Here is a 56,278-nt window from a genome sequence, read left to right on the forward strand (position 1 = left end):
TGCGGCCAGTCGAAGGTGGCACGCACCCAGTCAAGCACGGCGCGGGCCGCTTCCAGCGCGATGCCCCGGCCTTCGGCGGCAGGCACCACGAACCAGCCCAGTTCCGGGGCGGGATAGTCATCGGCGTGATAGATGCCCACTTCGCCCAGATAGGCGCCGGTCTGGCGGTCTTCCACGGCGAAGGGGCCATAGCCCCGCAGCGGCCACAGCGCCACATCGGCCGCCCAGTGCCGCCAGGCAGCCGCGCGCGGCAGGGGGCCGCCTTCATGAACCGACCGGGGCGAGGCGAAGAAATCGGCCCAGGGTTCGAAATCCGACAGTTTCGGCAGGCGCAGCCGCAGGCGGCCGGTCTCAAGGACCGGGCCATGTGCCGCGAACTGTGCCGAACCGAGGGTCATTTCTTGCGCATCAGCCCCGAAAGACCAGCCGGCAGGGTGATGCCGCGCGCCATGCCGGGCAGGCCGGGCATACCGGCGCCGGACATGCCTTGCTGCATACCCTTGGCGGCCTCGGCCAGTTGTTCAGGCGTCATCTTCGAGGGGTCGGGCATCCCGCCCTTGCCCATCATCGACTTGATGGCCTGTTTCATCATGCCACCCTTGCCCATCTTCTTCATCATCTCGGCCATCTGCTTGTGCTGTTTCAGCAGGCGGTTCAGGTCCGAGACATCAAGGCCGGCACCGGCGGCGATGCGCTTCTTGCGGCTGGCGGCCAGAAGGTCGGGGTTGGCCCGTTCCTTCTTGGTCATCGAGTTGATCAGCGCGATCTGGCGTTTCAGCATCTTGTCGTCGATGCCGGCTTCCGCCGCGGCGGCCTGATGCTTGGCCATGCCGGGCAACATGCCCATCAGGCCCTTCATGCCGCCCATCTTGATCATCTGTTCCATCTGGGCCTTGAGGTCGTTCATGTTGAACAGACCCTTGGCAAAGCGCTTGGCCATGCGTTCGGCCTGTTCGGCCTCGAAGGTTTCCTGCGCCTTCTCGACCAGGGCCACGATGTCGCCCATGCCCAGGATGCGGCCGGCCACACGCTCGGCCTCGAACACCTCGATGGCGTCCATCTTTTCGCCAAGGCCGACAAAGCGGATCGGCTTGCCGGTGACGGCACGCATCGACAGCGCCGCACCGCCGCGACCGTCGCCGTCCATCCGGGTCAGGACAACGCCCGAGATGCCGACCTTGCCGTCGAATTCGGTGGCGACATTCACCGCGTCCTGGCCCGTCAGGCCGTCCACCACCAGCAGGGTTTCGCGCGGGGCGGCGATGTCGCGGACCGACTGCACCTCATCCATCAGCACTTCGTCGATGTGCAGGCGGCCGGCGGTATCGAGGAAGATCACGTCATAGCCGCCAAGCGACCCTTGGGTCTTGGCGCGCCTGGCGATCTGGACTGCGCTTTCACCCTTGACGATGGGCAGGGTATCGACGCCGATCTGGGTGCCCAGGATCTGCAACTGCTCCATCGCCGCGGGGCGGTTGGTGTCCAGCGAGGCCATCAGGACGCGCTTGCCGTTCTTGTCCTTCAGGCGCTTGGCCAGCTTGGCGGTGGTGGTGGTCTTGCCCGAGCCCTGAAGGCCGACCATCAGGATGGTGGCGGGCGGGTTGTCGATCTTGAGCGCGTCGGCCGGGCCGTCGCCGGCCAGCACGCGGATCAGTTCGTCATGGACGATCTTGACGACCATCTGGCCGGGGGTGATCGACTTGGTGACGGCGGCGCCGGTGGCCTTGTCCTGCACGCGCTTGATGAAGTCGCGGGCGACGGGCAGCGAAACGTCGGCCTCAAGCAGGGCAACGCGCACTTCCCGCAGGGCGGTGATGACATCGGCCTCGGTAAGGGCGCCCTGCTTCGTCAGGCGGTCGAACACGCCGCCAAGGCGTTCTGACAGGCTTTCGAACATGGCGCTCTCCTTTGCGCGGGTCACGGGTCTGCCCCGATATGGGGCGGCGGGGCCATGCTGCAAAGCCGGACGGCACCCGTGGGCGCAACCGCGCTGACGGATGTCGATCCCGGGCCTGTGCCCATGGGACCGGAAGCGATCAGCCTCCGGGGAATTGGGTCGGGCGATACGCCTGCGGGGGCACGGAGTCAAGCGCCGCGGGTTACAGCCCCTGTCCGGCCAGCATGGCGCGCAACGCCTCCAGCCGTTCGGCGGGCCAGTCCAGCGCCAGAACCTCGGTCCAGGCGTTCAGGTAATCGGCGCCGGCATAGACATGGCCGCGGCCGGGGGGCGTGGTGGTGGCGGTCAGCATGTCGAAGCCGACCTGAAGGAAGGTGACCACCGGAAACCAGCGCAACCCCGGCGAGACATCGGGGCCGCGCGGATCGGCCAGCCAGGCGGGGCGGCGCCACAGAAGATCGGCCGAGAAATGGGCGATCGCGTCGGACGGGTAGGCAAGATAGACGATGCGCACCGCCCCCCAGGGGGCGGTGGCATCGCGCAGCAGGTTTTCCTGCGTGGTGATGCGGATGACCGAACCGTCGCCCACCTGCGGCGCCCAGGCGGGGCTATCGGCGTTGCGGTCGGTGATCACCTGCCGCCAGTTGCCATCGGCAAAGGGCGGGCCGGCCCAAAGCGCGCCCTGCATCGGGTCGCCCAGAACCTTGGGCAGCCAGACCGCCAGTTCGCCGTTGCGCGCGCCCAGCGACAGGCCGAACAGGTAAAGCTGCGGGCGGCTGTCGCGCGGCAGGCTGTGCCAGTGGTCATAGAAGGTGCGGAACACCTCGGCCGCGGTTTCGGCCCCGTATTCGGGTTGCAGGATCAGGGTCATCCAGCTTGGCAGGTAGGAATACTGCACCGCCACCGTCGCCACATCGCCCTGGGTGAGGTAGTCCAGCGGCTGCATCGCGGCCGGGTCCATCCAGCCGGTGCCGGTGGGGGTGGCGATCACCAGAACCTTGCGGTCAAAGGCGCCCTGACGCTCCGCCTCGGCCAGGGCCAGACGGGCACGGTCGGCGGCGGTGTCGGCGTTGTTCAGGCCGACATAGATGCGCAGGGGGTCGCGCGCCGGCAGTCCGGTCAGCGCGGTGATGGTGGCGGCATCGGGGCCATCCAGCACCCAGCTTCGGCCGGCCGCCCCCAGACCTTCCCAGCCAACCAGCGAGGCGGGGCCGCCGGTCTTGCCTGCGGGCGGTGGCGCCTGATCGTCGGGCATCAGCCGGTCCAGCGCAGCATAGGTATCGTCCAGCGCCCCAAGGACGCGGGCCAGAACCAGATCGTTGCCGACGGCCCAGAACAGAAGGCCGGCCAGGAACAGCCCCAGCGCCAGGGCCAGACGGCGCGGGATCAGCCGCTGAAGCTGGGCCGAGATCACCCGCCAGAGCCGGCGGAACAGCCGCCCCAGCAGCACCAGCAGCAGCGCCAGCACAGCGGCGACGGCCAGGATGGTGAAGGGGCGCGCGGTTTCGACCGGCGGGATGTCCATCGCCAGATGGATGCCGTTCTGCCAGCCGGTGACGTTCCACAGCCCCCAGCCCGCCAGCGCAAGCGCGGCCGCAACCGACAGGCGCAGCGCGCGGCGCTGGTTGCGCGGCGCGGGCGTGCCCCGTTCGAACAGCCAGAACCACAGCGCGACCAGGGCCCAGCCGATCAGATAACCGGCGGCAAAGCACACGCCGGCCAGCGCCCCCTGCACCAGCCCGGCGCGCGGGATCAGCGATGGCGTCAGCGAGGCGGTGAAACAGGCCGCACCCAGCACCAGACCGGCCGCCGAAGGGCGCCCCAGAAGCGGCAGATCCTGCGAGGGGGTCAGGCGGAACATGCGGCACCTTTCCGTTGTGCCCGCCCTGTTTCCCAAGGCCGGGGCCGGGTCGTCAACCGGCAATCGCAGCTTGAGGGTGCGGCCATCTTCGCAACATCGCGCACCACCCGACGCCTCCGCCGCCAGCACTGGCCCCCGAATTTCGACGACGGAATACCCGCAGGTATCGTCAGAATGACCAGTAACCGCACAGAATGGCTGCCCACGCGGGCAAAAACTGTTCCTTTGGTGGTGACAGAAAAATACATGGGGGATATGTTTCTAAAGGGACCATCCTGAACAGGGCGGGCACCACAGTGGGCAGCGTCCTGCCCGGCCATATGACTCAAGGAGAACGACTGCTGCGCGGCGACCCCCAAGGTCGAACGTTGGAAAGGATGCAGAATGCCGACGACAACAAATACATGGGGTTGGGTTCAGACAAGCCCGGGGCTTAACAATGGCGGGTCGACCGACATCAGCGCGGCCATGAACGGGCGGGTGTTCACCATGGGAGGCGGCGGGAACACCACCACAGTCCCCTATGGCGACATGGACATGTATGATGCGAATGACGACGGTCTCATCACGACCAATGTCAATACGCCGAGCACGGGCGACCGGCTGATCATCAACGGAACCAATTACGTCCTGAACGAACTCGGGATCTTCAACGCGTCAACCTACACTTATGTTGGCGAAGGCGGCGTGGTGAAGACCTATGTCGCCCGCGTGGTGGTCTATCAGCTTGCCAACGGCAACCTTGTCGTCCGTATGCGCGACGATGACCGCGATGCCGCCCCGGCCGATTTCCGGTTTCAGAATGTGACAAGTGTTCAGCTTGGCTCCTGGGACGGCACGCGCTATTCCTCGACCGTGGTTTCGAACTTCGACGCCTTCCCGCCGAACCTTTGTTTCTGTCGTGGAACACTGATCGAGACCGAGCATGGACCCGTCGCGATTGAATCGCTTCGCCCCGGCGATCTGGTCCGCACGCGCGATAACGGTTTGCAGCCGGTTCGCTGGATCGGGTCGACACTGGTCAGCGCGGCATCCCTTGCGGCCAATCCGAAACTTCGGCCGATCCGCATAGACAGGGGCGCATTGGGGGCTGACATGCCCTCAACACCGCTTATGGTATCGCCTCAGCATCGCGTGGTGATTTCTTCACAGATCGCGCAGCGGATGTTCGGCACCGATGAGGTTCTGGTGGCGGCGAAATCCCTGCTGGGCGCGGCCGGCATCGAGGTTGCCGAGGATGTTCCCGAGGCCGAGTATTTCCACATGCTGTTCGACCGTCACGAGATTGTCTGCTCGAACGGGGCGGTGACCGAATCGCTTTACACCGGCCCCGAGGCGCTGCGCTGCATCGACCCGGACGCGCTGGAAGAGATCATGGCGCTGTTCCCCGAACTGCGGCTTGCCGTCGAAACACCCGCTGCGGCCCGCCCGATGCCGGCAGGACGGCAGGCGCGCCGGCTGGTGGCGCGGCATGTCGAGAACCGCAAACCCCTGTTCGGCGACGCCCCGCGCGTCTGGGCCTGAGCGCCCGCCCCGCTGACAGTTGCGGGCCCTGCCTTCATGGCGGGGCCCGTTGCATTTGGCCCGACTCTGCCCCGCGCCTGGTTTGACCGCCGCAGTTTCCGCTTGCGGCGGGATCGGCTTTCTTCTTCCCTGTGCGGCAGCGCACAAGGCAAGCAGGTGACGATGGAAAACTGGGACGAGATCCGCACCGCCTTTCAGGTGGCCCGCATGGGCACGGTTTCGGGGGCGGCCGATGTGCTGGGGGTGCATCATGCGACGGTGATCCGCCATATCGACGCGCTGGAAAAGCGGCTGGGGACGCGGCTTTTCCAGCGCCATGCCCGTGGCTATACCGCGACCGAGGCGGGGCGTGACCTGCTGTCGGTGGCGCAGGCCACCGAAGAGCAGTTCGCCCAGTTGCAGAACCGGATCAAGGGTCAGGGCGAGACGGTGCAGGGCGAGCTGGTGGTGACATCCATCGCCGGAATCCCCGATCTGCTGGTGCCGGTGCTGACCGGATTCCAGACCCGCTGGCCTGCGGTGATTGTCCGCTTCCTGACCGACATGCGGTTGTTCCGGCTGGACTACGGCGAGGCGCATGTCGCCATTCGTGCAGGGTCGGTGCCGGAAGAGCCGGACAATGTGGTGCAGCCGCTGGTGCGGCTGAAGACCGGGCTTTACGCGGCGAAATCCTATGCGGCCGCGCATGGCCTGCCGGCATCCGAGGCGGATTTCGCCGGGCACCGCTTCATCTCGCCCGACAACGAGGCCAGCCGGGCACCGTTCTACCGCTGGCTGCGCGACCATGTGGCGGCCGACCAGATGGGGTTCCGCACCACCGAGCCCGCCGCCTCGGAAGCGGCGCTGCGCGGCGGGGCGGGGATCGGCTTCCTGTCGGCCTATCGGGCGGCGGGCGACCCCGATCTGGTCGAGGTGCTGGCGCCCCGGGTCGAGTGGGACTCTCCGCTATGGATCGTCACCCATGTGGACCTGCACCGCACCCGCAAGGTGCAGGCCTTTGTCACCCATCTGAAAGAGGCGGCGAAGGACTGGCGGCTGTGCAGTTGACCGAAAGCCGCCGCGGCCATGCCGCGATGCTGGGGTTTTCGGCGCTGGTGGCGGGGTCATTCTCGCTGGGCAAGCTGGCGGCGCCGCTGATCGACCCGGCGGCGATCACCGCGGCGCGCTTCGCGGTGGCGGCGGTGCTGGTGGGGGCCGTGGCCGGGCTGACGCGGGGCTTTCCCCGCGCGGCGCTGGCGGCGCCGTGGCGCTATCTGGCGCTTGGGGCGCTGATGGCGGCCTATTTCGTGCTGATGTTCGAAGGGCTGAAAACGGCGACGGCGGTTTCCACGGCGGCGGTCTTTACCCTGACGCCGGTCATGGCGGCGGGGTTCGGCTGGCTGCTGTTGCGGCAGCGGACCGGCGCGCGGATGGCGCTGGCCCTTGCGCTGGGCGCGGCGGGGGCGCTGTGGGTGATCTTTCGCGGCGATCTGGCGGCGCTGATCCGGCTGGAGGTGGGGCGCGGGGAGGCGATCTATTTCTGGGGCTGCGCGGCCCATGCCCTGTATGCCGCGCTGGTGCGCAAGCTGAACCGGGGCGAACCGGCGATTGTCTTCACCTTCTGGACCATGGTCGCGGGCACGGTGGCAATGCTGGTCTGGGGCGGGCCGGCGCTGCTGGCAACCGACTGGGCGGCACTGCCGGGCGTGGTCTGGGTGACGCTGGGCTATGTCTCGGTCGCGGCAACGGCGGCGACGTTCTTTCTGGTGCAATACGCGGCGCTGCGGCTGCCGGCGGCCAAGGTGATGGCCTATACCTATCTGGTGCCAAGCTGGGTGATCCTGTGGGAGCTGGCGCTGCATGGCACGGTGCCGGCGGCGCTGGTGGCGCCGGGGGTGGGGCTGACCTGCGTGGCACTGGCGCTGCTGCTGAAGGAATAGGCCGATGCGCGTGGTGGTGATGGGCGTCTCGGGCTGCGGCAAGTCCACGCTGGCGGCGGGGCTGGCGCAGGCGCTGGACGCGCGCTTCGTGGATGCCGACGACCTGCACCCGGCGGCCAATGTGGCGCGGATGGCGCGGGGCGAGGCGCTGAGCGATGCCGACCGCGCGCCCTGGCTGGACCGGGTGGCGCAGGTGCTGGCCGAAGGGGCGCCGGTGGTGGTGGCCTGTTCGGCGCTGAAACGCGCCTATCGCGACCGGCTGCGCGCGGCGGGCGGGGTGCGGTTCCTGTATCTGGCGGTGCCAAGGGCCGAGCTGGCGGCGCGGATGCAGGCGCGCACGGGGCATTTCATGCCGCCCGCGCTGCTGGACAGCCAGCTTGCCACGCTGGAGGTGCCGGAGACGGATGAGGCGGTCACGCTGGACGGCACGCGGCCGCCCGCGCAGGTGCTGGCGGCCGCGATGGCGGCGGTGTCGGGCCGGTTCAGTTGAAGGCGCAGCCGGCGCGGATGCCCATCTTCCGGAACACGATGGCCGCCGGGCAGAAGCCGGTGAACGAGGACTGGATCAGGTTCAGCCCGATGAACACGGTGAACCAGACGAACAGCGGCGAGACATAGGCCGTCAGCAGCACGCTGAGCAGCACCATGCAGCCGGCGAACAGCATCACGGAACGATCAAGGGTCATGGGGTTTCCTTTCGGGGATCAACTGCGGAAGACACGGTAGATGGCCGGGATGACCAGAACCGTCAGCAGGGTCGAGGTCAGCAGGCCGAACAGAAGCGAGATGGCGAGGCCCTGGAAGATGGGGTCGGCCAGGATGACCGCCGCGCCGATCATCGCGGCGATGGCGGTCAGCAGGATGGGCTTGAAGCGGATCGCGCCGGCCTCGATCAGCGTGGCCACGGTCGGGCGGCTGCCGGGCGGTGTGGCATGGCGGATGAAATCGACCAGCAGGATCGAATTGCGCACGATGATGCCCGCCAGCGCGATGAAGCCGATCATCGAGGTGGCCGAGAATGGCGCGCCGAACAGCCAGTGGCCCAGCATGATGCCAAGGAAGGTAAGCGGAATGGGCGTCAGGATCACCAGCGGCAGCTTGAAGCTGCCGAACTGCGCGACGACAAGGATGTAGATACCCAGAAGCGCCACGCCGAAAGCGGCGCCCATGTCGCGGAAGGTGACCCAGGTCACTTCCCATTCGCCATCCCACAGGAGGGTAATCTTCGATTCATCCTGCGGCTGGCCGTGCAGGCTGATGTCGGGCGCCTGCCCCGCCGGCCAGTCCATCGCGCGGACGGCATCGGCCACGGCAAGCATCCCGTAGAGCGGCGCTTCGAAATCGCCGGCCAGATCTGCGGTGACCATCTCGATCGAACGGCCGTTGTGGCGGAAGATCGGATAGCTGGCCTGTTCCCCGGCCACGGTGACGACATCGCCCAGTTCCACCACGCCACGCGCACCGGGCAGGGTGTTGGCGGGAATGGGCGTGGTCAGGAAGGTTTCGTCCAGAACGCGGCGGTTCTTCGGCAGTTCCAGCCGCAGCGGCAGCGGTATCCGCCCTTCGCCCCGGTGGGAATAGCCGACGGTCTGGCCCCCGTTCAGGATGGCCAGCGTATCGAACACATCCTGTTCCTGCACGCCGAAGAATTCAAGCTGGTCGGTCGAGATGGTGGCGCGCAAGCGGCGGGCGCGAGTGCCGAAGCTGTCATCCACATCCACCACGAAGGGCACGCTTTCAAAGGCCTGCCGGATGCGGGTGGCCGCTTCGCGCCGCGCCTCGGGCGTGGGGCCGTAAACCTCGGCCAGCAGGGTGGCCATGACGGGCGGGCCAGGCGGCGGTTCGACGGTTTTCAGCACGGTGCCGGGTGGCAGGGTCAGGCCCTTCATCCGTTCGCGGATGTCCAGCGCGATGGCGTGGCTGGGGCGGTCACGGTCGGCCTTGTTGGTGAGCAGGATTTCCACCTCGCCCAGTTCGGGCGAGGCGCGCAGGAAGTAATGCCGCACCAGACCGTTGAAGTTGAAGGGCGCGGCGGTGCCGGAATGGGTGCGGACCGACAGCACCTCGGGCAGGCCCATCACCACGGCGGCCACATCCTGCGCCACGCGGTCGGTCGCCTCGACCGAGGCGCCTTCGGGCAGGTCGATCATCACCGACAGCTCCGACTTGTTGTCGAAGGGCAGAAGTTTGACCGTGACATCCTTGGTGTAAAGCGCGGCCAGCGAGCCGAAGGACAGGACCACGGTGCCCAGAAGGAAGACCAGCGCGCTTTTCCGGCTGGCCAGAACGGGGCGGGCGACGGCGGCGTAAAGCCGGCCCAGCTTGCCGCCGGGGGCGCTGTGGGCACCCTCATGACCGTGCGCGGACATGTCGGCGCGGCCGGCGATCCTGACCATCAGCCAGGGGGTGATGATGACGGCGACGAAGAAGGAAAAGATCATCGCCGCCGAAGCATTGGCCGGGATGGGCGACATGTAGGGGCCCATCAGCCCCGAGACGAACAGCATGGGCAGCAGCGCCGCGACCACGGTCAGCGTGGCGACGATGGTGGGATTTCCCACCTCGGCCACGGCGTCGATGGCGGCCTGCACGCGGGGGCGGCTGTCCTTCATGCCCCAGTGGCGGGCGATGTTCTCGATCACCACGATGGCATCATCGACCAGGATACCGATGCTGAAGATCAGCGCGAACAGGCTGACGCGGTTCAGGGTGTAGCCCATGATCCAGCTTGCAAACAGCGTCAGCAGAATGGTGACCGGAATGACGATGGCCACCACCATCGCCTCGCGCCAGCCGATGGCGACCCAGACGAGAATGATGATCGAGATCGTCGCAAGGCCCAGGTGGAACAGCAGTTCATTGGCCTTTTCATTGGCCGTTTCGCCATAGTCGCGGGTGACGGTGACCTGAACGCTGTCGGGGATCAGGGTGCCTTCGGCGGCGTGCAGGCGGTGCAGCGCGGCCTCGGCCACCACGACGGCATTGGCGCCGGCGCGTTTGGCGATGGCAAGCGTCACAGCGGGGGTGCGGATCAGGCTGCCGTCTTCGGCCCGGGTGACCATGGCGACGATGTGATCCGAGGTGTCAGGGACGTAGGACACGGTTGCCACATCTGCGACATACACGGGGCGACCGTCGCGGGTGGTCAGCAGCAGGTTCGCCACCTCGGACGGGGCGCGCAGGGTTTCGCCGGCCACAAGATCAATCTGGTCGCCGCCGTCGCGGATGCGGCCGGTGTTCAGGGTGCGGTTGGCCTGCTGCACCTTGCCGGCCAGTTGCTGCAAGGTCACGCCGTAAAGCGCCAGCCGGTCGGGATCGGGGGCGATGCGGATCGCTTCGGTCGCGTCGCCAACAAGGTAGGTCAGGCCCACGTCATCAGTCTTGGCAAGGTCTGCCTGCAAGGCGCGGGCGATGCGGGTCAGGTCGGCCGAGGAAACCTGCTGGCCCGGGCGGGGCGACAGGGTGAGCGAGAGGATCGCCACATCGTCGATGCCGCGCCCGACGACCAGAGGTTCGGGAATGCCGACCGGCAGCCGGTCGATGTTGGCGCGCAGCTTTTCGTGGACGCGCAGGATGGCATCTTCGGCCTTGGTGCCGACGTTGAAGCGGGCGGCGACCATGGTGCTGTCGTCATGCGTCTGGGAATAGACGTGTTCCACGTCGTTGATGCCCTTGACGATGATCTCAAGCGGTTCGGTCACCAGCTTGACCGCATCTTCCGCGCGCAGGCCGGGGGCCTGAACGAAGATGTCCACCATGGGAACCGAGATCTGCGGTTCCTCTTCGCGCGGCAGCGAGGTGAGGGCGACAAGGCCTGCGGCCAGCGCGGCCAGAATGAACAGCGGTGTCAGCGCCGAGGCGATGAAGCTGCGGGTCAGGCCGCCGGCGATGCCCAGCGGATGCGAGGGGCGGTCAGTCATGGCCGGCCCCTTCGGCGGCGGTGATCTCGGCGGCGGCGGTGGCGCCATCGGTGCGGATGCGGTCGCCGGGCTGCAGGCCGCTGAGCACCTCGACGCTTTCGACGCCGCCGATCACCTGCGGTTCCCCGGGCAGGACGGTGCGCAGGGCAAGGCCGGCGGCGGTTTCGACGGCGACGAAATCAACCCCGGCGCGGGTGATCAGCGCCGCGCGCGGCACCGCCAGCGCGGGGCGGGCGGCCATGGGCAGGCGCACCAGCACGCGGGCATCGACAAAGCGGCCCGACAGACCCTGCACGGCGACATCGGCCAGAACGCGGCCGTTCTCGATCAGCGGGTAGATGCGTTCCAGGGTGCCCTGCACCTCGCCCTCGGGGGTTTCGATGGGCAGGGTGGCGCCTTCGTGCAGCGCGGCGGCGTGGCGTTCGGGGATGGCCAGCCGCAGGAAGATGCCGCCGCCGCCCAGAAGCACGACCTCTTCGCCCGCCATGACAACGGCACCCTTGGCCACCGGCACATCCAGCACGCGGCCATCGGCCGGCGCCAGAACGTCGCCTTCGGCGGCCTGCTGTTCAACGACCTGCCGCTGCGCGGCGACCGCCTCGATCTGGCCTTTCAGCACGTCGACCTGCGTTCGCAGCGCATCCAGACGCTGGGCGGTGGTCACGCCGCGCGCCAGCAGGTCTTCGCCGCGCTTCAGCTCGGCCTCGGCATTGGCAAGCTGCGCGTCCAGCGAGGCGCGCTGCGCATCGTAGGCGGAAATCTGGAAGGCCAGCTTTTCATCCACGATGCGGCCCAGCAGGGCACCGGCCTTGACCTCATCGCCTTCCTTGACGGTCAGGTCGACCAGCGTGCCGCCCAGCCGGGCGCGGGCGGGCAGACGGTCGCGCGCTTCGACCTGACCGAAGACGGACTTCCAGTCGGTCAGGTCAACGGGGGCAAGGGTGACGGTTTCGGCCATGGCCGACAGCGGAAGCCAAAGGGCCAGCATCACGGAAATCACGCGGTTCATGGGCAGGCCCTCGGGGTCAGGGGGACGATTCACACTCCTATATATTCATAATTTTGCATTTGTAAATGCCAGAGCGTCCAAGCCCGTTGCGGAAAGCGGGATCAGGGCTGGATGAGGATCGCGCGGAAGTCGTTGACGTTGGTCAGCGTGGGGCCGGTGACGACCTGCCGGTCGATGGCGGCAAAGAAGCTGTGCGCATCATTGGCAGCCAGCGCGGCGGCCGGGTCCAGCCCGGCGGCGCGGGCGCGCGACAGGGTGTCGGGGCCGATCAGGGCGCCGGCGACCTCGGCCGCGCCATCGACGCCATCGGTATCGCAGGCCAGCGCATGGATGCCCCCTGCCCCATTCAGCGCCAGTGCCAGCGCAAGGCAGAATTCGGCGTTGGGGCCGCCGATGCCGGTGCCGCGCCGGGTCACGGTCAGCTCTCCCCCGGACAGCAGCAGGACCGGCCTGTCGCCGGGGCGCAGACTGGCCTGCACCTGAAGCGCCTGAGCCGCCTGTGCGGCGGCCACTTCGCGCGCCTCGCCTTCCAGCGCATCGCCCAGGAACCGGACCTCGCACCCCGCGCTTCGGGCCATATCGGCGGCGGCGGCCAGGCTTTGCGAAGGGGCGGCGCAGATGATGTTTTCCACCCGCGACAGGCGCGGATCATCGGGGCGGACGACGCCGGTCGGGCGTGACAGCACGCCGGAAACGGCGGCGGGCACCGGCACCTGCCAGCGGGCCAGCAGGGCGCTGGCCTGAACCGCGGTGGTGGCATCGCCCACGGTCGGGCCAGAACCGATGAAGGCCGGATCGTCGCCGGGCACGTCGGAGATCATCAGCGCCAGCATCCGGGCGGGGAAGGCGGCGGCGGCAAGCTGGCCGCCCTTGACCCGGCTGAGGTGCTTGCGGACGGTGTTCATCGCCGAAATGGGCGCCCCCGAGGCAAGAAGGGCCGCGTTGACCGCCTGCTTGTCGGCAAGGGTCAGGCCCGTCGCCGGGGCGCAGAGCAGCGCCGAGGCCCCGCCCGAGATCAGCGCCAGCACGAAATCATCGGGCGTCAGGCCGTGCAGCAGGGCCAGCATCCGGTCTGTCGCGGCCAGACCGGCGGCATCGGGCACCGGATGGGCGGCTTCGACGATCATGATCCCGCGACAGGGGCGGCCATAGCCATAACGGGTGAGAACCAGCCCCTCGCAGGGGCCCCAGACGGATTCAACCGCCTCGGCCATGCGGGCGCTGGCCTTGCCCGCGCCGATGACCAGCACGCGGCCCGGTGGCCGGGCCGGCAGGTGGCGGGCCAGCGAGCGCATGGGGTCGGCCACCTCGACGGCGCGGTCGAACAGGGCACGCAGCAGGGGGGCGGGGTCGTCCATGGCGGGGATCACCGGGAAAGCGTGGAGCCGCGGGCGATCAGTTCGACCGGGGTCAGGGTTTCGGGCGGGGGCGCGCAGCCGTCGCGCAGCCAGCGCAGCATGGTTTCGGCCATGCGCTGGCCGAAACAGGCAATGTCGCAGCGCACCGAGGTGAGGCCCGGAAAGACCTGCGCGCAATCCTCGATGTCGTCGAAGCCGACGATCTTGAGGTCGGGGCCGACGCGGCGGCCGATCTCGGCGCAGCCGGACAAAAGGCCAAGCGCCACCAGATCGTTGAAGCAGATCACCGCATCGACATCGGGGTGGCTGCGGGCCAGAAGGCGGGCCGCCTCGCGCCCGAAGGCGCGGCCGGGGCGGCCGGGCAGCACCAGCGGCGGCAGGCCGGCGGCGGCCAGAACGGCCAGATAGCCCGACATGCGCTGATAGGTGACCTCGCGCCCTTCCAGCCCGCCCAGAAAGGCGATGCGGCGGGCGCCAAGGTCCAGCAGGTGGCGGGCGGCAAGGCGACCGCCGGCAAGGTAATCGGGGGCGGCAAAGGGGAAGCGGTCCACCTCGGGCACCACCTTGCGCAGCACCTGCAAGGCCGGGATGCCGGCGCGGGAAATGGCGCCGAAGGTGGCGTCTTCCTGTCCGTAGGTGGGGGCGATGATCAGCGCCGAAACCCCGTGTTCCAGCATGGCCGAGACGACCTGACCCTGAAGATCGGGGTCTTCGTCGGTATTGGCCAGCACGGTGGCATAGCCCGCCGCCGACAGGGCCATTTGCAGCGAGGTGGCGAATTCGGTGAAAAAGGGGTTGCGCAGGTCATTGATGACAAGGCCGATCAGCCCGGCATTGGCGCTGCGCAGGGTGGCGGCGGCGCGGTTGTAGACATAGCCGATGTCGGCCATGGCCTGCCGGACCTGCTGGCGGGTTTCCTCTTTCACCAGCGCGGAATTCTGCAGGACAAGGCTGACCGTCGATTTCGACACGCCCGCCTGTCGGGCGACATCCACGATGGTCGGTCGGCGGTCCATTCCCTGCCCCATTGCCCTGCCCCGCCGTCAACCGAAGCCGTGCAATTGCAGCAGCAGGCGCATCCGCGCGGTGGCAAGATCCGGATCGGACAGCAAACCGGCCTGATCCGCAAGGCGGAACACCTGCGCGTAATGGGTGATGTCGCGGCTGGACTGGAATCCGGCGGGCATGATGAAATGGCGCTGGCTGCCGTTCAGCCAGGCAAGGAAGGCGATGCCGGCCTTGTAAAACCGCGTCGGCGCGCGGAAGATTTCGCGCGACAGGGGCACCGTGGGGGCCAGAAGCCGGTCATAGGTGGCGCGGTCACCCTGCGCCAGCGCCTCAAGCGCCTGCGAGGCGGCGGGGGCGATGGCGGCGAAGATGCCCAGAAGCGCGTGCGAATGGCGGGTGCCATCCCCGGCGATCAGCGGCGCATAGTTGAAATCGTCGCCGGTATAAAGGCGGACGCCTTCGGGAAGACGCGCGCGGAACGCCTCTTCATGCGACTGATCGAGAAGGGAAATCTTGATGCCGTCCACCTTGGCTGGGTTTTCCGCGATCAGCGACAGCACGAAATCGGAGGCCTGATCCACGGTGGCGCAGCCCCAGTAGCCGGCAAGGGCGGGATCGAACATGTCGCCCAGCCAGTGCAGGATGACCGGATCTTTCGCCCCGTCGATCAGGCGGCGATAGACGGCGTGATAGGCGTCGGGGCCGGCAGAGAGGGCCGGCAGGGCGCGGGTGGCCATCAGGATAAGCTGGCCGCCGGCGGCTTCGATCGCCTCGGCCTGATGTTCATAGGCGGCGGCAATGGCATCGGGCGTGGTCAGGCTGCCGGGCGCGGCGTGATCGGTGCCGCAGCCGCAGGCGACACGGGGACGCAGGGGGTGCGCGCGGGCAGCGGCCATGGTGCGGTTGATCAGTTCCTGCGCGGTCAGCCAGTCAACGCCCATGCCGCGCTGCGCGGTATCCATCGCTTCGGCCAGACCAAGGCCCTGATCCCAGAGCCCCTGCCGGAAGGCCAGGGTCGCGCCCCAGTCAACGGCGGGGCGGGTGTCCCAGGGGCTGCGTTCGCGCAGCGGATCAGACACGACATGCGCGGCGGCAAAGGCGGTGCGGGTCAGCGCCACGCGGGGCGCGCGCGGCACCAGCGGCGTGCCGGTCAGTGCATGGGGGACCAGGCGGCCGTCTTCGGTGGGCAGGGTCAGCATGGGGCACCTGTGAAGGGAAGGTCGAAGACAAGGATGCCGTCGATGCCGCCGGCGGCATGGGCCACAAGGCCGGCGCCGAAAGCCCGGTGTTCGGCATCGGCCTGATAGGTGGCCAGCGCGTCCCAATCGGCGAAGTCGATGGTGAAGCCGTGCAGATAGCCGCGTTCGATCTGTTCGGGGCTTTCGGACCGGCCGGCGGCGAATCCCGCCACCCCCGGCAGCCGGGCGGCAAGGCGGGGGATGGGGGCGAACAGGTCGGCGGCCTGCGCATCGGTCACGTCGGGGCGGAAGCGGACAAGGACGATGTGGCGGATCATGGCGTTACATCCGGTGGGCGGCACGGATCAGATCGGCGGCCTTTTCGCCGATCATGATCGCGGTGGCGTTGGTGTTCGAGGACACGACGGTCGGCATGATCGAGGCATCGGCGACGCGCAGCCCGGCGATGCCGTTGAAGCGAAGCTGCGGGTCCAGCACGGCCTGCGGGTCCACGCCCATTCGGCAGGTGCCGGCGGGGTGGTGGTCGGTCTTGGCATGGGCGCAGGCATAGGCGAAATAGTCGGCCTCGGTCTGCACCTCGGGGCCGGGCAGGCGTTCGGCCAGGATGAAGGGCTTGAGCGCGTCTTGCCGCAGGATTTCCCGCGCAAGTTTCAGGCCGCGGATCGACATCTCGCGATCATAGGGATCCTGCCAGTAGTTCGGGTCGATCAGCGGCGCGGCCAGCGGATCGGCCGAGGCCAGCCGCACCGTGCCGCGCGAGCGGGGGCGCAGGAAGGCGGAATTCAGGGTGACACCGCCCTGCGGCATGGCGGCCACGCCCGCCTCGATGCCGGAGCCAAGGCCAAGGTGGAACTGGATGTCGGGCGAGCGGGCCGAAGGATCGGCATACCAGAAGCCGCCGGTTTCAAACAGCGACGAGGCCACGGGACCGCTGCGGGACAGCAGGTATTGCAGGCCCGCCAGCACCGACAGATGCGGCTTGGCGAAGCGGTCATAGGTGTGCGGGCCGTTACATTCGGCAATGGCGAACAGGTCAAGGTGATCTTGCAGGTTGGCGCCGACCTGCGGCTGGTCCAGCACCACGGGCAGGCCCAGGCTGCGCAGATGATCCGCCGGGCCGATGCCCGAAAGTTGCAGCAGGCGGGGCGAACCGATGGCGCCCGAGGACAGGATCACCTCGCCCTCGGCGCGGACGATGCCCTGCCCGGCCAGTTCGACCCCGGTGGCGCGGCCGTTTTCCACCACGATCCGCAAGACCTGCGCGCCGGTGCGGACGGTCAGGTTCGGACGGCGGCGGGCCGGGCCAAGATAGGCGACCGAGGCCGAGGACCGGCGGACGTTGCGTTGGGTCAGTTGATAATAGCCGACGCCATCCTGTTTCTCGCCGGCCATATCGTTGTTCCGGGGAATTCCGATCTGGGCCGCGGCGGCGAAATAGGCTTCGCAGATGGGCAGCGGCGCGGCGGGTTTCGACACGCCCAGCGGGCCGCCCTGGCCGTGATAGCGGTTCGACCAGGTGTCGTTGTCTTCCGCCTTGCGGAAATAGGGCAGCACGTCTTCGTAGCCCCAGCCGGTGCAGCCCATCTGGCGCCAGTCGTCATAATCCTGCGCGGCGCCGCGGGTGTAGATCTGGGCGTTGATCGACGATCCGCCGCCAATGACCCGGGCCTGCGTGTAGCGGATCTGCATCCCGTTCATGTGGCGCTGCGGCACGGTGGACCAGCCCCAGGAGCCGATGCCCTTGGTCATCTTGGCAAAGCCGGCGGGCAGGTGGAAGAACGGGTGGCGGTCGGTGCCGCCCGCTTCCAGCAAGAGCACGCGGGCGGCGGCGTTTTCCGACAGCCGGGCGGCCAGAACGCAGCCGGCCGAGCCGCCGCCGATGATGATGAAATCGTAAGACGCGGTCATGTCAGAGCCTTGGAATGGAAAGCCCGCCGTCGACGGGAAGGATGGCGCCGGTGGCAAAGGCGAACTGGCCGGTGGCCAGCGGCACGCTGACAGCGGCAATGTCTTGCGGGTGGCCCCAGCGGGCGGCGGGGACGAGGCCGCCTTCGATGCGGGCGGTGTATCTGTCCTGCACGGCGGCGGTCATCGGGGTGGCGATGATGCCGGGGCGCAGGTCGAAGACGCCGATGCCATGCGGCGCAAGGCGCAGCGCCAGCGCCTGCGCGGCCATGGCGATGCCGGCCTTGGAAATGCAGTAATCGGCCCGTTCGACCGAGGCGAGCGCGGCCGAGACCGAGGTGACGAACAGGATGGACCGATAGTGGTCGGCCGGGGCGGCCAGCATCTGCCGCGCCACCGCCTGCGCCATGAAAAACGCGCCGCGGGTGTTGATGCCGGTGACGAAATCGAAGGCTTCGGGCGTGATGTCCAGCATGTCGCCCCGAACGCGGGCGGGAACGCCGGCGTTTTGCACCAGCGTGGCGATCGGCCCCAGTTCGGCGGTGATCCGGGCGATCAGGGCCGGTGTGGCGGCGACATCGGCCAGATCGTGACGGAAGTAGCGGGCCTGCGGGCCAAGGCTGTGCAGGGCCTGCCCCACTTCGGGCGCGTCGGGGGCGGGCAGCGAGACAAGGGCGATGCGGAAGCCCGCGCCGGCAAGGGCCGTGGCAATGCCAAGGCCGATGCCCTGCTGGCCGCCGGTGATCAGGGCAAGGGGCGCGGTCATGCGGCAAGCCTCTGGCGGATATGATCCCCGGCCCGCAGCGCCAGCGCGGCGACGGTCAGCGAGGGGTTCACCGCGGCCGAGGTGGGCAGGACCGAGGCATCGACGATATAGAGATTGTCCAGATCATGCGCGCGCAGGTCGGGGGTAACCACGGACCGGGTGGGATCATCGCCCATGCAGGCGGTGCCGCATTGGTGGCTGGGCTTCGACTTGGGAAAACCGCGCGACAGCACGATGGGCCAGCCGGCGCGGCGCATCGCCTGCTTCAGCCGTTTGACCAGCAGGTCATGCGCGGCGACATTGGTGCGCCGCCAGTCCAGCACCACGCCGCCGCTCTTGCGCCAGAGCACCCGGCTTTCGGGATCGGGCAGGTCTTCCGACATGGCCATGATATGGATGGAATGATCGGCAATGTGGCGGGCCAGCCAGGGGGGAAGGTTGCCTTCGGCGGCCAGGATGGGGCCGGTGACACGGCCCAGCATCTGCACATTGCCCAGCGGTTCGCCGTTCGGGCCGCCGGTCAGATACCAGTCGTTGAACTGGATGGTCTTTTCATAGACCGTCCGGTTGCGGCGGAACGGATGCCAGGCGACCAGCCCGGTCAGGTTGTGGTTCATGAAGTTGCGGCCAACCTGATCAGAGCTGTTGGCCAGCCCGCGCGGATGGTCGTCGCTGGCCGAGGCCAGCAGCAGCGCGGCCGACATGACGGCCCCTGCGGCCAGGCAGACCACGGGGGCGGTCAGTACCTCGCGCCGGCCGTCGCATTCCACCTCGACCCCGGTCACGCGGCGGCCTTCGGCCATGAGGCGCGTGGCGCGGGTGCCGGTCAGCAGGGTGACGTTGGGGTGTTTCAGCGCCGCAGTCAGCCCGCAGGATTCGGCATCGGACTTGGCGCCGGTGGTATCGGGGAAGGCATCCCAGGTGGTGGGGGCGCGGGCCAGCCAGCGGTCGAGATCAACCCCCAGCGGCAAGGACGAGACATGCAGACCCTGCGCGGCGAAGGCGCTGCGCAGGGCGGCAATGTCAGGTTCGTCCGGCACGGGGGGAAAGGGATAGGGCGCGGAATGGGGCGGTTCGGTCGGGTCATCGCCCAGGGCGCCGCGCACGCGATACAGGGTTTCGGCCTGCGAATAATAGGGTTCGAGATCGGCGTAGGAGATCGGCCAGCCGGGGGTGGTGCCCTGCATGTGGCGCAGCGGGCGGAAATCCTTTTCGCGATAGCGCAGCAGGACCGCGCCATAGAACTTGGTATTGCCGCCGACGCAGGCGTAATTGCCGGGGTTGAAGGCAGCGCCCCGGGCATCGCGCCAGGTTTCGCGCGGCTTGAAGTGACCGCGCCCGAAGATCGCCACCGGATCGCGCGCCTCGGGGCTGTCAACCAGCCGCTCGCCCCGTTCGACAATCAGGATGCGGCGGCCGGTGGGGGCAAGGGCGGCGGCCAGCGTGGCCCCGCCCATGCCGGAGCCGAGGATGATCACATCGGGCGACATCAGGGGGCGATCCGTTCTTCCGTCTTCGGATCGAAGGCCACGGCCTTTTCCATGTTCACGGCAAAATCGAACATCTGACCGGGCTGCACGTTCACATCGGCCCGCATCCGGGAAATGATGTCGCGGCCCGACAGCGACATGGTGACGAAGGTGTCTGACCCCGCCGGTTCGGTGACGCCGACGCGGTTCGGCAGCGCCTGGATATTGCCCGACTTGCGGTCCGCGCCTTCGGGATCGGTGATCGCCTCGGGGCGGATGCCCAGCAGGATGTCCCGCCCGTCCCAGGCGGCAAGGCCGGGCTGCGAGAAGCGAAGGTGGCGGGTCTGGCCTTCGGAATCGGTCAGCTCGGCATGGGGCACGCCTTCGCGCAGACGCACGGTGGCCGGCACGATGTTCATGGCGGGACTGCCCATGAAGGTGGCCACAAAGACATTGGCCGGGGTGTCGTAGATTTCCTTGGGCGTGCCCAGTTGCTGGACATAGCCCTTGTTCATCACCGCGATGCGGGTGGACAGCGTCATCGCCTCGATCTGGTCATGGGTGACATAGACGATGGTCGTGCGCAGCTTCTGGTGCAGCTTCTTGATCTCGGTCCGCATGTCGACGCGCAGTTTCGCATCAAGGTTCGACAGCGGTTCGTCGAACAGGAACACGTCGGGATCGCGCACGAGCGCCCGGCCCATGGCGACGCGCTGGCGCTGCCCGCCCGACAACTGCCCGGGCTTGCGGTCAAGCAGGTGGTCGATCTGGAGAAGTTTCGACACCTCGGCCAGCGCCTTGTCCCGTTCAGGCTTGGGAACGCCGTGCATTTCAAGGCCGAAGGTCATGTTCTGGCCAACGGTCATGTTGGGGTAAAGCGCGTAGCTCTGGAACACCATGGCGATGTTGCGCTTGGACGGGTGCACCCCGTTGATGACGCGGCCCTTGATGGCGATTTCGCCGCCCGAGATGTTTTCCAGCCCGGCGATCATGTTCAGGAGCGTGGACTTGCCACAGCCCGAGGGGCCGACAAGCACGAGGAACTCGCCCTCTTCGACCGCGATGTCGACGCGATGAAGGACTTCGACGGCGCCGTAGGATTTGGTGACGTTGCGGATGTCGAGAAAGCCCATGGGTCAGCTCCGGACGGTCAGGGTGGGGCCAGGAATTTTCGAAAATTCCTGGCAAAATTCTTCGAAGAATTTTGCGGCGGCGCGGGTCATCCCTTCACGCTCCCCGCCATCAGGCCGCGCACGAAGTAGCGGCCGGCAACGATGTAGACGAGCAGCGTGGGCAGGGCGGCAAGGATCGCACCAGCGAAGTGGACGTTGTATTCCTTTACCCCGGTCGAGGACTGGACAAGGTTGTTCAGCGCCACCGTCATGGGCTGCGAGGTGCCCCCGAAGCTGGCGCCGAACAGGAAGTCGTTCCAGATGTTGGTGAACTGCCAGATCACCGACACCACGGCGATGGGGCCGCTGACCGGCAGGAGGATGCGCCAGAAGATGCGGAAGAACCCGGCCCCGTCGATCTGGGCCGCACGCACCAGTTCGGTCGGGAAGGCGGCATAGTAGTTGCGGAAATACAGCGTGGTGAAGCCGATGCCATAGACCACATGGACCAGGATCAGCCCCGGGACGCTGCCCGCCAGCCCCAGCTTGCCCAGCACCATGGCCATCGGGATCAGCACGATCTGGAACGGGATGAAGCAGGAAAACAGCATCAGCCCGAACACCCAGGTATCACCGCGAAAGCGCCATTTGGTCAGGACATAGCCGTTCAGCGCGCCGACGATGGTCGAGATGGTCACGGCGGGCACGACCATCAGGATCGAGTTCAGGAAATAGGGTTTCAGGCCGGTCGGCTCGATCCCGATCTGGGCGGTGGACCAGGCCGAACGCCAGGCGTCGAAGGTCCAGATCTGCGGCAGGGCCATCATGTTGCCGCCGGTGATCTCGGCCAGCGGCTTCAGCGAGTTCACCCCCATGACATACAGCGGCAGCAGGTAGAACAGCGTGAACAGCAACAGCACCAGATAGATCAGCGCGCGGGTGATCCTGCCGGTGGAGACGGCGGTGTCTTGCGATTGGGCAGACATCACTTCTTCTCCTTCAGTTCGGCGTAAAGGTAGGGAACCATGATCGCCGCGATGGTCATCAGCATGATCACGGCAGAAGAGGCGCCGATGCCCATCTGGTTGCGGGTGAAGGTGTAGGAATACATGAAGGTGGCCGGCATCTCGGTTGATCGGCCGGGGCCGCCGCCGGTCAGCGCGACGACAAGATCATAGCTCTTGATCGCCAGGTGCGACAGGATCACGAAGGCCGACAGGAAGGCCGGGCGCAGCATCGGAATGACGATGCGGCGGTAAAGCTGCCAGTTCGAGGCCCCGTCGATCTGCGCGGCCTTCAGGATTTCGTTGTCGATGCCGCGCAGGCCGGCCAGGAACATGGCCATGACGAAGCCGCTGGTCTGCCAGACGGCGGCGATCACGATGCAGTAGATCGCCAGGTCATTGTCCTTGATCCAGGTGAAGGTGAAACTTTCCCAGCCCCAGAGGCGCATCACCTTTTCCAGGCCGATGCCGGGATCAAGAAACCATTTCCAGGCGGTGCCGGTGACGATGAAGGACAGCGCCATGGGATAAAGGAAGATCGGCCGAAGGAAGCCTTCGCCACGGATCTTCTGGTCAAGGAAGATGGCCAGCATCAGGCCGATGGCCGAGCAGATCACGATGTAGAGCGAGGCGAAGACGGCGATGTTGCCGATGGCGATGTGCCAGTGTTCCAGCGCGAAGAGCCGGCGGTAGTTGTCGAGACCGACGAAATCATACTTCGGCAGCATCTTCGATCCGGTGAAGGACAGAAGCACCGTGAAGGCGATGAAGCCGTAGACGAAGAGCAGGGTCACCGCGAAGGACGGTGCAAGCACCATCTTCGGCAGCCAGTCCTGCAATCTGGTGCGGAAATCCGCTGTGGCGGGCGCTGTCATCGCATACCTCCCCGGTCACGCCGCTGGCGCGAGGCAAAAGTTTTCGAAAACTTTTGCAAATTCCTTCGAAGGAATTTGCGGCGGGAAGGGGCGGATGCCGCCCCTTCCCTGTCGCGGGTTACTGCGCGGCGGCGACGGCTTCGGCCAGCGCCTTGGCGGCGGCGGCGCCATCGGCATACTGGCCATTCACCGCGGCGGTGATCACGTCATAGGTGGCGTTCTTGACCGAGGCGGGCGCGCCGTGGCCATGGGCCATCGAGCCGAACAGCGTGCCGGCGGCGCTGGCTTCGGCCAGATCCTTCATGCCCTTCTTGCCGCAATCGTCGAACGCGGTGTCCGGCACGTCGGTGCGGGCCGGGACCGAGCCCTTGACCACGTTGAAGGCCGACTGGAACGTCGGGCTTTCGATGGCGGTCGCCATGGCCTTCTGCGCAGCGATCTTGGCATCGCCCTGCACGGCGAACATCGCGAACTGGTCCGAGTTGAAGGTGACGGCCCCCTGGGTGCCCGGGAAGCGGATGCAGACGAAATCGGTGCCCGGCACCTTGCCGGCCTTGAGGAATTCGCCCTTGGCCCAGTCGCCCATGAACTGCATCCCGGCTTCGCCGTTGATGACCATGCTGGAGGCAAGGTTCCAGTCGCGGCCCGAGAAGTTGTCATCCATGTAGCTGCGCAGCTTGATCAGGTGATCGAAGGCCGCGGCCATCTTTTCACCGCCAAGCGCCGCCGGGTCGAGGTCGATGAAGGCGGCCTTGTAGAAATCGGCGCCTTCCGCCAGCACCAGCGCGTCGAAGATGGTGGCGTCCTGCCAGGGCTGGCCGCCATGGGCGACCGGGGTGATGCCCGCTTCCTTCATCTTGTCCAGCACGGCGACCAGTTCGTCCCAGGACTTCGGCTCGCCCAGACCGGTGGCGTCAAGCGCGGCCTTGTTGATCCAGACCCAGTTGGTCGAGTGGACGTTGACCGGCGCGGCGATCCAGTGGCCGTCATATTTCGAGAAGCGCTGAAGCGCCTCGGGGATCACGGCATCCCAGCCTTCGGCGGTGGCCACGTCATCCAGATTGCCAAGCGCGCCTTCGGCGGCCCAATCCTGGATGTCGAAGCCCAGCATCTGCACGGCGGTGGGCGGGTTGCCGGCGGTGACGCGGGCGCGCAGCGCGGTCATCGCGGCCTCGCCGCCGCCGCCGGCAACGGGCATGTCCACCCAGCCGATGCCCTTGGCGGCCAGATCTTCCTTGAGGACGTTCAGCGCCGCGGCTTCGCCGCCGCTGGTCCACCAGTGCAGCACTTCCACGTCTTCGGCCTTCGCGATGCTGGTCGTCATCGCCAGCACGGCGGCGGCCTTCATGGTCATTCCAAGGTAAGCACGCATCGTTTCCTCCCGTTTGCGTTCTGTCATCCGCCGGCGCTCAGGCCGGGCGGGTCTTCACCCAAGGGGCCCGCGTGCGACCGATGCGCAGGACGAGCGACTTGATTTCCAGGAACTCCTCCAGCCCCTGACGGCCGATCTCGCGACCCTGGCCTGACTGTTTCATGCCACCGAACGGCACTTCGGGGAAGCCATCCATCCAGGTGTTGGTCCAGATCGTGCCGGCCTGCGCGCCGCGTGCGAAGGCCAGGCAGGTGTGGACGTTCTCGCTCCAGACGCCCGCCGACAGGCCGTAGCTGGCATCGTTCACCAGCGACAGCGCCTGATCCAGCGTGCGGAAGGTCAGGACCGACAGCACGGGGCCGAACACTTCGTCGCGGGCGATGGCCATGTCGGGGGTGACATCGCAGATCACCGTGGGCTGGTAGAACTGCGCGCCAAGGCCGGGCACGGGAAGGGCCGCGCCGCCAAGGGCGACCCGGGCGCCGGCGGCGACGGCGGCCTGCACATAGCCGTGAATCCTGGCGTTGTGTTCGGGGGTGACGATGGCGCCGACCTGCGTGTCGGGGCTGAGCGGATCACCGAAGGCGACCTGACGCGACAGGTCCACCACACGGGCGATGAATGCCTCGGCGATGTCTTCGTGAACGATGATCCGGCTGCCCGAATTGCAGCACTGGCCGACGTTGAAATAGACGCCGAACACCACGGCATCGGCGGCAGCTTCCAGATCGGCGTCGGGGAAGATGACCTGCGGGTTCTTGCCGCCCAGTTCCAGCGCCACCTTCTTGAGCGTGTCCGATGCCGTGCGCGAGATCAGCTTGCCCACGGCGGTGGAGCCGGTGAAGGTGACCATGTCCACGGCGGGGTGGCTGCTCATCAGGCTGCCGACCGGGGTGCCGGTGCCCAGCACGATGTTGACCACGCCGGCGGGAAGGCCGGCCTCGATCAGCAATTCGCCCAGCATCGCGGTGGTCGACGGCGTGAATTCCGAAGGTTTGACAACGCAGGTGCAGCCGGCGGCCAGCGCGAAGGGCAGCTTCTGCGACAGAATCCAGAACGGGAAGTTCCACGGCGTGATGATCGAGACCACGCCGATGGGTTCCTTGAGCACGGTGGCCAGCATGTCGGGGCCAAGCGTGTTGTGGCTGTCGCCGGTGATGTCGCGGCCAAGGCCGGCGGCATAGCGCCAAAGGTCGGCGGCACCGGCAATCTCGCCCCGCGACTGGGTGATCGGCTTGCCGCTTTCCAGCGTCTCGATCAGGGCAAAGCGTTCGACATTCGCCTCGATCAGGTCGGCCACGCGGTGCAGCACGGCGGCGCGGGCCTTGGCGGAAAGCCCGCTCCAGCGGCCATCGTCAAAGGCGGCGCGGGCGGCGGCGATGGCGGCTTCTGTATCGGCGGCAGTGCCGACGGCTGACCGGCTGACCACCACCCCGTGCGAGGGGGACACGCGGTCAAGCAGGTTGGCGCTGCCGGTCCAGGTGCCGCCGATCAGGTGGCGGTTCTGGCGCGGTTCGGGAAGGGAGGCGCCGGTGGCGGCGATCAGGGTGATCTGGGTCATGTCAGGTTCCGGGGAAGACGGGGGGCCGCTTTTCGCGGAAGGAGGCAACCCCTTCGGCGCGGTCGGCGCTGGCGGAAATGGCGGCAGAGCCAAGCGCCTCGATGAAGGCGGCGCTGTCTTCGCCGCAACCGGCCAGCAGCATGGCCTTGGCGGTTTCAACGGCGCGGGGCGACAGGCGCAGGACGCCTTCGGCGATGGCTTCGGCCGCGGCGCGGGGGTCTTCGGCAACTTCGGCGGCAAAGCCCAGGGCAAGGGCGCGGTCGGCGGTGATGCGGCGCCCGAACAGCGCCATTTCGCGCACCACGGGCGGGGGCAGCAGCCGGGCAAGGCGTTGGGTGCCCGACCAGCCGGGAACGATGCCGATGCCCGCTTCGGGAAGCGCCAGCGTGGTCTTCGGCGCCATCACGCGGATGTCGCAGGCGGCGGCCAGTTCCAGCCCGCCGCCAAAGGCATGGGCGTGCAGCACGGCGATCGTGGGGCGGGCCAGACGGGCCAGGCGGTCGAACAGGCGGTGGCCCGAGCGGACCCAGTGGCGGGCGAATTCGGCGGGGGACAGGTCGCCCCAGCCATTGATGTCGGCGCCCGAGCAGAAGGCGCGGGCGGGTTCGGCGGTGACCAGAACGCAGGCGATGTCGTCCGAGCGTTCGATGGTGTCGAGATGGGCCGCCAGATGGCCCAGCATTTCCACCGAAAAGGCGTTCAGCCGGGCGGGATTGTCGAGCCGCAGTTCGGCAATGCGGCCACGGATGTCGAGGTGAACCGCGCTCATGGCTGCCAGCCCATCGGGCCTTCGGCCAGCAGCGACAGCGGCATCGTCACCGCATCGGGCGCCAGCGCCACGCGGCCATGGCTGGCATCGACGATGTCGCGCTGCGGATTGATGCCGGGCATGATCTCGGTTGCGACAAGGCCGCCGGGGGCAAGCCGCATCACGCAGCGTTCGGTGATATACAGCACCTCTTGCCCCTGCGCGCGGGCCCGGTTGCCCGAGAAGGTGACATGTTCGACGCGATCCACCATCTTGGTGAACTTGCCGGGCCTTTCCACCCGCAGCCCGGCGGACGACACGGCGATTTCGGCCCCCGCCTCGAACCAACCGGAGAAGACGATCTTTTTCGCATGGGCGGTGATGTCGACAAAGCCGCCGCAGCCGGCGGTCAGGTAGGGCTTCTTGCCCAGTTTCGAGACGTTGACGTTGCCTTCCACGTCAACCTCAAGGAACGACAGGAAGGACATGTCGAAGCCCGCGCCCTGAAAGTAGATGAACTGCTGCGGCGACGGGATATAGGCATCGGCGTTCGAGGCGCAGCCGAAGGCGAAGCCGGTCAGCGGCATCCCCCCCACGGCGCCCTGTTCGATGGCCCAGGTCACCGCCTCGGGGTGGCCTTCCTCCAGCAGGATGCGGGGCACCATGGCGCTGATGCCGAAGCCAAGGTTCGCGGTCATGCCGCCGCGCAGTTCCATCGCGGCGCGGCGGGCGATGGCTTTTTCCACGCCCGGTTCGGCCAGATCGAAGCTGGACCACGGGCGCATGATCTGGCCGGAAATGGCCGGATCATAGGGGGTTTCGGTGGTCTGGCGCTGATCGGGGTCGATCACCACCAGATCGACCAGATGGCCCGGCACCCGCACGTCATGCGGGCGAAGCGAGCCGTTGGTGGTGACGCGCTTGACCTGCGCGATGACCAACCCGCCGTTGTTGCGGGTGCAGATCGCCTGCTCCAGCCCGCCCAGATAGGCGCCTTCGTGTTCATAGGTCAGGTTGCCGTGTTCATCGGCGGTGGTGGCGCGCAGGATGCAGACATCGGGCTGGATGTTGGGGAAATGCAGCCAGGTCTGCCCCGCGAATTCGACGCGCGCCACGATGGGCCGGGCCGCGCCGCTGGCGTTCATCGCGCAGCCTTCGCGGACGGGATCGACAAAGGTTTCAAGCCCGACCCTGGTCAGCACGCCGGGGCGGCGGGCGGCGGCTTCGCGGTGCATGTCGAACAGGATGCCCGAGGGCACGTTGTAGGCGGCGACGCGATCCTCGACGATCATCTTCCAGATCTCGGGCATCGGCAGGTTCGACGGGCCGGAGGGGTAAGACCCGGCCAGGACGCGGGTCAGCAGACCGTCCTGCGCGATATGGTCGATGCCCTTGACGCCATACATGTCGCCGGCGGCGATGGGGTGCAGCGTGGTCAACCCGCGCGGGTGGCCTTCGGCGCGGAACCTGTCGCCCAGGGCGCGCAGCACCAGATCGGGGCAGCCCAGGCCCGAGGAGGAGGAGACGGTGACGGTGGCGCCGTCGGCGATGCGGGAAACGGCCTCGGCCGGGGTGACGATCTTGGTCATGCGGTGGCCCCGTATTGGACGGTCTGGCGGGTGCCGGTGCGGGCGGCCTGACGCACGGCCAGCGCCACCGCCAGCGAGGCGATGCCGTCATGGCCGGTGGCGGCGGGCTGGCCCTGGCCGGCAACGGCGCGGGCGAACTGGCGGACGGCGACGGTGTACAGGTCATCACTCGCGAAGGGCACGGAGGTGCGCCCGCCGGCGGTGACAAGTTCAACCTCGCCCAGCGGGCGTTGGGTCATCACGCCGCGCGCGAAGATCGACCCTTCGGTGCCATGCACCTCAAGCCCCGATCCGGCGAAGGGGTGGGTGAAACTTTCATGGGCAAAGACCATGGCGCCCGAGGGCATGGACCAGACCGACATGGCGCTGTCTTCCACCCCCTGCCCCATGCCCGAGGTGGCGCTTTGCGCGACCACGGTCTGCGGGTCTTCGCCCAGCAGGAAGCGGGCCACATCGGCGTTGTGAACGGTGATGTCGGGAATGACGCCGCCGCCGGCGCCGGCATCGTTGATGCGCCAGCCCTGCAGCGTCACCGGCAGGTGGACGGCGTGGAAGATGCGCAGCGACAGCACCCGCCCGATGCGGCCCGAGGCGACCAGATCGCGCACGGCGCGGTGGCTGCCCGAACAGCGCAGGTGGTGGTTGGTGGCAAAGACCACGCCGGCGGCATCGGCGGCGGCAACCATTTGCTGCGCTTCGGCCAGCGTCAGGCCCAGCGGCTTTTCGCACAGCACATGCTTGCCCGCGGCGATGGCGGCCAGCGCCTGCGCGTGGTGCTTTTCGTTGGTCGAGGAGATGTAGACCGCAGCGACGCCCGGATCGGCCAGGGCGGCGGCCAGATCGGTGGTGCAGGCCGGGATGGCGTTGGCTTCGGCAAAGCGGGCGGCAAGGTCGGCAGAGCCGCTGACGACGGTGACGATCTGATGCCCTGCCGCGCGGAAAGCAGCACACATGAATTGCGAAGCAATGGTGCTTGCCCCGATCAAGGCCCAGCGCATCCTCTTCCCCCCCCCGGATTTGGATCGTTCCAAAATTTGTATATGGAACGATCCAAATCCGGTCAAGACGATTCGAAGGCTGGCACAAAGGGCCGGGGCCGCGGGTTTCGCGGCCCCGGCAGGCGCGGGTCAGAACTTGGCCGAAAGCGCCAGATGGAAAGTGCGGCCCGGTTCGTAAACCTGCACCAGCGCAGGATCGACCGCGTTGGACCGGGCCAGATGCGTGGCGTAGGCCCGGTCGAACAGATTGTCGACGCCGGCAGTCAGCGTGACCGTTTCGCTGATGTCATAGCTGCCGAACAGGTTGAACACCGCATAGCCGGGCGTTGCGGCCGGGTCGCGGGCGGGGTCGATGCGGTCCTGCCCGTCGGCCCAGACCATCTGGGTGCCCAGCCGCCAGGCGCCTTCGCCATAGGACACCGCCAGCTTGCCCATCAGCGGCGGGATCTGCGCCAGTGGCGCGTCGTCATCGCGGTTCTGGCCACGGGTATAGGCCAGATCCCCGGTCAGTTGCAGGCCGCCGCTTTGCCATGACCCCGACAGTTCTACCCCGGCGAGTTGGGCCGAGACGTTGCGATAGGTGGTCACCCCGGCGAAGGTGCTGGCGTCGCGCAGGATGAAATCATCCACCCGGTCGACATAGGCGGTGGCGGTCAGGGCCCAGTCATCGCGCTTGACCTCGACCCCCAGGTCGAATTGCAGGTGCTTTTCCGGCGCGATGTCGGGGTTGCCGACCCAGTTGCTGCGGCCCATGGCGCGTTCGGTGGCATCCGCCGTGCGGACCGAGCGGGACAGGCCGACAAAGCCGGTCATGCCACCGCCGAAATCATGTTCGAACCGGACCAGTCCGCCCCAGTTGTCTTCGCGGCGGGCGTCGTTGAAGGTGGTGCCGTAATAGGTGGTGTAGAAGCCGTTGGGCGCCGCCGCCGCATAGCCGGGCAGACCCGCCGCCGCACCCGCGCTGGCCTTCACATGGTCATGGCGCAGACCCAGTTTCAGCGTGTTTGCGGCATCCAGTTCGGTTTCGGTTTCGGCATAAAGCCCGGTCTGTTCGATGGTGACATCGGGCCACATCAGGAAGCGCGCATTGGCAGGGTTCGCGGCCTCGATCGCGGGGCGGGCGGCGGCCATGCCGCCGTAAAGGATGGCCAGGCGATTGTTCGACTGGTGGTCGATGCCCAGCCGGGCGGTGGTGCTGCCGAAGGTGAACTGCGCCTCGACCTTGCCGCCGTGCGTGTCGGAAGTGGTGGGAACGCGCATGAACATGCCCGTGGCGGGGCGCAGCGAATAGTTGTCCATGACGTGATCGACTTCGGACAGGAAGACCTCGGCCTCGATCCGGCGCAGGGCGCCGGCGTCCAGATCCACCCCGCCGCGCAGGCGCCAGACGGTGGTATCGGTGGACGGGCTGTCCATCCCGGCGCCGGCGAACAGCACGTCGCGGGCGGCATCGCGGTCATAGTCCAGCGCGATGTCGAAGCCCTGCCCCACATAGCCGAAAGTCAGGCCGCCGCTGGTCTGTTCATAGGCGCTGCGCACCGTGCGGCCCGCGCCATCGGCGTAATCGTCGGCATCCTTCGCCTCGACCGCGCCCTTGACGTAGAAGCCGTTGCCCAGCGTCCAGGTGAACCTGCCGCCCGCGCCCAGCGCATTGGCGTTTGATCCGGCGCTGGCGTGAGCCTCGCCGGTAAAGCCGTTGGCCGCGCCGGCGGGGGGCGCCTCGCGCTCCAGCCGGACGGTGCCGCCGGTGCCGCCGGGGCCGTTGGTCACGCTGGCATAGCCACGGGTCACCGTCACCTTGTCGGCGCGGGCAAAGGCCGCGGTCGAGGCGGGCGGGTCCATGTGGTTGGGGCAACCGCCATAGGTGACGGCCCCGGCGTCGATGACGTTGATCTGGTTCGAGTTCAGCCCGCGGATCACGATGTCAAGCCCTTGGCCGCCCATGCGGCTGCTGGCGATGCCGGGCAGCGTGGTCAGCACAGCGCCGCCGTCCAGATAGGACGGGGTGCCAAGGGTGGCTGGGTCGAAGACGGTGCCCGAGGCGGTGCTTTGTGGGCCCTTGATCCCGCTGCCCGTAATGTAGATCGGCGGCAGCGGGGTGGCGGGGTCTTCGGTCGCACCCTGCGCAAGCGCGAGGCCCGAGATCGAGCCGAGCAGGAGGGCGGTCGCGCCAAGGCGCGTCATGTTGGCGATGGTCATGGTTTTTTGTCCCTTGTTTCCGGGCACGCGGTCACCTTGCGCCGCGCGGCTTCCGTTGGTCTGTCTGAGGTGTGGTCAGGCAGCGATCCGGGCCGGGGGGCCGCGGATCAGACGGGACAGGTCAAGCGGCTGCGGCACCACGCGGGGCGCGGGCACGGGCAACGACAGGCTGGCGACAAGACGCCCTGCCAGCACCGGCAGCGGCGACGGATCGTCCAGCAGCGCGATTCCGGTCAGGCAGAAGGGGCAGTTCTGGGCGGGGTTGGCATCGGGCTTTTCGGTATCGCTGATCTCACCGGTTTCAAGGTTCAGCAGAACCGTGCGCATGCTGCCCTGCGAGCAGAGCACGATCTCGAGCATCCCGTCGGCCAGCCGACCCGGCTGCAACGGGCGCAGCCCCAACGACAGTTGCAGCGCAAGCAGCAGAACAAGGGCCGCAGACAGCGGCCCGCGCAGGCGGGAGAAAAAACCCATCACAACATTCATCAATGCGAATGTTCGCACGGTTGACGCGGCCCGACAATTTACAAGTTGTCGCAGGCCGCGATATTCAGAGGCCGGCAATGCGTGCCTGCGGCAGGACGGCGGTTTCGTCAGCGGTGATGCGACCGTGCTGAAGGCGGATCACCCGGTCAACGGCATCGGGAACCGGGGCGGTTTCGGGCAGCGCGCAGACGGCCGCCAGGCCAAGACGGCGCAGATGATGCAGCAGCGCGGGCAGATGGCGGGCCTCGTCCGGGTCGGCGGGGCGATCCAGCACCACAAGCGCGGGGTCTTGCGCCAAGGCGCAGGCCAGACGGGCAAGCTGCCGGTCGCCGGGGCGCAGCGTGCCGAAGCGGCGGCGGGCAAGCGGGCCAAGGTTCAGCCGCTCCAGCACCTCGGCCACGGCTTCGGCGTCGCGCCAGCCGGGGCGGCCGGTGGCCCGGCAGGCCTGCCGGCCAAGGGCGACAAGCTGGCGCAGGGTCAGGCCCGGATCAAGCGGCGCTTGCAGCACGGCGGCCACGGTTCGCGCCGCCTCATGCGGCGGGATCAACCACAGGTCGCGCCCCTGCAGCAGGACGGCGCCGCGGGTTGGCGCCAGGGCGCGGCACAGCAGCCGCAACAGCACCGAGGTGCCCGCGCCGGGCGGCCCGGCAAGCCCCAGCACCTGCCCCGCCTGAACGGTGAAGCTGATGTCGGCAAGGGTCGGGCCGCCGCTGCGGGCGGTCCAGCCCACGCCGCGAAGCTGCAACAGGGCAGGCCGCGAAACGGGGCAGACAGGGGCCGCCGGGGGGCGGTGTCTTGGGTCTTCCATCGCAAGCTCCTTTCCGGGGCACCCCGCCCGGTGTGGTTGATCTGACGATGGCAGGTCTCCTGACTCGCGGGTCGTGGCTTCCCCCGCCTTCCCGGACCCGCAATCGGAGGCCCAGTGGCGATGGGGGTCGCTCGCCGCTTACAGTTGCGGGGGCAGTCACGGAATTGGCGCCGCCGGCGCCGCACCGTGTTCCCTTTTCATCCGGTCAGCCCTTGCAGACCGCCGGAACCATCGCGGACAGGTTGCCTTGGGGGGTCGCCGCGGGGCAAGCCCGGCTGCGACGCCTGTCGCTCCGCGCCCGACATGGGTTGCGATCCCGTAAAAGGGTGCGGCGGTGCCGTGCCCCGGCGGTCAGGACAGCATCCGCGCCAGTTCGGCAATGTTGCGGGCGCCCATCTTGGCCAGCACGCGCGACCGATGCGCCTCGACCGTGCGCATCGAGATGCCAAGGTCATCGGCGATCTGCTTGTTCAGCCGGCCTTGCAGCATGAGGACCATCACCTCGACCTCGCGCGCCGACAGGCTGGCGCGGCGCTGTTCAAGGTTCAGCCGGTCGCGGGCGGCGGCCACGCGGTCACGGCGCAGGGCGATGGCGCTGAGGGCAAGATCGACGATCTGATTGTCGTTGAACGGCTTTTCCACGAAGTCGAAGGCGCCGGCCTTCAGGCTTTGCACCGCCAGCGGCACATCGGCATGGCCGGTCAGAAAAATGACCGGCGGCAGCGCATCGACGCCGCCTTCCTGCGCCGACAGGGCATCCAGCACCTGCGGCCCCGACATTCCGTCCATCCGCACATCCAGGATCAGGCAGCCGCAACCGGGCTGCGGCCAGCCGGCCAGCAGCGCCTCGCCCGAGGGCCAGAGCCGGGTGGCGATGCCGCGCGATGCGAAGAGGAAGGCCAGCGCGTCGCGCAGGGCTTCCTCGTCATCAACGATATGCACGGCAAGATCGGTGTCGGCGGTCATGTCGGCGGTCATGGCGTGGCCTCCTTTGCGGCTTCGGCACGATCCCCGGTGGCGGGGGGCGGGCCGGCCGGCAGCGTTACCGCGAAGACCGTGCCACCCGGGGGGTTGGGCGCGTGCTCAAGCGTTCCGTGGTGCAGTTCGACGATGGAGCGGCAGATGTTCAGCCCCATGCCCATGCCATGGCTCTTGGTTGAGGTGAAGGGATCGAACAGCTTGCCGGACAGCGCCTCGGGAATACCGGGGCCGCGGTCGATGACTTCAAGCCGCACGGTTTCGCCCTGCGCCGTCAGCCGCACCGCCAGCACATCGCCGCTGCGCGGGCCTTCGGCCATGGCCTCCATGCCGTTGCGGATCAGGTTCACCAGCACCTGTTCCAGCAAGATACGGTCCGCTGCCACCTGCGGCAGGTCGGGGGGCGCCTCAAGCCGCAGCCGTACCCGCATTTCGCGGGCATCGGCGCCCAGCAGGCCGATGGCATCGGCGGCGACCTCGGCCAGATCCAGCGCCACGAACTGCGGTTCGCGCTTTTTCACGAAATCCTGGATGCGGCGGATGATCAGCCCGGCCCGCCGCGCCTGCGTGGCCATCTTTTCCAGCGCGCCGCGGATGAGCCCGGGGTCATTGCGGCCCTGATCCAGCAGGTTCAGCCCGCCCGCCGCGTAAGAGGCGATCGCCCCCAGCGGCTGGTTCAGTTCATGCGCAAGGGTTGAGGCCATTTCGCCCAGCGTCACCAGCCGGCCGGTGCGGGCCATGGTTTCATCCTGCTCGCGCGCCAGCCGGGCGGCGCGGCGGGCTTCGGTGATGTCGATGATCGAGCCCATCCAGCCGCGATGCCGCCCGGCGGCGTCGATCAGCGGCGCCTCGAACACCTGCACGTCGATCTCGGAACCGTCGGCGCGGCGGAAGCGGCTTTCAAAGGCCTGCGGCACCGCCTGCCCTTCGCGAAGCTGGCGCTGGCGGTCCAGCGTTTCGGCCAGCGTCTCGGGCGCCCAGTAGGGCATGGGCGGATCGCGCCCGATCAGGGTTTCGGCGGGCAGGCCGACCAGCTTGCAGAAGGCGGCGTTGACGTAAAGAATCCGCCCGTTGTGATCCTTGGCGCGCAGGCCGACGGTCAGGCTTTCCTCCATAGAGCGGCGGAAGGCCATTTCGGCGCGCAGCCGTTCTTCGGCGCGGCGGCGGTGCACAGCGTTGCGCTGCACCACCACCAGCGCCAGCACGGCAAAGGACGCCAGCGCCACGATGGCCCCCAGCAATGCGCTGTTGCCAAAGGCGGGCGGGCGGTCATAGGCCGAAATCTGCAGCGTGGTGCCGCGCAGGGGCGGGTCGAAGCTGATGCCGTGTTGCGGCGCGCCTTCGGCCACCGGACGGCGGGCCCGTTCGGCCAGCGTGCCCGACACATCGAAGATCCGCACGCCGTATTGTTCGGCGATCCACCACGGAATGTGACGGTCAAGGATCAGCGGCAGCGCCAGCGTGGCGGTCACCACGCCTTCGCTGGATGAAATGCGCTGCGCCATGGTCACCACGCCATCGGTGACGGGGCCGTAAACCGGCCGCGACGACACCGCGGGAGAGCGCAGCATCAGATCGGCCATGGCCTGTTCGCCCGGCGACACCCCTTCGGGCACGCCCGCCACCAGCCGGCCCTGCGCATCGAACCAGCGCACCGCCAGCATTTCGGGATTAGCCGCGATATGCAGCCTTGCGCGGCTGGTCAGCACATCCTGCGGGGTGTCGGCCGCGCCATCCAGCGCCAGCCGCACCAGCATGTCCTCATCCACCGACATCTGGAACCGCAGGGTCTGTTCGACCCACAGCGCATCGGTCGCCAGCTTGGTGCGGGCGCGCTGGTCATCGGTCTGCGCCCCGATGCGGATCAGCACCGCCACCAGCGCGATCAGCGCCACGATAGCCACCAGCGGCACCAGTGAAAGCATGTCCCACCGGCGAGAACCCATCAGGCTCTCGGCCGCCCAGGGCTCGGGGCGTGCCTTCCCCGAAACGGGGGCGGCTTCGGGAACGTCGCGGTCGGTCGTGTTGTTTCCCCCTCACACCGGATCGGTGTGCCACGGGCTGCGGCAGATTGTCTATTGGGGAAAGCCACAATAGCGACCGCGCGCCCCTCTGACGCATGACTGTCACATTCCCGCCGGGGAGACGGCGGGCCCGGAGGAGAATCACATGGCTACCCATACCCCGATCACCCGTCGGCAGCTTGCTGCCATGGCCGGCGCCACCGCGCTTGTCCTGTCCTTCGCCGCGCCGGCGCTGGCCGAGCCGATCGTCATCAAGTTCAGCCACGTCGTGGCGCCCGACACGCCCAAGGGCAAGGGTGCCGCCAAGTTCGAGGAACTGGCCGAAGCCTATACCAACGGCGCGGTGGACGTGCAGGTCTACCCCAACAGCCAGCTTTACAAGGACAAGGAAGAGCTTGAGGCGCTGCAACTGGGCGCGGTCCAGATGCTGGCCCCGTCGCTGGCCAAGTTCGGCCCGCTGGGCGTGCAGGATTTCGAGGTTTTCGACCTGCCCTACATCTTCAAGGACTATGACGCGCTGCACGCCGTGACCAAGGGCGAAGTCGGCAAGATGCTGCTGGGCAAACTTGAGGACAAGGGCATCACCGGCCTGGCCTATTGGGACAACGGCTTCAAGATCATGTCGGCCAATTCGCCCGTGATCACGCCGGACGATTTCCTGGGTCTGAAGATGCGCATCCAGTCGTCCAAGGTGCTGGAAGCCGAGATGAACGCGCTTGGCGCCGTGCCGCAGGTGATGGCGTTCAGCGAAGTGTATCAGGCGCTGCAGACCGGCGTTGTGGACGGCACCGAAAACCCGCCGTCGAACATGTATACCCAGAAGATGAACGAGGTGCAGAAGCACGCCACGATCTCGAACCATGGCTATCTGGGCTATGCGGTGATCGTGAACAAGCAGTTCTGGGATGGCCTGCCCGAAGATGTGCGCGCCGGTCTGGACAAGGCCATGGCCGAAGCGACCGACTATGCCAACGGCATTGCCAAGGCCGAGAACGAAGCCGCGCTGGAAGCCATGAAGGCGGCCGGCACGACCGAGTTCCACGAGATGACCGAGGAAGAGCGCGCGACCTGGGTCGAGGTGCTGACCCCGGTGCATGACGAAATGGCCGACCGTATCGGCGCCGAGACCATCGCCGCCGTCAAGGCCGCGACCGGCGGCTGACCGGCAAGGGGCGGCCCGGCCGGGCCGCCCCACCCCTTCCCTTTTCCCATGTGATGAGGTCAAGCCATGCTTCGCTTGCTTGACCGTGCCGAAGAGATCCTGATCGTCTGGCTGATTGCGCTGGCGACCGTGATCATCTTCGTCTCGGTCGTACACCGCTATTCGCTTGGCCTTTCGGCAGATGCCGTGGCCTTTTTCCGCACCCATGAAATGCCGGCGCTGTCGGCGGCCGCCAAGACGTTCTACTTCGGCCTGCGGTCGATCAATCTGGTCTGGGCGCAGGAGCTGTGCATCATCCTGTTCGTCTGGATGGCCAAGTTCGGCGCGGCCTACGGGGTGCGCACCGGCATCCACGTCGGGATTGACGTGCTGATCAACCGGCTGGCCGCCCCCAAGCGGCGGTTCTTCATCCTGTTCGGTCTTTGCGCGGGCGCGCTGTTCACCGGCATCATCGCGACGCTGGGCACCAATTTCGTCTGGCACATGGCCCATGCCTCGGCCCGGTCGCCCGACCTGGAACTGCCGATGTGGCTGATCTACCTGGCCATTCCGCTGGGGTCGTCGCTGATGTGCTTCCGCTTCCTGCAGGTGGCCTGGGGTTTTGCCCGCACGGGGGAACTGCCGCACCACGACCACGGCCATGTTGACGGGATCGAGGAAGAGGCCGGCATCGACGATCTGGGCGAAGCCTTCCTGTCCAGCCCGCTGACGCCGCGCGACCTGGTCGAAAAGCCGAAGGACGAATGACATGAGCGCCCTTATCATCTTCGGGCTTCTCATCGCCCTCATGCTGACCGGAATGCCGATCTCGATCTCGCTCGGCCTGACCGTTCTGACCTTCCTGTTCACCATGACCGAAGTGCCGATCGACACGGTGGCACTGAAGCTGTTTACCGGCATCGAGAAGTTCGAGATCATGGCGATCCCGTTCTTCATTCTGGCCGGCAACTTCCTGACCCATGGCGGGGTTGCCAAGCGGATGATCAACTTCGCCACGGCGATGGTCGGGCACTGGCACGGCGGGCTGGGTCTGGCGGGCGTGATCGCCTGCGCCCTGTTCGCCGCGGTGTCCGGTTCCTCGCCGGCGACGGTGGTCGCCATCGGCTCAGTCATCCTGCCGGCCATGGTGGCGCAGGGCTTCCCCAAGCAGTTCGGCGCGGGTGTCATCACCACGTCCGGCGCACTGGGCATCCTGATCCCGCCGTCGATCGTGATGGTGATGTATGCGGTGGCCACCAGCGGGATGCAGGTGCCGGGCCCCGATGGCCAGATCGTCGACTCGGCCTCGGTGGGCGAGCTGTTCATGGCCGGTGTCGTTCCGGGCCTGATGCTGGCGGGGTTCCTTGCCTTCACCACCTGGTACCGCGCCCGCAAGTTCGGCTATCCGCGGCTGGCCAAGGCCAATTTCGGCGCGCGCTGGACCGCTTTCCGCGAGGCGATCTGGGGTCTGCTGCTGATTGTGGTGGTGATCGGCGGGATCTACACCGGCATCTTCACCCCGACCGAAGCCGCGGCCATGTCGGCGGTCTATGCCTTCATCGTGGCGGTCTTCGTCTACAAGGACATGAAGCTGAAGGACGTGCCGCGGGTGCTGCTGTCTTCGGCCAACATGTCGGCGATGCTGCTTTACATCATCACCAACGCCGTTCTGTTCAGCTTCCTGATGGCGCATGAGGGCATTCCGCAGGCGCTTGGCGAATGGATGGTGAATGCCGGGCTGAGCTGGTGGGTGTTCCTGATCATCGTCAACATCCTTCTGCTTGCCGCCGGCAACTTCATGGAGCCGTCGTCCATCGTGCTGATCATGGCGCCGATCCTGTTCCCTGTCGCGGTGCGGCTTGGCATTGACCCGGTGCATTTCGGCATCATGATCGTGGTCAACATGGAGGTGGGGATGTGTCACCCGCCGGTGGGGCTGAACCTCTATGTCGCAAGCGGCATCACGCGGATGGGCATCACCGAACTGACGGTCGCCGTCTGGCCCTGGCTGCTGACGATGCTGGTCTTCCTGCTGCTTGTGACCTACGTCCCGGCGATCAGCCTGTTCCTGCCGCATCTTCTGGGCATGTAACCGGCAGACCTTTTGCCCTGCAGCGACAATCGCCCGTCCCGAAAGGGGCGGGCGATCCGCGTTTCAGGGCGGCCCGGGCTTGCGCGCCACGATGAAATGGCTTTGCGGGCTGCGGCCAAAGCTGCGCTGCGTCTCGATCGTGAAGCCGGCTGCAAGGATTGCCTGCCGCAACTGCGGTTCGCTGAGCGATGTCGCGGGCGGAAACAGCCCGAAGACCCGCAGCAGCGGGAACAGAAGGCGCAGGGTCCGGCGCAGGTCGGCAAAGCACCAGGTCTTGCTGATCAGCCGCCCGCCCGGGCGCAGCGCCGCGTGAACCTGTGCCAGCGTGGCGGGCATGTCCGGCACCAGATGCAGCAGGTTGAAGGCGCAGATCGCGTCGAAAGGCGCGCCGTCAAAGGCTGTTCCGGCCTCTGCCAGCACGAAGCGCACGTTCGGCGGCACGGCCTTGGTCCGCGCGATCTGCAACATCCGGTCCGAGAAATCGGTGGCGATCCACTCGGCCACCTGCGGGCCCAGCCGGATGGCCGTGCCGCCGGTGCCGCAGCCCAGTTCCAGCACCCGGTCACGGGGGCGCAGCCGCGCGCCAACCTCGGCCAGCATCTCTTCATAGGCGGCCACGTCCTTGATCGGCCGCGCGGCATAGCGGTCGGCGATCCGGTTCCAGAAGGCCTGTCCGGTTGCGGTCATGGCGCCCCTTCCTGTTGCAGATGCGGTGTGATCAGGCGGCGCAGGTCAACCTGCGCCTTCATCCGGCTGGCCAGCAGGTAGATGCCGCCGAACTTGCGTTGCAGATAGAAGGTATCCATCGGCGGCAGGCGGACGTGGTCGCGCTGGTCCGACATGGACATCGCCGCCTCGCGCATCCGCGTGACCAGATCCGAGGCGCCAAAGTCGAACGGGCCATTATGGCGCAGCGGTTCCAGGGACATTTCGAACATTTCCAGCATGGCCCGTTCCAGCGGCGCGGGCGTGTCTTCGGCCAGAAAGCCGATCTGCCGCGCCGCCGCCCGGATGCCGGGCCGGTCGCCGTGCAGCCCGGCCTGCAACAGCCCGCGATACTGATCGGCCAGCACGGCGGGAAATTCGCGCGTCGCGCCGAAATCCAGCAGGATCACGCGGCCGGTGTCCGGGGCGTGGCGGTAGTTGGCGAAGTTCGGATCGGTCTGCATCAGCCGGAATTCGAACAGTTCGCGGAACAGCAGGTCGATCAGCAGCGTCATCACGCGGTTGCGCTCGGCCTGCGGGGCGGGGGCCAGGTCATCAATGGGGATGCCCTGCACGAAGTCCATGGCCAGCACATCGGGCGTGGTCAGGTCGGCGTGCAGGCCCGGCACAAGGAAGGCCGTCTCGCCGGCCAGCAGTTCGCCAAAGCGCGCAAGACAGCGCCCTTCGCGTTCATAATCCGCCTCTTCGTGCAACTGGCGCTTTGCCTCGGCCAGCATCGGCGCCACATCCACGCCCCGGGGCACCAGCCCGGCCATGCGCAACAGCGCGGCGACGTTGTCCACGTCAGAATCAATACTGCGGCGCACCCCGGGGTATTGCACCTTGATCGCCAGATCGCGGCCATCGCGGGTTTGTGCCCGGTGCACCTGCCCGATCGAGGCGGCGGCGACCGGATGCACGTCGAACCTCTGGAACCGGCGCAGCCAGTCGGTGCCCCAGGCATCGGTCAGCACCTTCTTCAACTGCGGCCCCGGCATGTGATGCGCCTCGGCCCGCAGCCGGCCCAGAATCTGCGCCAGTTCGGGCGGCAGCATGTCGCCCGCATCCATGGAAATCAGTTGGCCCACCTTCATTGCCGCGCCGCGCATCTGCGCCAACTGGTCGGCCACCTTGCGCGCATTGGCCGGGGTCAGGATCAGGTCGCCCATGCGGGGCCGCTGTCCGCGCGCCAGTTGCAGCGCGCCCTCGGCCGCGACACTCCCCGCAATGCGCGAGGCAAGGCCGCCCAGTTGCGCCAGCCGCGCAAGGCGTGAACTGGGAACGGCGACGGCTTTCATCTCGGGCTTGCGATGCGGCATCGGGGGCTTTCCGGGCAAAGGGGCGGCAGGGGGCAGGCGTGGGGACGTCTGCAGGTACACCTGTGGTCTGCGGCCCCGTCCGGCAAGGTCAGGTGCATCAGGCGTTCGCGCCTGTCACGGTCAGCGTTCATTGGCGGCCACTGCCTGCAGCAGCAGAACCTGATCGGCGGTCACCCGCAACAGGCAGGCCGAGGCCTTCGCCATGCGGTTCAGCTTGCCGCGATAGCGCATCGCTTCAAGGATGCAGCGCTTTTCGGACCAGTCCTTCCAGGCGGTCTGCATCAGCGCCAGATCGTCGGTCATCCGTGGCGAGCCCTGCTTGATGGCCTTGGCAAAGATCCGGTCCAGCTTCACCGCCCGTTCCTGGGCCGCGGCATAGGCGGGCTCCATCTGCGCCGCCCACCATTCCGCTTCGGTGTTCAGGCAGATCGCGGCATCAAGATCGGTCGCCCCCTTCACCGCGGCAAGGCAGGCGTCGGCGGCCCGCCCGACGCAGGCGACGCGGTCGGCGCCGGTTTTCGCGGCGGCGACGCAGGTCGCGGTCGGTTCGGCAGAGGGGGCAAGGGGCGCAGGGGTCTGGGCAAGGCCCGCCCCTGCCCCGGCGATGGACAAAAGCAGCATAAGAACATTCGGTTGCATGAACCCGGCCTTTCGGGGCTGGGAGGTCTGGCCGAAACAGGGGCCGGGGCCTCCGACAAGTGAGGACTGGCACATGACCCGGGCCGCGGATCGCGCCGCCGGGCATGGCGCGCATGAAGCATCCGGCCCGCGGGGTGGTCTGTGATCAGGTCACACAGCCGGGGGACAAACACGCGCCCTGCCACGTTTCGCCGCACCGGCAAAGGCGCGGCGCCCGATGGGCGGGGCCGGAAAGGCACCCGTCGCCCCGCCTTCATCTTGCGCGGTTGCCCTGCGGTTGTTAAACACGCAGAAATGGCAATCCTGCCTTGCCGGACCATGATCCGGTATAGGAAGTTATTGCGTTTCTTCAATAAGACAACATGTCAGGTTGACCACTGTCAGCTTTTATTGACAGTTTGGGTGACAACCGACGAAAGGCCGCACACGCGATGTCCGAAATTCTGGGAACGCTTGATCCGCGGGCCGCGCTGGTGCTTCACCTTGGCGTCGTGGCCTTCGTGATGGTGGCGATCCTTGTGGTCGCCGGCACCTTGCGCGAACCGGGGCGGCCGGGCTTTGGCATCTATGAAAGCGGCGCGCCGCCCGGCCCGGCCCTGCTGGGCCGCACCGCGACGCAGTATTTCCTGATCGCCGTCATCTTCATGATCTTCGATGTCGAGGTGGCGCTGCTGTTTTCCTGGGCGGTCGCGGCCAAGCTGCTTGGCCCTTCGGGCCTGATCGCGGCGACCGTCTTCATCGTCGTGCTGCTGGCGGCGCTGGCCTGGCTGTGGCTGGACGGCGCGCTGGAAACCGCCCCGCCGCCCCGCGAAGCGGAGGATGCGTCGTGACCGGCACCGCGCCTGAAACCGGCCTTGCGCAAAGCGCGCTGTTCACCAAGCTGGACGATCTGGTTGCCTGGTCGCGCAAGCACAGCCTGTGGCCGTTCAACTTCGGCCTGTCGTGCTGCTATGTCGAAATGGCCAGCGCGCTGACGCCGGTTTACGATCAGGCCCGTTTCGGCGCCGAGGTGATCCGGTCCACCCCGCGGCAGGCCGATCTGCTGATCGTGTCGGGCACGGTGTTCCGCAAGATGGCGGTGCCGCTGTACCGGCTGTATCAGCAGATGCGCGAACCCCGCTGGGTGATCTCGATGGGGGCCTGCGCCAATTCCGGCGGCATGTATGACGTGTATTCGGTGGTGCAGGGCGTCGACAGTTTCCTGCCGGTCGATGTCTATGTTCCGGGCTGCCCGCCCCGGCCCGAACAGTTGATGGACGCGCTGGTCCTGCTGCAACAGAAGATCGCGGCCGAGCGGCGGCCGCTGTCCATCCGCATGGGCGAAATGCCCGCGGCCCGCCCCTTTGCCCCGGTTCCCCGGCGCGATGCGCTGCGCGAGACCCGCGCGCAGATGACCCGCCTGACCGGCCCCGAGGAGGCGTCATGAGCCTTGACACGCCCCCTCTTGCCCCGGTGGTCGAGGCGCTGCGCGCGCAGTTCGGCCCGGCGATCCTGTCACAGCAAGAGACCGGCGAAGGCTTTCCGGTGCTGTGGATCACGCCCGAGGCCAGCCCCGGCGTGCATCACTTCCTGCGCGAACGGGTGCCGCAGCCCTTTACCCTGCTGGCCGATCTGTGGGCGGTGGACGAAACCCGCCGCCAGCATCGCCCCGGCCCCGCCCGCGGGGTAACGGTGCAAAGCCACCTGATCAGCCTGGAACGCAATGCCGACATCCGGCTGAAGGTGGCCTGCGACGCGGATGCCCCGCGCGCGCGGTCCGTTGCGCAGGTGTTTCCGGCCGCCGACTGGTACGAACGCGAAGCCTTCGACATGTTCGGCGTCACCTTCGACGGCCGCGCCAGCCATCGCCGCATCCTGATGCCCGCCACCTGGCAGGGCCATCCGCTGCGCAAGGACCATTACGCCCGCGCCACCGAACAGCCGCCCTTCCGCATGACGGAAGAGTTCTTCGCGGCGGAAGAGGCCGCGAACACCATCGACCCCGTCGCCCTGGGCCTGCCGGTGCTGAAGGACGGGGAAGAGCTGATGCAGCTCAACTTCGGGCCGCACCACCCTTCGACCCATGGCGTGTTCCGCATCGTCCTGGGCCTGCACGGGGAAGAGGTGATCTGGGCCGTTCCCGACATCGGCTATCACCATCGCGGCGCGGAAAAGATGGCCGAACGCCAGACCTGGCACGGCTTCATCCCCTATACCGACCGGATCGACTATCTGGGCGGCGTGATGAGCGAGCTGCCCTATCTGATGGCGGTCGAGCGGATGTGCGGCATCACCGTGCCGGCGCGCGCGCAGGTGATCCGGGTCATGCTGTGCGAATTCTACCGCATCATGAACCACCTGCTGTTCTACGGCACCATGGCGCAGGACGTGGGCCAGATGTCGCCCGTCTTCTACATGTTCACCGACCGCGAACGCGGCTACCGCGTGCTGGAGGCCATCACCGGGGCGCGGATGCACCCGGCCTTCTTCCGCATCGGCGGCGTGGCGATGGACCTGCCGAACGGCTGGGACGGGCTGGTCCGCGATTTTCTGGACTGGATGCCGCCCCGGCTGGACGATTACCGCCGCATGGTGATGAATTCGGACCTGTTCCGCATCCGCACCGTGGGCGTCGGGGCCTATGACACGGAAACCGCGCTGAAATGGGGCACCACCGGGCCGGGCCTGCGCGCCACCGGCATGGCCTGCGACTGGCGCAAGCTGCGGCCCTATTCCGGCTATGACCAGTTCGAGTTCGACATTCCCACCGGCAGCCGGGGCGACATCTATGACCGCACCGATGTGCGCGAACAGGAAATGCGCCAGTCGCTGCGCATCATCCGCCAATGTCTGGACAACATGCCCGGCGGCCCCGTCAAGGCCGACCACCCGCTGACCACCCCGCCCGACCGCGCGGCGATGCAGCATGACATCGACACGCTGATCCCGCATTTCCTGACCATGGCGCAGGGCACCGTGGTGCCGCGGGGCGAGGCGACGGGCCAGATCGAAACCCACCGCGGGCTGGCGCAATATGCGCTGATCTCGGACGGCGGCACCTCAAGCTATCGCACCCGCATCCGCACGCCTTCTTTCGCGCATCTGCAGATGCTGCCGCACATCCTGCCCGGGATGACCGTGGCCGATGTGGTGGCCCATATCGCCAGCCTTGATTTCGTCATGTCGGATGTTGACCGATGACCCTGCCCGCAGACCTGGAAACCCGCATCCGGCATCTGGTCGCCCATGAAGGCGGCCCGCGCGCGGCCATGCTGGAAACGCTGCGCAGCGTGCAGGCGGCGGAAGGCTGGGTTTCCGACGAACGGCTGGCGCAGGTGGCCGCCGTGCTGGGCGTCACCCCGGCGGAACTGGACGGGGTTGCCAGCTTCTACAGCCTGATCTTCCGCCGCCCGGTCGGGCGCACCGTCATTCTGCTTTGCGACGGGGCAAGCTGCGGGCTGAACGGGGCGGATGCGATCCGCGATGCGATCAGGGACCGGCTTGGCATCGGCTATGGCCAGACCACGCCCGATGGCCGCTTCACCCTGATCAACAGCGCCTGCGTCGGCGGCTGCGACCGCGCGCCCGCCGCCGTGGTTGGCCCGGACCGCACGCTGGTTGGCCCGCTGACGCCCGCGCTGCTGGAAGAGCTGATCGGGGGCGCGCCATGACGACCGACCTTCCCCTGACCGGCCGCGCCCGGCCTGACCGCGTGCCGCACAGCCTGCCAGAATGGCGCGCGCTTGGCGGCTATCAGGCGGTGGAACGCGCGCTGGCGCTGACGCCCTTGCAGGTGCTGGACACCGTGGATGCCGCCGCCCTGAACGGGCGCGGCGGGGCGGGGTTCCCGGCGGCGCGCAAATGGCGCTTCATGCCGGCCGCGGCCGATGCCGTCAGCCCCGGCCCGAACTACCTGATCGTCAACGGCGACGAGATGGAGCCCGGCGCCTTCAAGGACCGCTTCCTTCTGGAAGCCCTGCCGCACCAGTTGATCGAAGGCACGATCATTGCCGGTTTCGCCACCCATGCGACCGAGGCGATCGTGCTGATCCGCGACGATTACCGCGCCGCGATCGCCGGCCTGACCCGCGCCATCGCCGAGGCCGAGGCCGCCGGTCTGCTGGGCGACAACATCCTGAACACCGGCTACAGCCTGCACATTCGGGTGCACCCCAGCGCCGGCCGCTATATCGTGGGCGAGGAAACTGCCCTGATCGCCGCGCTGGAAGGCGGTCGCGCCATGCCGCGCAAGCGCCCGCCCTTCCCGGCGCAATCGGGCCTGTGGGGCCGCCCGACCACGGTGAACAACGTCGAGACCATTTCGCATGTGCCGCATATTCTGGCGCATGGCGCGCAATGGTTCCGCGCCCTGTCGCGCACCGAGGAAGGCGGGACCAAACTTTACGGCCTGTCGGGAAGGGTGAACCGCCCCGGCCTGATCGAGGCGCCGATGGGCACCACCGCGCGGGAACTGATCGACCGCGCCGGTGGCGTGTCGGGCAACGGGCGGCTGCTGTGTTTCCAGCCCGGCGGCGGCGCCACCGGCTTTCTTGGCCCCGAGGCGCTGGATGTGCCGATGGACTTTGGCCATGTCGCCAAGGCCGGGTCGATGCTGGGCACCGGCACGCTGATCGTGCTGGACGAAACCGCCTGCCCGGTTGAGGTGACGGCCCGGCACATGGCCTATTACGCCCGCGAAAGCTGTGGCTGGTGCGTGCCCTGCCGCGAGGGGCTGCCCTGGGCCGCCCGCATCCTGCACGCGCTGGAAGAGGGCACCGCCCGGCGCGAAGACCTGCAAGCCCTGCACGACATCGCCCGCGAGGCCAGCCCGCGCGGCCGCAGCTTCTGCGACCTGATGGGCGGGGCCATGGGGCCGCTGGCCTCGCTCCTGTCGCGCTTTGGCGATCTGGTGGACGACCACCTGCATGGCGGCTGCCCGCGGCGGAGGGCGCCATGACCATCAAGCTGAAGATTGACGGGCGCGAAGTGACGGTCGAGGATGGCCGCGATCTCTTGTCCATCGCGCTGGAGCAGGGCGTGGATGTGCCGCATTTCTGCTGGCACGCGGCACTTGGCTCTGTCGGGGCGTGCCGGATGTGCGCGGTGAAGGTCGCGCCGGGCGAAGGCACGCCGGGCAAGGTGGAAATGGCCTGCATGACGCCGGCCAGCGACGGTATGGTCGTGGACACGACCGATGCCGAAGCCGCGCGGTTCCGGGCGCAGGTCATTGAATGGCTGATGCTGAACCACCCGCATGATTGCGCGGTGTGCGAGGAAGGCGGCGCCTGCCATCTGCAGGACATGGTGGTTGCCACCGGCCACCATGACCGCCGCGCCAGGGGGCCGAAGCGCACACATCGCAACCAGAACCTTGGCCCGCTGCTGACGCATGAGATGAACCGCTGCATCGGCTGCTGGCGCTGCCTGCGGTTCTATCGCGACCATGCGGGCGGGCGCGATTTCAACGCCTTCGGCGCGCATGACCGGCTGTATTTCGGCCGCGCTGGGGACGGGCCGCTGGACAGCCCCTTTGCCGGCAACCTGGCCGAGGTCTGCCCGACCGGCGTCTTCACCGACAAGGCTTGGTCCGGTGTCTATGCCCGGCCCTGGGATCTGTCGGCCACGCCCGCGATCTGCACCGGCTGCAGTGCGGGCTGCAACGTGACGCTGAACGAACGGGGCGGAACGCTGCGCCGGGTGCTGAACCGCTATCACGGCGCGATCAACGGCTTCTTCCTGTGCGACCGGGGCCGCTGGTCGCCCTGGTCGGTGGATGGGCCGGGGCGGCTGACAGGCGCCGTCACGCTGCCCCGCGTTGCGGGGGCAGTCGGGCTGGGGTCGCCCCGTGCTTCGCTGGAATCGAACTGGGCGCTGCGGCGGCTGGTGGGGCCGGGCCGGTTCTTTGCCGGCGTGTCCGACCGGGAAACCGCGCTGACCGCCCGCATGGCGGCGCTGCTGAAGGCAAGCCCCGTCCCCAGCCTGACCGAGATGGCCGCCGCCGATGCCATTCTGGTGCTGGGCGAAGACCTGACAGCCACCGCGCCGCGCGCCGCGCTGGCGCTGCGGCAGGCCGTGCGCGGGGCGGAACGGGATCTGGCCTGCAAGAAAGGCGTCGCGCTGTGGCTGGACGATGCCGTCCGCGTGGCCGGTGAAGGCCGGCGGTCGCCGCTGGCGCTTGTCACCGCGCTGCCCGATGCGCTGGACGACATTGCCAGTTTCGCGATCCGCCGCGCGCCGCATGACATGGCGGCCTTTGCCGCGGCCATTCTGGCCGCCCTGCAAGGCAGGCCGGCAGACGCCGAGGCCAGTGCCATCGCGCAGGCCCTGTCGACGGCGCGGGCGCCGCTGATCATCGCGGGCGCGGGGCTTGGCCTTGCCGGCCCGGTGGAAGCCGCCGCCAGCCTGGCCACGGCCCTTGGCCCGAAGGCGCGGCTTGCGCTGTTCCCGGCCGAAGCCGGCAGCTTCGGCCTGTCGCTGTTGGCGCCCGCCGGAGGGATCGAGGCGGCGCTGGCCGAGCTGGAGCGGAACCCCGGCCCGCTGGTCGTGCTGGAAAACGACCTGTTCCGCCGGGCCGATCCGGCGCTTGTCGAACGCCTGTTCGCAAAGGCAACGCAGGTGATCGCGCTGGACCATCTGGCGACCGAAACCACCACCGCCGCCGCGCTGGCCGTTCCGGTGGCGGCCCCTGCGGAAGCGGCCGGAACCTGGGTCAATCACGAAGGGCGTGCCCAGCGCAGCTTTGCCTTCCGCCCTGCCGATCCGCAGGCCCCCACCGCCTGGCGCGTGCTGGCCGCGCTGGCGGGCGAAACGCCCGAACCCGGGCTTGACGCGCTGCTTGAGGCGCTGGTTGCCGACCTGCCCGCGCTGGCCGCCGTTCGGGACGGCGCCCCCGGCGTGGACCACGGGCCGGTGCCGCGCGCCCATCCGCGCCAATCGGCGCGCACCGCCGGAAACCACCCTGACCGCGCGACGCGGACCGACCCGGATTCGCCGCTGAGCTGGACGATGGAAGGCGACCGTGCGCCCGAACCCGCGCTGGCCACCTGGACCGACCGGCCCGGCCTGCATTCCGTTTCGGCCGAATATGCGGCGCAGCAATGGATCGGCGGGCCGCTGAAAGGCGGCGATCCGGGTGTGAACGTCCTGCACGCCGCCGCCGATGCCCCGGCGCTGGCCGACCCGCCCCCCGGCGCGGGACTCCTGGGCCTGCCGCTGCACAGCCCCTTTGCCGCGCATGAGGCCGATGCCGCCAGCCCGCCGCTGGCCGCGCGCGCGCCTGCCGCGCGGGTGACGCTGCACCCCGCCGATGCCGCCCGCCTTGGGCTGACCGCCGGCGCGCTGCTGGTGATCGACGGCCGCCCTGCCCCGGCGCCCTTGTCGCTGGACCCGGACCTGCCGGCCGGCCACATCGGCTTGTCGGGCCTGCGCGCGCTGCGCCCCGTCATCCTTGGGGGGGCGCCATGATCATCCTTGGCACGATCCTGACGCTGGTCTTCTCGGCCGTGCTGATTGCCGCGCTGCTGGTTGCCGCGGGCGTGTTCACCTGGGTTGAACGCCGGGTGCTGGGGTTCTTTCAGGAACGGCTTGGCCCCAACCGGGTTGGTCCCTTCGGCTTTCTGCAATGGGTGGCCGATACGGTGAAGCTGATCACCAAGGAAGACGCCGCCCCGCCCGGCGCCGATCTGTTTGCCTACCGTCTGGCGCCGGTGCTGGCCTCGGCCCCGGTGCTGGCAGGGTTCGGCGTGATCGCCTTCGCGCCGCAGATGTCGGTGGCGGCGCTGGACATGGGGCTGATCTTCGCAATGGGGATGCTGGCGCTGACCGTTTACGGCATGGTGCTGGGTGCCTGGGCCAGCCGCAACCGCTATGCCATGCTGGGCGGGTTGCGCGCGGGGGCGCAGCTTCTGGCCTATGAAAGTTTCCTTGGCCTGTCGCTGATGGGCGTGGTGCTGCTGACCGGATCGTTCAACCTGGGCCAGATCGTTGCCGCGCAGGGCGATCTGTGGTTCGTGGTGCAGCAACCGCTGGGGTGCCTGCTGTTCCTGATTGCCGGCACCGCCGCCGCGCACCGCCTGCCGTTCGATCTGCAGGAATCCGAACAGGATCTGGTGGCCGGGTTCATGACCGAATATTCGGGAATGAGTTTCGCGCTGTTCTTCCTGGGCGAATACCTTGCCATCCTGCTGGTCGCGGCCCTGGCCACCACGCTGTTCTTCGGCGGCTGGCATGGGCCGTGGCTGCCCGGTCCGGTGTGGTTCGGGGTCAAGATGGGCGTCATCGCCTTCGCCTTCATCTGGGTCAGGGCCGCTCTGCCGCGCCCGCGCTATGACCAGTTGATCACCTTTGCCTGGAAGGCGGCGCTGCCGCTGGCGCTGCTGAACCTGCTGCTGACCGGGGCCCTTGTCGTGCTGGGGGGCCAGCCATGACCGGCATCCTTGACCAGCTCTGGCGCATCGGGCGCATGTTGTTCCTGCCCAAGCAGACGCGCGGCTATCCCGAGGTCAAGCCGGTGCTGCCGCCGCGCTACCGCGCCCGCATCGTGCTGACCCGCGACCCCGACGGCCAGGAACGCTGCGTCGCCTGCAACCTGTGCGCCGCCGCCTGCCCGCCCGATTGCATCGAGGTGGTGAAGGCCGAAACCGAGGATGGCCGCTGGTATCCGGCCACCTTCCGCATCAACTTTTCCCGCTGCATCTTCTGCGGCTTCTGCGAAGAGGCCTGCCCGACCAGCGCCATCCAGTTGACGCCCGATTTCGAACTGGCCGACTACGACCGCGACTCGCTTTTGTATGACAAGCAGGATCTGCTGATCGCCGGCCCCGGCAAGCGGCCCGACTACAGCTATTGGCAGGTGGCCGGCAAGGCCATCGCCGGCAAGGACAAGGGCGCGGGCGAAAACGAGGCGCCGCCGGTTGACCTGAAGGATCTGACGCCATGAACGCAACCTTCGCCCTGTGGGCCGGGTCGCTGGCCCTGATCTCGGCCCTGCTGGTGGTGACGCGCGCCAGCGTTGTGCACGCGCTGATCTGGCTGCTGGTCACGCTGCTGTCGCTGTCGGCCAGCTTCTTCGCGCTTGGCGCGTCCTTCGCGGGGGCGGCGCAGATCCTGATCTATGCCGGGGCCATTCTGGCGGTCTTCGTCTTCGTGGTGATGACGGTCGATGCCTCGCCCAAGGCGCTGGAGCAGGAACGCGCCCGGCTGGGCCGCGCCTGGGTGCCGCCCGCGCTGGTGGCGGCGCTGGTGCTGGTGCCGCTGTTTGCCTGGCGCGGCGCACCGGGCGCCGACACGGCCGCGCCGATGGGGGCCGCGGTCTCTGCCACCGATCTTGGGATGCTGCTGTTCGGCCCCTGGGCGGCGGTGGTGGAAATCGCCTCGGGCCTGCTGCTGGCGGCGCTGATGGGCGCGCGCCACCTGGGCCGGCGCGGCAAGCCGGAGGGACGGGGATGACCGAAGACAGCTTCACCGCCCTGATGCTGCTGTCCACCGCACTGTTCGTGGTGGGGCTGTTCGGCGTTCTGGCCCGCCGGTCGATCCTGATCCAGCTTCTGTCGCTTGAGGTCGCGCTGGCTGGCCCGTCGCTGGCCTTCATCACCGCCGGTGCCCGCCATGCCGATGCCGGGGGCCAGGCGATGTTCGTGATGATCCTGATCCTTGCCGCGGCCGAGGTGGCGCTGGGGCTGGCGCTGTATCTGCGCCTGCGCCGCACCGCTGACGGCACCGACAGCGACAGCCTCAGCAGCCTGAGGCACTGAGATGGAAGTTTTCGGCCTTGTCCTGACCTATAACCACCTGCTGCTCACGATCCCCTCGATCGCGCTGGCCGGTTTCGTGATGCTGGGGCTTGACCCCTTCCGCCTGCGCGATTTCGAGGTGCGGGCGCTGGCGCTGATCGGCGGGGTTGGTCCGCTGATCCCGATGCTGGTGTTCGCCAATGCCTGTTTCCACGGCCAATGCACCGGCATGGTGCCGATCTTTACCCTGAAGGTGGGCGAATCCACCGTGGCGCTGGCCCTGCAGATGGACCCGCTGGCCGCGCTGGTGGGGCTGACGGTCTGCGTGATCGGCGCGGCGGTGATCCTGTTCTCGGTCGCCTATATGCAGGGCACGGCGCTGCCCGACCTGCGGCGGTTCTTCGCGCTGATGCACCTGTTCCTGGCCGGGATGCTGACCATGGTGCTGGCCGGCGATTCCATCGTGCTGTTCCTGGGGTGGGAGCTGATGGGGCTCTGCTCCTATCTGCTGATCGCCTACAACACCACCTCGGCCGAGGCGATCCGCGCCGGGCGCAAGGCCTTCATCATGACGCGGGTGGCCGACGCCTTCCTGCTGGCCGCGCTGCTGCTGCTGTTCCTTGAGGCGAATTCGGTGCGGCTGGACCACCTGATCCCGGCCGGGGTGGCCGCGCAGGACGGGATGCGCCCGATCATCGCCGCGCTGCTGCTGGGCGGGGCCATCGGCAAATCGGCGCAGGTGCCGATGCACACCTGGCTGCCCTCGGCCATGGCCGGCCCGACGCCGGTGTCGGCGCTGCTGCATTCGGCCACCATGGTGGCGGCGGGCGCGGTGCTGCTGATGCGCTTTTCGCCCATCATCCAGGCCGAGCCGGTGGTGATGGCCATCGGCGCGGGGCTTGGCGCACTGACCGCGATCTTCGGCGCCGCCGCGGCGCTGTTCCAGCAGGACATCAAGCGCCTGCTGGCCTATTCCTCGATCAGCCAGATCGGCTACATGATGCTGGCCATCGGCGTGGGTGCGCCCGAGGCGGCGGCGGCGCATTTCGTGGTTCATGCGATCTTCAAGTCGCTGCTGTTCCTGTCAGCCGGGCACATCACCCACCATTCGCCGCGCGGCACCGACATTATGGCGATGCGCGGGGCCAGCCAGCGCAATCCGCTGGCCTTCCTGGCGTTCAGCGCAGGGGCTGCCTCGCTGGCGGGGTTGCCGGTCATCACCGGCGGCTGGTGGTCGAAAGAGGCGATGCTGGGCGCGGTCTGGGGGGTGGAACCGGCGCTCTGGACGGTGGCGGTGCTGGCGGCCGTGCTGACCGCCGCCTATGCCACCCGCGCCGTGCTGATTGCCGCCATGCCGGACCCCGGCAGCCATGACGGGCACGCGGACCACGACGACAGCCACGACACGGGCTATACGCTTGTGCCGCTGGCCTTCCTTGGCTTTGGCGCGTTGCTGGCGGGCGGGCTGGTCGAGCCGATCATGCACCTTCTGGGCGCCCATGTGCCCCATGCGCCGCTGTTCACCATCCTTGTCGCATCCATCGCACCGTTGGTCGGGGTCGCCATCGCCTTTGCGCTGGCCTATGTGCCGGCGCTGGCCAACGGGCTGCAACGCGCCCGCGACATTGCCCGGCGCACCCGCCGCCGCCCGCGCCGGCAGGACAAGCCTGCCGGGTTCTGGGTCCGCATCGCGCTGGCCTTCAGCCGCGGCCTGCGGATCGACACGCTGTACCAGATCGTCTTTGTCTGGCCCTTCGTGAAACTGGTGCGCTGGCTGAACGGCTATGGCCGCGGTGTTGCCGATCCGGCAGGCAACCTGCCCGCCATGGCCGCGCTGCGCCTGCAACGCGCCATCACCGCACCCTTTGCCCCCGACTGGATCGACCGCACCTGGACCGCGTTTGGCGGCCGCATCCTGGCCCTGTGGGCGGCGCTGCGCCGCCTGCAAACCGGCCGCGCCCGCGACCACGGCCTGTACATGGCCGCGGGCACCGCGGGGCTTCTGCTACTTGCCTGGGGACTGACATGGCATTGATCGCACTTATCCTTCTGCCCTTCCTCGGGGGGATCTTCGCCCTGATCGCCGGCAAGGCCGAACCCACCGCCGCCCGCATCGTGGCCGTGGTGTTCCTGTTCTGCGGCGTGCTGGCGCTGGCCTGGACCTATCAACATGCCGAGGCCGGCCGCTGGATGATGATGACCCGCGAACCCTGGGCGCCGGCCATGGGCATGTCGATCATCCTGGCCATCGACGGGCTGTCGTTCATCATGGTGGCGCTGTCGCTGGCGCTGGGGCTGCTGACCGTGGTGCTGTCCTGGAACGCCACCGACCGCGCGCCGCTGCTGCACGCCACGCTATGCTGGACCGTTGCCGCGTCGAACGGCGTGTTCCTGGCCTTCGACCTGGTGCTTCTGGCCTTCTTCTGGGAACTGATGCTGGTGCCTTCGTTCCTGCTGATCGCGATCTGGGGCCATGGCGACCGCGAGGCGGCGGCGATCAAGTTCCTGATCTACAACGCCATCGCCGGGCTTGGGCTGCTGGCGGCGGTGTTCTGGATCGGCGCGTCCGGCCCCACCGTCAGCTTCGATGCCTTCGAGGTGGCCGAACGCGGCCTTCCCCCCACGGCGCAGATCTGGCTGCTGCTGGGCTTTGCGCTGGCCTTCATGGTCAAGCTGCCGGTGCCGCCCTTCCATGCCTGGCTGCCCGATGCCCATACCCAGGCGCCCACCGTCGGTTCGATCCTGCTGGCGGGGCTGCTGTTGAAGACCGGGGCCTATGGCCTGTTCCGCTTTCCCACCCTGCTGTTCCCGCAAGGGATGGAGGTGCTGGCCCCCTATGGCCTGATCCTTGGCGCCTTCGGCACGATCTATGGCGCGCTGGTCGCCTGCGGTCAGACCGATGCCAAGCGGCTGGTCGCCTATACCTCGGTCGCGCATATGAGCGTGGTGCTGATGGGCATCTGCGGCGGCGTCCACTTCTCGCTCATGGGGGCGGGGATCATCATGGTGGCCCATGCCTTCTCGGCCTCGGCGCTGTTCCTGCTGATCGGGGCGGTCTATGACCGGGTTCATACCCGCGACCTGCGCGAACTGGGCGGGCTGCAACGCAGCGCCCCGCGCTTTGCCGCCGCCTTCGCGCTGTTCTTCTCGGCCACGCTGGCCATGCCCGGCACCGCCAACTTCCTGGGCGAGGCGCTGGTGATCACCGGCATGTTCCAGGTGAACTGGCTTTACGCCTCGATCACGCTGGTGTCGCTGGTGGTGTCGGTGGTCTATGGCACCCGGCTGTTCCAGCGCATCGTCTTTGGCACGCCGCGCAAGGCGCAGGTCACGGTGGACCTGTCGTTCCGCGAACTGGGGCCGGTGGTCGTGCTGGCGATCGGAACGCTGCTGTTCGGCGTGCTGCCGCAGTTCCTCATGACCGGGCTTGATCCGGCCGTGAACTCGGCGGTCGAGGCCTTGCGGGCGGCAACTCCGTGATGGCGACCATGGGCCTTGAACCGCTGGCCGTGCTGGGCCTTGCCGCCGTGATCGCCATGGCGATCTCGCCGCGCGCGTCCGACGGCACCACCCGCAGCATCGCGGCGCTTGGCCTGATCGCGGCGCTGATCCTGGCCGCCGGATCGCAGGGGGCGCTGACCTCGGCCCTGCTGACCGGCGATGCCGCCGCCCGCTTCGGCACCGGCCTGTGCTGCCTGTCGGGGCTGGCGGCGCTGGCGATCCTGCGCCCCGCCTCGGCCCCGCGCGAGGCGCCGGCGCTGATCCTGCTGGCAACGCTGGGCGCATCGGTGCTGTCAGGGGCGGCCCATGCGGCAACGCTGTTCGTGGGGCTGGAACTGGTGACACTGGCGCTGATCGCGCTGACCGTGCTGCCCCGCAGCGCCCCCGCGCTGGAGGCCGGCTACAAGCTGCTGATCCTGGGCGGCATCGGCGCGGCAACGCTGCTGATGGGGCTGGCCTTCGCCTTTGCCGCGACCGGCGAGCTGACCTTTGCCGCCTGGTCCTCGACCGACCGGCTGGTGGCACTGGGGGCGGCGCTCTTGCTAGCGGGGCTGGCATTCAAGTTCTCGCTTGTGCCGTTCCACATGTGGACGCCCGACATCTTTTCCGGTGCCCCTGCGGCGGCGGCCATCGTGGCGGGGGTCGCCTCGAAGGTGGGCGTCGCCATCGTGCTGTTGCGCCTGCAACCGCAGATGCCCGCCACCGGCATCTGGCAAACCGGGCTGGCCGCGCTTGGCATCGCCTCGGTGGTCTTGGGCAATCTGCAGGCGCTGCGCCAGCCGTCGCTGCCGCGGATGCTGGGCTTTTCGTCCATCGCCCATTCCGGCTATCTGGCACTGATCCTGGCTTCGGGCGCGGCCGACACGGCCCAGGCGGTGCTGTTCTACATCGCCACTTACGCGCCCGCGCTGTTTGCCGCCCTTGCCGCCGCGGCCATTCTGGACCGCGACGCCAATCTGACCGGCCTGCGCGGCCTTGTCTGGGCGCAGCCGCTGACCGGGGCCGTGCTGACGCTGGCGCTGCTGTCGCTGGCGGGCCTGCCGCTGGCGGTGGGCTTCTGGGCCAAGTTCCAGTTGTTCTCGGCGTTGGCACAGGCGGGCACCTACGGGCTTCTGGCCGTGGCGATCCTTGGCTCGGCGGCGGGGCTTTACTTCTATCTCCGCTTCACCGTCACCCTGTTCCGCCGCGACGGGGTGGATTTTCCCCGCCCCCCGCATTGGCAAGAGGCCGCCGTGCTGCTTGCCGCGGCGGCCACCATCGTGGGGCTGGGCGTCTATCCGGGGCCGCTGTATGCGCTGGTCACGGCCAGCCTGCCCTGACCGGCGAAGGTGACCGGCGATGCCGGTCAGTTCAGAACCTTGAAGCCCTGATCGGCGAAATGCCTGTCCGCCGCTTCGGTGGACAGCGCCTCGAAAAACGCCTTGTCGGCGGCATCGGCCGCGCCAGTCAGCAGCGCCGCGGGGTAAAGAATGGTCTTGTGGCTGTTGTCCGGGAAGGTGCCGACCACCGTCACATTGTCATCGGCCACCGCGTCCGAGGCATAGACGATGCCATAGGGCGCCTCGCCCGCCGAAACCAGCGC

Annotated in this window: 50 protein-coding genes and 1 riboswitch (1 of these 51 cut by a window edge); of the genes, 20 read left to right on the top strand and 30 right to left on the bottom strand. The window is 68.0% G+C overall.

Annotated features, from left to right (window positions below):
* The 3 genes from C5F44_RS10455 to C5F44_RS10465 form a co-directional block, all read right to left on the bottom strand.
* Positions 1-398, bottom strand: a 398-nt coding sequence (locus C5F44_RS10455; RefSeq protein WP_107673620.1) for a GNAT family N-acetyltransferase, incomplete at its 3' end; no start/stop codon positions are given.
* Entirely contained in the window at positions 395-1,897 is a 1,503-nt protein-coding gene (gene ffh / locus C5F44_RS10460) for a signal recognition particle protein (protein WP_107673485.1), read from the bottom strand. The genes ffh and C5F44_RS10455, both read right to left, overlap by 4 nt.
* Positions 1,898-2,099: 202 nt before the next feature.
* A complete protein-coding gene (locus tag C5F44_RS10465; protein ID WP_107673486.1) occupies positions 2,100-3,758 on the bottom strand; it encodes an alpha/beta hydrolase in 1,659 nt (552 codons plus the stop codon).
* A gap of 468 nt (positions 3,759-4,226) precedes the next feature.
* On the opposite strand from C5F44_RS10465, the gene C5F44_RS10470 reads away from it, so the two are divergent.
* The 4 genes from C5F44_RS10470 to C5F44_RS10485 all read left to right on the top strand — a co-directional run bounded on the left by C5F44_RS10470 (position 4,227) and on the right by C5F44_RS10485 (position 7,691).
* The gene (locus C5F44_RS10470; RefSeq protein WP_107673487.1) at positions 4,227-5,282 is read left to right on the top strand and encodes a Hint domain-containing protein; all 1,056 of its coding nucleotides are present in this window, start codon (positions 4,227-4,229) and stop codon (positions 5,280-5,282) included.
* 156 nt (positions 5,283-5,438) lie between these two features.
* A complete protein-coding gene (locus C5F44_RS10475) occupies positions 5,439-6,329 on the top strand; it encodes a LysR family transcriptional regulator (RefSeq protein WP_107673622.1) in 891 nt (296 codons plus the stop codon).
* A gap of 26 nt (positions 6,330-6,355) precedes the next feature.
* Positions 6,356-7,201, top strand: coding sequence for a DMT family transporter (locus C5F44_RS10480; RefSeq protein ID WP_181318251.1), 846 nt, complete (start codon positions 6,356-6,358; stop codon positions 7,199-7,201).
* 4 nt (positions 7,202-7,205) lie between these two features.
* Complete coding sequence (locus tag C5F44_RS10485; protein WP_107673488.1) at positions 7,206-7,691, top strand: gluconokinase; 486 nt, start codon at positions 7,206-7,208, stop codon at positions 7,689-7,691.
* On the opposite strand, the gene C5F44_RS10490 is transcribed toward C5F44_RS10485, so the two are convergent.
* From C5F44_RS10490 to C5F44_RS10600, 23 genes are all read right to left on the bottom strand, one after another.
* The gene (locus tag C5F44_RS10490; RefSeq protein ID WP_107673489.1) at positions 7,684-7,887 is read right to left on the bottom strand and encodes a YgaP family membrane protein; all 204 of its coding nucleotides are present in this window, start codon (positions 7,885-7,887) and stop codon (positions 7,684-7,686) included. The two genes, C5F44_RS10485 and C5F44_RS10490, sit on opposite strands and share 8 nt — an antisense overlap.
* 18 nt (positions 7,888-7,905) lie before the next feature.
* A complete protein-coding gene (locus C5F44_RS10495) occupies positions 7,906-11,121 on the bottom strand; it encodes an efflux RND transporter permease subunit (protein WP_107673623.1) in 3,216 nt (1,071 codons plus the stop codon).
* Entirely contained in the window at positions 11,114-12,130 is a 1,017-nt protein-coding gene (locus tag C5F44_RS10500; protein ID WP_107673490.1) for an efflux RND transporter periplasmic adaptor subunit, read from the bottom strand. Before C5F44_RS10500 ends, C5F44_RS10495 begins: the two co-directional genes overlap by 8 nt.
* 101 nt (positions 12,131-12,231) lie before the next feature.
* Positions 12,232-13,488: a glycerate kinase type-2 family protein gene (locus C5F44_RS10505; protein WP_107673491.1), complete on the bottom strand. Its 1,257-nt coding sequence runs from the start codon at positions 13,486-13,488 to the stop codon at positions 12,232-12,234.
* An 8-nt stretch (positions 13,489-13,496) separates the two neighbouring features.
* Complete coding sequence (locus C5F44_RS10510) at positions 13,497-14,504, bottom strand: LacI family DNA-binding transcriptional regulator (protein WP_107673624.1); 1,008 nt, start codon at positions 14,502-14,504, stop codon at positions 13,497-13,499.
* Between the two features lie 27 nt (positions 14,505-14,531).
* The gene (locus C5F44_RS10515) at positions 14,532-15,695 is read right to left on the bottom strand and encodes a dihydrodipicolinate synthase family protein (protein WP_107673492.1); all 1,164 of its coding nucleotides are present in this window, start codon (positions 15,693-15,695) and stop codon (positions 14,532-14,534) included.
* Entirely contained in the window at positions 15,689-16,012 is a 324-nt protein-coding gene (locus C5F44_RS10520) for a Dabb family protein (RefSeq protein ID WP_107673493.1), read from the bottom strand. Before C5F44_RS10520 ends, C5F44_RS10515 begins: the two co-directional genes overlap by 7 nt.
* A gap of 4 nt (positions 16,013-16,016) precedes the next feature.
* Positions 16,017-17,603 (bottom strand): GMC family oxidoreductase, encoded by a 1,587-nt coding sequence (locus C5F44_RS10525; RefSeq protein ID WP_107673494.1) that lies wholly within the window; start codon positions 17,601-17,603, stop codon positions 16,017-16,019.
* 1 nt (position 17,604) lies between these two features.
* Positions 17,605-18,366, bottom strand: coding sequence for a 3-ketoacyl-ACP reductase (locus tag C5F44_RS10530; RefSeq protein WP_107673495.1), 762 nt, complete (start codon positions 18,364-18,366; stop codon positions 17,605-17,607).
* On the bottom strand, positions 18,363-19,856 hold the full coding sequence (locus tag C5F44_RS10535) for a GMC oxidoreductase (protein ID WP_107673496.1): 1,494 nt from the start codon (positions 19,854-19,856) through the stop codon (positions 18,363-18,365). Before C5F44_RS10535 ends, C5F44_RS10530 begins: the two co-directional genes overlap by 4 nt.
* On the bottom strand, positions 19,856-20,968 hold the full coding sequence (locus C5F44_RS10540) for an ABC transporter ATP-binding protein (protein WP_107673497.1): 1,113 nt from the start codon (positions 20,966-20,968) through the stop codon (positions 19,856-19,858). The genes C5F44_RS10535 and C5F44_RS10540 overlap by 1 nt, the downstream gene beginning before the upstream one ends.
* An 86-nt stretch (positions 20,969-21,054) precedes the next feature.
* Positions 21,055-21,933 (bottom strand): carbohydrate ABC transporter permease, encoded by an 879-nt coding sequence (locus C5F44_RS10545; protein ID WP_107673498.1) that lies wholly within the window; start codon positions 21,931-21,933, stop codon positions 21,055-21,057.
* Positions 21,933-22,826 (bottom strand): carbohydrate ABC transporter permease, encoded by an 894-nt coding sequence (locus C5F44_RS10550; protein ID WP_107673499.1) that lies wholly within the window; start codon positions 22,824-22,826, stop codon positions 21,933-21,935. The genes C5F44_RS10545 and C5F44_RS10550 overlap by 1 nt, the downstream gene beginning before the upstream one ends.
* A gap of 118 nt (positions 22,827-22,944) precedes the next feature.
* Positions 22,945-24,198: an ABC transporter substrate-binding protein gene (locus tag C5F44_RS10555; protein WP_107673625.1), complete on the bottom strand. Its 1,254-nt coding sequence runs from the start codon at positions 24,196-24,198 to the stop codon at positions 22,945-22,947.
* A 37-nt stretch (positions 24,199-24,235) separates the two neighbouring features.
* Positions 24,236-25,759 carry an aldehyde dehydrogenase family protein gene (locus C5F44_RS10560; protein ID WP_107673500.1) on the bottom strand — a complete coding sequence of 508 codons (1,524 nt, stop codon included), beginning with the start codon at positions 25,757-25,759 and terminating at the stop codon, positions 24,236-24,238.
* A gap of 1 nt (position 25,760) precedes the next feature.
* Positions 25,761-26,528, bottom strand: coding sequence for an enoyl-CoA hydratase/isomerase family protein (locus tag C5F44_RS10565; protein WP_107673501.1), 768 nt, complete (start codon positions 26,526-26,528; stop codon positions 25,761-25,763).
* Positions 26,525-28,096, bottom strand: coding sequence for an acyl CoA:acetate/3-ketoacid CoA transferase (locus C5F44_RS10570; protein WP_107673502.1), 1,572 nt, complete (start codon positions 28,094-28,096; stop codon positions 26,525-26,527). Before C5F44_RS10570 ends, C5F44_RS10565 begins: the two co-directional genes overlap by 4 nt.
* A complete protein-coding gene (locus C5F44_RS10575) occupies positions 28,093-29,094 on the bottom strand; it encodes a Gfo/Idh/MocA family protein (protein ID WP_107673503.1) in 1,002 nt (333 codons plus the stop codon). The genes C5F44_RS10570 and C5F44_RS10575 overlap by 4 nt, the downstream gene beginning before the upstream one ends.
* A 129-nt stretch (positions 29,095-29,223) precedes the next feature.
* Positions 29,224-31,293 (bottom strand): TonB-dependent receptor domain-containing protein, encoded by a 2,070-nt coding sequence (locus tag C5F44_RS10580; protein WP_107673504.1) that lies wholly within the window; start codon positions 31,291-31,293, stop codon positions 29,224-29,226.
* A 75-nt stretch (positions 31,294-31,368) separates the two neighbouring features.
* Complete coding sequence (locus C5F44_RS10585; protein WP_146161931.1) at positions 31,369-31,767, bottom strand: DUF2946 family protein; 399 nt, start codon at positions 31,765-31,767, stop codon at positions 31,369-31,371.
* Positions 31,768-31,843: 76 nt separating this feature from the next.
* The gene (locus C5F44_RS10590; protein ID WP_107673506.1) at positions 31,844-32,587 is read right to left on the bottom strand and encodes an ATP-binding cassette domain-containing protein; all 744 of its coding nucleotides are present in this window, start codon (positions 32,585-32,587) and stop codon (positions 31,844-31,846) included.
* A 32-nt stretch (positions 32,588-32,619) separates the two neighbouring features.
* Positions 32,620-32,835: riboswitch (cobalamin riboswitch) on the bottom strand.
* 103 nt (positions 32,836-32,938) lie between these two features.
* Entirely contained in the window at positions 32,939-33,565 is a 627-nt protein-coding gene (locus tag C5F44_RS10595; RefSeq protein ID WP_235822604.1) for a response regulator transcription factor, read from the bottom strand.
* Complete coding sequence (locus C5F44_RS10600) at positions 33,562-35,511, bottom strand: PAS domain S-box protein (protein WP_107673507.1); 1,950 nt, start codon at positions 35,509-35,511, stop codon at positions 33,562-33,564. Before C5F44_RS10600 ends, C5F44_RS10595 begins: the two co-directional genes overlap by 4 nt.
* 223 nt (positions 35,512-35,734) lie before the next feature.
* Between C5F44_RS10600 and C5F44_RS10605 the strand changes: the two genes are divergently transcribed.
* The 3 genes from C5F44_RS10605 (at position 35,735) to C5F44_RS10615 (ending at position 38,822) form a co-directional block, all read left to right on the top strand.
* The gene (locus C5F44_RS10605; RefSeq protein ID WP_107673508.1) at positions 35,735-36,751 is read left to right on the top strand and encodes a TRAP transporter substrate-binding protein; all 1,017 of its coding nucleotides are present in this window, start codon (positions 35,735-35,737) and stop codon (positions 36,749-36,751) included.
* A gap of 66 nt (positions 36,752-36,817) precedes the next feature.
* Positions 36,818-37,498, top strand: coding sequence for a TRAP transporter small permease (locus tag C5F44_RS10610; RefSeq protein WP_107673509.1), 681 nt, complete (start codon positions 36,818-36,820; stop codon positions 37,496-37,498).
* A gap of 1 nt (position 37,499) precedes the next feature.
* Positions 37,500-38,822: a TRAP transporter large permease gene (locus tag C5F44_RS10615; protein ID WP_107673510.1), complete on the top strand. Its 1,323-nt coding sequence runs from the start codon at positions 37,500-37,502 to the stop codon at positions 38,820-38,822.
* 63 nt (positions 38,823-38,885) lie between these two features.
* Here C5F44_RS10615 and C5F44_RS10620 read toward each other — a convergent pair whose 3' ends face one another.
* The 3 genes from C5F44_RS10620 to C5F44_RS10630 all read right to left on the bottom strand — a co-directional run bounded on the left by C5F44_RS10620 (position 38,886) and on the right by C5F44_RS10630 (position 41,467).
* A complete protein-coding gene (locus C5F44_RS10620) occupies positions 38,886-39,509 on the bottom strand; it encodes a class I SAM-dependent methyltransferase (protein WP_107673511.1) in 624 nt (207 codons plus the stop codon).
* A complete protein-coding gene (locus C5F44_RS10625) occupies positions 39,506-40,846 on the bottom strand; it encodes an ABC1 kinase family protein (RefSeq protein ID WP_107673512.1) in 1,341 nt (446 codons plus the stop codon). Before C5F44_RS10625 ends, C5F44_RS10620 begins: the two co-directional genes overlap by 4 nt.
* Before the next feature lie 120 nt (positions 40,847-40,966).
* Positions 40,967-41,467 (bottom strand): lysozyme inhibitor LprI family protein, encoded by a 501-nt coding sequence (locus tag C5F44_RS10630; RefSeq protein ID WP_235822605.1) that lies wholly within the window; start codon positions 41,465-41,467, stop codon positions 40,967-40,969.
* Positions 41,468-41,916: 449 nt separating this feature from the next.
* Here C5F44_RS10630 and C5F44_RS10635 point away from each other — a divergent pair, with 449 nt between their 5' ends.
* Genes C5F44_RS10635 through C5F44_RS10695 form a run of 13 tightly spaced genes read left to right on the top strand, consistent with a single transcriptional unit; the run spans position 41,917 to position 56,015 of the window.
* Entirely contained in the window at positions 41,917-42,315 is a 399-nt protein-coding gene (locus tag C5F44_RS10635; protein ID WP_107673514.1) for an NADH-quinone oxidoreductase subunit A, read from the top strand.
* A complete protein-coding gene (locus C5F44_RS10640; RefSeq protein ID WP_107673515.1) occupies positions 42,312-42,911 on the top strand; it encodes an NADH-quinone oxidoreductase subunit B in 600 nt (199 codons plus the stop codon). Before C5F44_RS10635 ends, C5F44_RS10640 begins: the two co-directional genes overlap by 4 nt.
* On the top strand, positions 42,908-44,665 hold the full coding sequence (gene nuoC / locus C5F44_RS10645) for an NADH-quinone oxidoreductase subunit C/D (RefSeq protein WP_107673516.1): 1,758 nt from the start codon (positions 42,908-42,910) through the stop codon (positions 44,663-44,665). Before C5F44_RS10640 ends, nuoC begins: the two co-directional genes overlap by 4 nt.
* The gene (gene nuoE / locus C5F44_RS10650; RefSeq protein ID WP_107673517.1) at positions 44,662-45,135 is read left to right on the top strand and encodes an NADH-quinone oxidoreductase subunit NuoE; all 474 of its coding nucleotides are present in this window, start codon (positions 44,662-44,664) and stop codon (positions 45,133-45,135) included. The genes nuoC and nuoE overlap by 4 nt, the downstream gene beginning before the upstream one ends.
* Positions 45,132-46,421 (top strand): complex I 51 kDa subunit family protein, encoded by a 1,290-nt coding sequence (locus C5F44_RS10655; RefSeq protein ID WP_107673518.1) that lies wholly within the window; start codon positions 45,132-45,134, stop codon positions 46,419-46,421. Before nuoE ends, C5F44_RS10655 begins: the two co-directional genes overlap by 4 nt.
* Entirely contained in the window at positions 46,418-48,928 is a 2,511-nt protein-coding gene (locus C5F44_RS10660; protein WP_235822606.1) for a 2Fe-2S iron-sulfur cluster-binding protein, read from the top strand. The genes C5F44_RS10655 and C5F44_RS10660 overlap by 4 nt, the downstream gene beginning before the upstream one ends.
* Positions 48,925-49,890, top strand: coding sequence for an NADH-quinone oxidoreductase subunit NuoH (gene nuoH / locus C5F44_RS10665; RefSeq protein ID WP_107673519.1), 966 nt, complete (start codon positions 48,925-48,927; stop codon positions 49,888-49,890). The genes C5F44_RS10660 and nuoH overlap by 4 nt, the downstream gene beginning before the upstream one ends.
* Positions 49,887-50,402, top strand: a complete 516-nt coding sequence (gene nuoI / locus C5F44_RS10670; protein WP_107673520.1) for an NADH-quinone oxidoreductase subunit NuoI — start codon at positions 49,887-49,889, stop codon at positions 50,400-50,402. Before nuoH ends, nuoI begins: the two co-directional genes overlap by 4 nt.
* Entirely contained in the window at positions 50,399-50,911 is a 513-nt protein-coding gene (locus C5F44_RS10675) for an NADH-quinone oxidoreductase subunit J family protein (RefSeq protein WP_107673521.1), read from the top strand. The genes nuoI and C5F44_RS10675 overlap by 4 nt, the downstream gene beginning before the upstream one ends.
* Positions 50,908-51,216: an NADH-quinone oxidoreductase subunit NuoK gene (gene nuoK, locus C5F44_RS10680; RefSeq protein ID WP_107673522.1), complete on the top strand. Its 309-nt coding sequence runs from the start codon at positions 50,908-50,910 to the stop codon at positions 51,214-51,216. Before C5F44_RS10675 ends, nuoK begins: the two co-directional genes overlap by 4 nt.
* A 1-nt stretch (position 51,217) precedes the next feature.
* On the top strand, positions 51,218-53,230 hold the full coding sequence (locus tag C5F44_RS10685) for an NADH-quinone oxidoreductase subunit 5 family protein (RefSeq protein WP_107673523.1): 2,013 nt from the start codon (positions 51,218-51,220) through the stop codon (positions 53,228-53,230).
* Complete coding sequence (locus C5F44_RS10690) at positions 53,221-54,675, top strand: complex I subunit 4 family protein (protein ID WP_107673524.1); 1,455 nt, start codon at positions 53,221-53,223, stop codon at positions 54,673-54,675. The genes C5F44_RS10685 and C5F44_RS10690 overlap by 10 nt, the downstream gene beginning before the upstream one ends.
* Entirely contained in the window at positions 54,675-56,015 is a 1,341-nt protein-coding gene (locus C5F44_RS10695; protein ID WP_107673525.1) for an NADH-quinone oxidoreductase subunit N, read from the top strand. Before C5F44_RS10690 ends, C5F44_RS10695 begins: the two co-directional genes overlap by 1 nt.
* 26 nt (positions 56,016-56,041) lie before the next feature.
* Here C5F44_RS10695 and modA read toward each other — a convergent pair whose 3' ends face one another.
* Positions 56,042-56,278, bottom strand: the final stretch of a protein-coding gene (gene modA, locus C5F44_RS10700) for a molybdate ABC transporter substrate-binding protein (RefSeq protein ID WP_107673526.1). Its footprint extends 534 nt past the window's final position; the window shows 237 of its 771 coding nt (coding positions 535-771); the start codon falls outside the window, past its right edge; its stop codon occupies positions 56,042-56,044.

Source organism: Fuscovulum blasticum DSM 2131 (assembly GCF_003034965.1).
Lineage (GTDB): Bacteria > Pseudomonadota > Alphaproteobacteria > Rhodobacterales > Rhodobacteraceae > Pseudogemmobacter > Pseudogemmobacter blasticus.

Excerpts from the sequence above, each read along its gene's own strand:
- ffh (WP_107673485.1), bottom strand. The coding sequence starts at position 1,897 with ATGTTCGAAAGCCTGTCAGAACGCCTTGGCGGCGTGTTCGACCGCCTG.
- C5F44_RS10465 (WP_107673486.1), bottom strand. The coding sequence starts at position 3,758 with ATGTTCCGCCTGACCCCCTCGCAGGATCTGCCGCTTCTGGGGCGCCCT.
- C5F44_RS10470 (WP_107673487.1), top strand. The coding sequence starts at position 4,227 with ATGAACGGGCGGGTGTTCACCATGGGAGGCGGCGGGAACACCACCACA.
- C5F44_RS10480 (WP_181318251.1), top strand. The coding sequence starts at position 6,356 with ATGCTGGGGTTTTCGGCGCTGGTGGCGGGGTCATTCTCGCTGGGCAAG.
- C5F44_RS10485 (WP_107673488.1), top strand. The coding sequence starts at position 7,206 with ATGCGCGTGGTGGTGATGGGCGTCTCGGGCTGCGGCAAGTCCACGCTG.
- C5F44_RS10490 (WP_107673489.1), bottom strand. The coding sequence starts at position 7,887 with ATGACCCTTGATCGTTCCGTGATGCTGTTCGCCGGCTGCATGGTGCTG.
- C5F44_RS10495 (WP_107673623.1), bottom strand. The coding sequence starts at position 11,121 with ATGACTGACCGCCCCTCGCATCCGCTGGGCATCGCCGGCGGCCTGACC.
- C5F44_RS10500 (WP_107673490.1), bottom strand. The coding sequence starts at position 12,130 with ATGAACCGCGTGATTTCCGTGATGCTGGCCCTTTGGCTTCCGCTGTCG.
- C5F44_RS10505 (WP_107673491.1), bottom strand. The coding sequence starts at position 13,488 with ATGGACGACCCCGCCCCCCTGCTGCGTGCCCTGTTCGACCGCGCCGTC.
- C5F44_RS10510 (WP_107673624.1), bottom strand. The coding sequence starts at position 14,504 with ATGGACCGCCGACCGACCATCGTGGATGTCGCCCGACAGGCGGGCGTG.
- C5F44_RS10515 (WP_107673492.1), bottom strand. The coding sequence starts at position 15,695 with ATGCTGACCCTGCCCACCGAAGACGGCCGCCTGGTCCCCCATGCACTG.
- C5F44_RS10520 (WP_107673493.1), bottom strand. The coding sequence starts at position 16,012 with ATGATCCGCCACATCGTCCTTGTCCGCTTCCGCCCCGACGTGACCGAT.
- C5F44_RS10525 (WP_107673494.1), bottom strand. The coding sequence starts at position 17,603 with ATGACCGCGTCTTACGATTTCATCATCATCGGCGGCGGCTCGGCCGGC.
- C5F44_RS10530 (WP_107673495.1), bottom strand. The coding sequence starts at position 18,366 with ATGACCGCGCCCCTTGCCCTGATCACCGGCGGCCAGCAGGGCATCGGC.
- C5F44_RS10535 (WP_107673496.1), bottom strand. The coding sequence starts at position 19,856 with ATGTCGCCCGATGTGATCATCCTCGGCTCCGGCATGGGCGGGGCCACG.
- C5F44_RS10540 (WP_107673497.1), bottom strand. The coding sequence starts at position 20,968 with ATGGGCTTTCTCGACATCCGCAACGTCACCAAATCCTACGGCGCCGTC.
- C5F44_RS10545 (WP_107673498.1), bottom strand. The coding sequence starts at position 21,933 with ATGTCTGCCCAATCGCAAGACACCGCCGTCTCCACCGGCAGGATCACC.
- C5F44_RS10550 (WP_107673499.1), bottom strand. The coding sequence starts at position 22,826 with ATGACAGCGCCCGCCACAGCGGATTTCCGCACCAGATTGCAGGACTGG.
- C5F44_RS10555 (WP_107673625.1), bottom strand. The coding sequence starts at position 24,198 with ATGCGTGCTTACCTTGGAATGACCATGAAGGCCGCCGCCGTGCTGGCG.
- C5F44_RS10560 (WP_107673500.1), bottom strand. The coding sequence starts at position 25,759 with ATGACCCAGATCACCCTGATCGCCGCCACCGGCGCCTCCCTTCCCGAA.
- C5F44_RS10565 (WP_107673501.1), bottom strand. The coding sequence starts at position 26,528 with ATGAGCGCGGTTCACCTCGACATCCGTGGCCGCATTGCCGAACTGCGG.
- C5F44_RS10570 (WP_107673502.1), bottom strand. The coding sequence starts at position 28,096 with ATGACCAAGATCGTCACCCCGGCCGAGGCCGTTTCCCGCATCGCCGAC.
- C5F44_RS10575 (WP_107673503.1), bottom strand. The coding sequence starts at position 29,094 with ATGCGCTGGGCCTTGATCGGGGCAAGCACCATTGCTTCGCAATTCATG.
- C5F44_RS10580 (WP_107673504.1), bottom strand. The coding sequence starts at position 31,293 with ATGACCATCGCCAACATGACGCGCCTTGGCGCGACCGCCCTCCTGCTC.
- C5F44_RS10585 (WP_146161931.1), bottom strand. The coding sequence starts at position 31,767 with ATGGGTTTTTTCTCCCGCCTGCGCGGGCCGCTGTCTGCGGCCCTTGTT.
- C5F44_RS10590 (WP_107673506.1), bottom strand. The coding sequence starts at position 32,587 with ATGGAAGACCCAAGACACCGCCCCCCGGCGGCCCCTGTCTGCCCCGTT.
- C5F44_RS10595 (WP_235822604.1), bottom strand. The coding sequence starts at position 33,565 with ATGACCGCCGACATGACCGCCGACACCGATCTTGCCGTGCATATCGTT.
- C5F44_RS10600 (WP_107673507.1), bottom strand. The coding sequence starts at position 35,511 with ATGGGTTCTCGCCGGTGGGACATGCTTTCACTGGTGCCGCTGGTGGCT.
- C5F44_RS10605 (WP_107673508.1), top strand. The coding sequence starts at position 35,735 with ATGGCTACCCATACCCCGATCACCCGTCGGCAGCTTGCTGCCATGGCC.
- C5F44_RS10610 (WP_107673509.1), top strand. The coding sequence starts at position 36,818 with ATGCTTCGCTTGCTTGACCGTGCCGAAGAGATCCTGATCGTCTGGCTG.
- C5F44_RS10615 (WP_107673510.1), top strand. The coding sequence starts at position 37,500 with ATGAGCGCCCTTATCATCTTCGGGCTTCTCATCGCCCTCATGCTGACC.
- C5F44_RS10620 (WP_107673511.1), bottom strand. The coding sequence starts at position 39,509 with ATGACCGCAACCGGACAGGCCTTCTGGAACCGGATCGCCGACCGCTAT.
- C5F44_RS10625 (WP_107673512.1), bottom strand. The coding sequence starts at position 40,846 with ATGCCGCATCGCAAGCCCGAGATGAAAGCCGTCGCCGTTCCCAGTTCA.
- C5F44_RS10630 (WP_235822605.1), bottom strand. The coding sequence starts at position 41,467 with ATGCTGCTTTTGTCCATCGCCGGGGCAGGGGCGGGCCTTGCCCAGACC.
- C5F44_RS10635 (WP_107673514.1), top strand. The coding sequence starts at position 41,917 with ATGTCCGAAATTCTGGGAACGCTTGATCCGCGGGCCGCGCTGGTGCTT.
- nuoC (WP_107673516.1), top strand. The coding sequence starts at position 42,908 with ATGAGCCTTGACACGCCCCCTCTTGCCCCGGTGGTCGAGGCGCTGCGC.
- nuoE (WP_107673517.1), top strand. The coding sequence starts at position 44,662 with ATGACCCTGCCCGCAGACCTGGAAACCCGCATCCGGCATCTGGTCGCC.
- C5F44_RS10655 (WP_107673518.1), top strand. The coding sequence starts at position 45,132 with ATGACGACCGACCTTCCCCTGACCGGCCGCGCCCGGCCTGACCGCGTG.
- C5F44_RS10660 (WP_235822606.1), top strand. The coding sequence starts at position 46,418 with ATGACCATCAAGCTGAAGATTGACGGGCGCGAAGTGACGGTCGAGGAT.
- nuoH (WP_107673519.1), top strand. The coding sequence starts at position 48,925 with ATGATCATCCTTGGCACGATCCTGACGCTGGTCTTCTCGGCCGTGCTG.
- nuoI (WP_107673520.1), top strand. The coding sequence starts at position 49,887 with ATGACCGGCATCCTTGACCAGCTCTGGCGCATCGGGCGCATGTTGTTC.
- C5F44_RS10675 (WP_107673521.1), top strand. The coding sequence starts at position 50,399 with ATGAACGCAACCTTCGCCCTGTGGGCCGGGTCGCTGGCCCTGATCTCG.
- nuoK (WP_107673522.1), top strand. The coding sequence starts at position 50,908 with ATGACCGAAGACAGCTTCACCGCCCTGATGCTGCTGTCCACCGCACTG.
- C5F44_RS10685 (WP_107673523.1), top strand. The coding sequence starts at position 51,218 with ATGGAAGTTTTCGGCCTTGTCCTGACCTATAACCACCTGCTGCTCACG.
- C5F44_RS10690 (WP_107673524.1), top strand. The coding sequence starts at position 53,221 with ATGGCATTGATCGCACTTATCCTTCTGCCCTTCCTCGGGGGGATCTTC.
- C5F44_RS10695 (WP_107673525.1), top strand. The coding sequence starts at position 54,675 with ATGGCGACCATGGGCCTTGAACCGCTGGCCGTGCTGGGCCTTGCCGCC.